General features: G+C 39.4%; 43 protein-coding genes and 2 tRNA genes. 42 read left to right on the top strand and 3 right to left on the bottom strand.

Annotated features, from left to right (window positions below; all coding sequences use genetic code 11):
• Positions 1-636: 636 nt before the first annotated feature.
• From MHI18_RS21985 to rsmI, 10 genes are all read left to right on the top strand, one after another.
• Positions 637-831: a sigma factor G inhibitor Gin gene (locus MHI18_RS21985; protein WP_445670056.1), complete on the top strand. Its 195-nt coding sequence runs from the start codon at positions 637-639 to the stop codon at positions 829-831.
• 122 nt (positions 832-953) lie between these two features.
• Complete coding sequence (locus tag MHI18_RS21980; RefSeq protein WP_340850511.1) at positions 954-2,375, top strand: aminotransferase class I/II-fold pyridoxal phosphate-dependent enzyme; 1,422 nt, start codon at positions 954-956, stop codon at positions 2,373-2,375.
• Positions 2,376-2,435: 60 nt separating this feature from the next.
• Complete coding sequence (gene tmk, locus MHI18_RS21975; RefSeq protein WP_340850510.1) at positions 2,436-3,071, top strand: dTMP kinase; 636 nt, start codon at positions 2,436-2,438, stop codon at positions 3,069-3,071.
• A gap of 104 nt (positions 3,072-3,175) precedes the next feature.
• A complete protein-coding gene (locus MHI18_RS21970) occupies positions 3,176-3,505 on the top strand; it encodes a cyclic-di-AMP receptor (protein ID WP_340850509.1) in 330 nt (109 codons plus the stop codon).
• A gap of 79 nt (positions 3,506-3,584) precedes the next feature.
• Positions 3,585-4,571: a DNA polymerase III subunit delta' gene (gene holB / locus MHI18_RS21965; protein ID WP_340850508.1), complete on the top strand. Its 987-nt coding sequence runs from the start codon at positions 3,585-3,587 to the stop codon at positions 4,569-4,571.
• Positions 4,564-5,391: a PSP1 domain-containing protein gene (locus MHI18_RS21960; protein WP_340850507.1), complete on the top strand. Its 828-nt coding sequence runs from the start codon at positions 4,564-4,566 to the stop codon at positions 5,389-5,391. Before holB ends, MHI18_RS21960 begins: the two co-directional genes overlap by 8 nt.
• Positions 5,392-5,409: 18 nt before the next feature.
• Positions 5,410-5,775: a DNA replication initiation control protein YabA gene (yabA, locus tag MHI18_RS21955; protein WP_340850506.1), complete on the top strand. Its 366-nt coding sequence runs from the start codon at positions 5,410-5,412 to the stop codon at positions 5,773-5,775.
• 85 nt (positions 5,776-5,860) lie between these two features.
• Complete coding sequence (locus tag MHI18_RS21950; protein ID WP_340850505.1) at positions 5,861-6,601, top strand: tRNA1(Val) (adenine(37)-N6)-methyltransferase; 741 nt, start codon at positions 5,861-5,863, stop codon at positions 6,599-6,601.
• A complete protein-coding gene (locus MHI18_RS21945) occupies positions 6,588-6,845 on the top strand; it encodes a GIY-YIG nuclease family protein (protein WP_340850504.1) in 258 nt (85 codons plus the stop codon). The genes MHI18_RS21950 and MHI18_RS21945 overlap by 14 nt, the downstream gene beginning before the upstream one ends.
• Before the next feature lie 7 nt (positions 6,846-6,852).
• Positions 6,853-7,731 carry a 16S rRNA (cytidine(1402)-2'-O)-methyltransferase gene (gene rsmI, locus MHI18_RS21940; protein WP_340850503.1) on the top strand — a complete coding sequence of 293 codons (879 nt, stop codon included), beginning with the start codon at positions 6,853-6,855 and terminating at the stop codon, positions 7,729-7,731.
• Between the two features lie 44 nt (positions 7,732-7,775).
• Here the strand turns inward: rsmI and MHI18_RS21935 are convergent, their stop codons facing one another.
• Complete coding sequence (locus tag MHI18_RS21935) at positions 7,776-8,057, bottom strand: AbrB/MazE/SpoVT family DNA-binding domain-containing protein (RefSeq protein ID WP_340850502.1); 282 nt, start codon at positions 8,055-8,057, stop codon at positions 7,776-7,778.
• A gap of 641 nt (positions 8,058-8,698) precedes the next feature.
• Here MHI18_RS21935 and metG point away from each other — a divergent pair.
• The 26 genes from metG to MHI18_RS21805 all read left to right on the top strand — a co-directional run bounded on the left by metG (position 8,699) and on the right by MHI18_RS21805 (position 34,493).
• The gene (gene metG / locus MHI18_RS21930; RefSeq protein WP_340850501.1) at positions 8,699-10,663 is read left to right on the top strand and encodes a methionine--tRNA ligase; all 1,965 of its coding nucleotides are present in this window, start codon (positions 8,699-8,701) and stop codon (positions 10,661-10,663) included.
• Between the two features lie 145 nt (positions 10,664-10,808).
• On the top strand, positions 10,809-11,576 hold the full coding sequence (locus tag MHI18_RS21925; protein ID WP_340850500.1) for a TatD family hydrolase: 768 nt from the start codon (positions 10,809-10,811) through the stop codon (positions 11,574-11,576).
• A 236-nt stretch (positions 11,577-11,812) separates the two neighbouring features.
• The gene (locus tag MHI18_RS21920) at positions 11,813-12,991 is read left to right on the top strand and encodes a ubiquitin-like domain-containing protein (RefSeq protein ID WP_340850499.1); all 1,179 of its coding nucleotides are present in this window, start codon (positions 11,813-11,815) and stop codon (positions 12,989-12,991) included.
• A 158-nt stretch (positions 12,992-13,149) separates the two neighbouring features.
• On the top strand, positions 13,150-13,713 hold the full coding sequence (rnmV, locus tag MHI18_RS21915; protein ID WP_340850498.1) for a ribonuclease M5: 564 nt from the start codon (positions 13,150-13,152) through the stop codon (positions 13,711-13,713).
• Positions 13,706-14,584, top strand: coding sequence for a 16S rRNA (adenine(1518)-N(6)/adenine(1519)-N(6))-dimethyltransferase RsmA (gene rsmA, locus MHI18_RS21910; protein WP_340850497.1), 879 nt, complete (start codon positions 13,706-13,708; stop codon positions 14,582-14,584). The genes rnmV and rsmA overlap by 8 nt, the downstream gene beginning before the upstream one ends.
• Positions 14,585-14,742: 158 nt before the next feature.
• Positions 14,743-15,615, top strand: a complete 873-nt coding sequence (gene yabG / locus MHI18_RS21905) for a sporulation peptidase YabG (protein ID WP_340850496.1) — start codon at positions 14,743-14,745, stop codon at positions 15,613-15,615.
• Positions 15,616-15,852: 237 nt separating this feature from the next.
• Entirely contained in the window at positions 15,853-16,104 is a 252-nt protein-coding gene (gene veg / locus MHI18_RS21900; RefSeq protein WP_040374992.1) for a biofilm formation stimulator Veg, read from the top strand.
• A gap of 183 nt (positions 16,105-16,287) precedes the next feature.
• Entirely contained in the window at positions 16,288-16,464 is a 177-nt protein-coding gene (locus tag MHI18_RS21895; protein ID WP_340850495.1) for a protein sspF, read from the top strand.
• Positions 16,465-16,728: 264 nt separating this feature from the next.
• Complete coding sequence (ispE, locus tag MHI18_RS21890; RefSeq protein WP_340850494.1) at positions 16,729-17,598, top strand: 4-(cytidine 5'-diphospho)-2-C-methyl-D-erythritol kinase; 870 nt, start codon at positions 16,729-16,731, stop codon at positions 17,596-17,598.
• Between the two features lie 60 nt (positions 17,599-17,658).
• Positions 17,659-18,486: a pur operon repressor gene (gene purR / locus MHI18_RS21885; protein WP_340850493.1), complete on the top strand. Its 828-nt coding sequence runs from the start codon at positions 17,659-17,661 to the stop codon at positions 18,484-18,486.
• Between the two features lie 15 nt (positions 18,487-18,501).
• Positions 18,502-18,876, top strand: a complete 375-nt coding sequence (locus tag MHI18_RS21880) for a RidA family protein (protein WP_340850492.1) — start codon at positions 18,502-18,504, stop codon at positions 18,874-18,876.
• A 259-nt stretch (positions 18,877-19,135) separates the two neighbouring features.
• On the top strand, positions 19,136-19,432 hold the full coding sequence (gene spoVG / locus MHI18_RS21875; RefSeq protein ID WP_028390521.1) for a septation regulator SpoVG: 297 nt from the start codon (positions 19,136-19,138) through the stop codon (positions 19,430-19,432).
• 339 nt (positions 19,433-19,771) lie between these two features.
• Positions 19,772-21,145, top strand: coding sequence for a bifunctional UDP-N-acetylglucosamine diphosphorylase/glucosamine-1-phosphate N-acetyltransferase GlmU (gene glmU / locus MHI18_RS21870; RefSeq protein WP_340850491.1), 1,374 nt, complete (start codon positions 19,772-19,774; stop codon positions 21,143-21,145).
• Between the two features lie 17 nt (positions 21,146-21,162).
• Entirely contained in the window at positions 21,163-22,116 is a 954-nt protein-coding gene (locus MHI18_RS21865) for a ribose-phosphate diphosphokinase (protein ID WP_340850490.1), read from the top strand.
• Between the two features lie 149 nt (positions 22,117-22,265).
• Positions 22,266-22,874 (top strand): 50S ribosomal protein L25/general stress protein Ctc, encoded by a 609-nt coding sequence (locus MHI18_RS21860; RefSeq protein ID WP_340850489.1) that lies wholly within the window; start codon positions 22,266-22,268, stop codon positions 22,872-22,874.
• A 122-nt stretch (positions 22,875-22,996) separates the two neighbouring features.
• Entirely contained in the window at positions 22,997-23,560 is a 564-nt protein-coding gene (gene pth / locus MHI18_RS21855; RefSeq protein WP_340850488.1) for an aminoacyl-tRNA hydrolase, read from the top strand.
• Between the two features lie 99 nt (positions 23,561-23,659).
• Positions 23,660-23,890, top strand: coding sequence for an anti-sigma-F factor Fin family protein (locus MHI18_RS21850; protein ID WP_340850487.1), 231 nt, complete (start codon positions 23,660-23,662; stop codon positions 23,888-23,890).
• Between the two features lie 106 nt (positions 23,891-23,996).
• A complete protein-coding gene (gene mfd, locus MHI18_RS21845; protein ID WP_340850486.1) occupies positions 23,997-27,527 on the top strand; it encodes a transcription-repair coupling factor in 3,531 nt (1,176 codons plus the stop codon).
• A 165-nt stretch (positions 27,528-27,692) separates the two neighbouring features.
• Positions 27,693-28,229, top strand: a complete 537-nt coding sequence (spoVT, locus tag MHI18_RS21840) for a stage V sporulation protein T (RefSeq protein ID WP_340850485.1) — start codon at positions 27,693-27,695, stop codon at positions 28,227-28,229.
• A 937-nt stretch (positions 28,230-29,166) separates the two neighbouring features.
• Positions 29,167-30,789, top strand: a complete 1,623-nt coding sequence (locus MHI18_RS21835) for a putative polysaccharide biosynthesis protein (RefSeq protein WP_340850484.1) — start codon at positions 29,167-29,169, stop codon at positions 30,787-30,789.
• A gap of 4 nt (positions 30,790-30,793) precedes the next feature.
• Positions 30,794-32,269: a nucleoside triphosphate pyrophosphohydrolase gene (gene mazG, locus MHI18_RS21830; RefSeq protein WP_340850483.1), complete on the top strand. Its 1,476-nt coding sequence runs from the start codon at positions 30,794-30,796 to the stop codon at positions 32,267-32,269.
• A 21-nt stretch (positions 32,270-32,290) separates the two neighbouring features.
• Positions 32,291-32,554 (top strand): RNA-binding S4 domain-containing protein, encoded by a 264-nt coding sequence (locus MHI18_RS21825; protein WP_040375011.1) that lies wholly within the window; start codon positions 32,291-32,293, stop codon positions 32,552-32,554.
• A gap of 72 nt (positions 32,555-32,626) precedes the next feature.
• Positions 32,627-32,935, top strand: a complete 309-nt coding sequence (gene yabP / locus MHI18_RS21820; protein WP_340850482.1) for a sporulation protein YabP — start codon at positions 32,627-32,629, stop codon at positions 32,933-32,935.
• Positions 32,932-33,555, top strand: coding sequence for a spore cortex biosynthesis protein YabQ (yabQ, locus tag MHI18_RS21815; RefSeq protein ID WP_340850481.1), 624 nt, complete (start codon positions 32,932-32,934; stop codon positions 33,553-33,555). The genes yabP and yabQ overlap by 4 nt, the downstream gene beginning before the upstream one ends.
• Positions 33,556-33,570: 15 nt before the next feature.
• Positions 33,571-33,963 (top strand): FtsB family cell division protein, encoded by a 393-nt coding sequence (locus tag MHI18_RS21810; protein WP_340850480.1) that lies wholly within the window; start codon positions 33,571-33,573, stop codon positions 33,961-33,963.
• 71 nt (positions 33,964-34,034) lie between these two features.
• Entirely contained in the window at positions 34,035-34,493 is a 459-nt protein-coding gene (locus MHI18_RS21805) for a S1 domain-containing RNA-binding protein (protein ID WP_340850479.1), read from the top strand.
• Positions 34,494-35,104: 611 nt separating this feature from the next.
• Here the strand turns inward: MHI18_RS21805 and MHI18_RS21800 are convergent.
• Together MHI18_RS21800 and MHI18_RS21795 are read right to left on the bottom strand one after the other, a co-directional pair.
• Positions 35,105-35,176 (bottom strand) — tRNA-Glu (locus tag MHI18_RS21800).
• Between the two features lie 8 nt (positions 35,177-35,184).
• A tRNA-Met gene (locus tag MHI18_RS21795) sits at positions 35,185-35,258 on the bottom strand.
• 327 nt (positions 35,259-35,585) lie between these two features.
• Here MHI18_RS21795 and spoIIE point away from each other — a divergent pair.
• The 6 genes from spoIIE to MHI18_RS21765 all read left to right on the top strand — a co-directional run.
• Positions 35,586-38,057: a stage II sporulation protein E gene (spoIIE, locus tag MHI18_RS21790; RefSeq protein ID WP_340850478.1), complete on the top strand. Its 2,472-nt coding sequence runs from the start codon at positions 35,586-35,588 to the stop codon at positions 38,055-38,057.
• Positions 38,058-38,128: 71 nt separating this feature from the next.
• Entirely contained in the window at positions 38,129-38,872 is a 744-nt protein-coding gene (locus MHI18_RS21785; RefSeq protein WP_340850477.1) for a vWA domain-containing protein, read from the top strand.
• Positions 38,841-39,824 carry a serine/threonine-protein kinase gene (locus tag MHI18_RS21780; protein WP_340850514.1) on the top strand — a complete coding sequence of 328 codons (984 nt, stop codon included), beginning with the start codon at positions 38,841-38,843 and terminating at the stop codon, positions 39,822-39,824. The genes MHI18_RS21785 and MHI18_RS21780 overlap by 32 nt, the downstream gene beginning before the upstream one ends.
• 96 nt (positions 39,825-39,920) lie before the next feature.
• Positions 39,921-41,315, top strand: coding sequence for a tRNA lysidine(34) synthetase TilS (gene tilS / locus MHI18_RS21775; RefSeq protein ID WP_340850476.1), 1,395 nt, complete (start codon positions 39,921-39,923; stop codon positions 41,313-41,315).
• A gap of 32 nt (positions 41,316-41,347) precedes the next feature.
• Positions 41,348-41,890, top strand: a complete 543-nt coding sequence (hpt, locus tag MHI18_RS21770) for a hypoxanthine phosphoribosyltransferase (RefSeq protein WP_340850513.1) — start codon at positions 41,348-41,350, stop codon at positions 41,888-41,890.
• Positions 41,891-42,019: 129 nt separating this feature from the next.
• Positions 42,020-43,071 (top strand): ATP-dependent metallopeptidase FtsH/Yme1/Tma family protein (locus MHI18_RS21765; RefSeq protein ID WP_340850475.1); only part of this gene is annotated, 1,052 nt, incomplete at its 3' end.

Raw genomic sequence — 43,071 nt, 5'->3', positions numbered from 1 at the left:
AACAGAAAGAGAAGATCAGCTGCATAGCTGGTCTTTTTTTGTGGCGTTTTTTAGAAGTTGATCAGGAAGTGTGGTACCCTGAGGGGTATTTTATACCTGAAAGTAGTGCCCAGACGGGAATACGGGGTATCTAGACGGGAATGTCGTGATCTCAGACGGGAATATATGAAGACCAGACGGGATTAATAGATAAAATACCCCCCGGGGAAAATTATTCATCAGTCTTCCTTAAAAGTGTATCTAAAGAAGTAGACCTGAAGAGTAGCGACCCATTTTCAAAAACCCTTAAAGCAATGATGCCTCGGGTACTTTGAAGCTGAAACTAGTACCCAGACGGGATTAATGAACGAACGGAATAGCCCCCATGACAAATCCAGAAGTCAGCATGTTTTCATACATGGAGGTCTCACTAAGCGACATCTTGTCTATAGATGAATCGATCTGATTTTGTATTATTCAGGAACAGTAAAAAAATACCCTTTTCCTAGGAAATAAAACTTATAGGGAGACATACACGATTGAAGAGGTAACATCATAGATTGATATAGGCTAAAAAACCAATTATTAATTAGAATATACTGAAAATAGTATACAATAGTTGGTTTATGGAAAGAATGGAGGGTACGGGAGGTGGAGATGTTGGATACAACAGCTGCTAAGCAATTGCCAGAGGAACTATGTGTGGTTTGTGACAGGTATAAAGAATATGGCATCCGTTTATATACATCATATCTTTGCATAGAATGTGAAAAAGAGATAATCTCTACAGAAACTTCAGATCCGAAATATAAGTATTATTTAGAACAACTTAAAAAAGTTACTTCTTCATAAAATGCCAGACGATGTTCTTACACTTAGGACATCGTTTTTTTATCTAATTTGTTACGTATACATCAGGCATTGCATCTGTTAGTTTGCTAAAATAAGGCTAGACGGATGACAGGGAGATTTAAATGAATCAAAACTATGCGCCAATCTATCAAGCGTTACTCGATCATAAAGAAAAAGGTACGGTTTCTTATCATGTACCGGGTCATAAAAACGGATATATTTTTGAAGAATCCGCTCAAGAGGTTTTTCAACAAATTTTAGAGATAGATGTGACTGAATTAAATGGCCTCGATGATTTACATGCAGCAGATGGTCCTATCCTTCATGCTGAAGAGCTGCTAGCAGATTTCTATCACGCTGCAAACAGTTACTTTTTGGTGAATGGGTCGACTAGCGGGAACTTAGCTATGATTATGGCTGTTTGTGAAGAAGGGGATACAGTTCTTGTGCAGCGTAATTGTCATAAATCAATTATCCATGCTTTAAGGCTTGCCAATGTAAACCCAGTATTTATTACACCGTCTTTCAATGAAGAATGGGGCGTAGCCGGTGGTGTTGAGACAGAACATATAAATAAAGCGGTTGATATGTACCCGAGCGCCCGTGCATTGATTCTGACGCATCCTACCTATTATGGGGAGGCGCAATCAATCAGAGGGGTTATTGAAGCTGCACATAATAAAGATATCCCAGTGCTGGTGGATCAAGCGCATGGGGCTCATTTTGGTCTGCCTGGGTTCCCAGAGAGTGCTGTTGAAGCCGGTGCAGATATAGTGGTACACTCAGCCCATAAAACACTTCCTGCAATGACAATGGGGTCTTATCTGCATGTTAATAGTAAGCGGGTAGATAAAGAGGAGCTTGACTATTATCTGCAGGTCTTTCAGTCAAGCAGTCCATCCTATCCTATTATGGCCTCACTAGATTTAGCTAGAGTCTACTTAGCTTCTTATAATCTTGCCGACACTGAACATCTTCTCTATTCTATTCAGAAATTTCGTGAGGGATTGAGTAGAATACCTGGGTTAAAGGTTATGGAAAGTGATGATAGCTTAAAAGTTACCCTTCGTTCTGAACAAATACCAGATGGTTTTCAATTTCAGACTGTACTTGAGAATTATGGGATTTATACAGAGCTGGCGGATACAGAAAATGTATTACTAGTCATCCCGCTGCTTAAAGCTAACATGGGATATCCTTTTACAGAAACTATTGATAAAATCAATCTTGCATTGAATGGGAAAGAGGCGGTCAAAAGGTCGGCCTCACTCCCTGACTTTTATAATGATCATCTTTTTAGTACACTCTCTTTGACCTACAAGGAGATGAAGAAGAGGCCGAAAAGGTCAGTCCCTTTTAAAGAGTCGGTGGGTTGTGTATCAGCAGAAATGATTATCCCTTATCCTCCTGGCATTCCGCTGATAATGGCTGGAGAAATGATCACAGCTGAAAAGATTGTCTATCTGGAGAAACTAAGAAGTAAAGGTGGACGATTCCATGGGGGGTCAGTGCTTTCCCAAGGCCTTTTATTGGTATATGGATAAACTCTTAAAAGACGAAATAATAGTGTATACTAATATGATATACACTGGAGGTAACGTGCAATGAAACAAGGAATATTTATAACAATAGAAGGTCCTGAAGGGGCTGGAAAAACTACCGTGTTAAAGCTTGTTGGAGAATCTCTTAAAAATCTAGGTTTAGATGTGGTGTTAACTAGAGAACCCGGGGGCATCCCAATAGCAGAACAAATAAGAGAAGTCATTTTAAATAAAGAAAATATAGCAATGGATGGCCGGACCGAGGCCTTATTATATGCAGCAGCTAGAAGGCAGCATCTAATTGAAAAAGTGGTGCCTGCACTAAATACAGGGAAGATTGTTTTGTGTGATCGTTTTATTGACAGTTCTTTGGCTTATCAAGGATATGCAAGAGGCCTAGGCATCGATGAAGTGTATTCAATTAACCAATTTGCTATTGAAGGGTTAATGCCTCAACTGACTATTTACTTCGATATCGAGCCTGCTGAGGGGCTAAAACGTATCAAAAAAAGCGGTATACGGGAAGTAAATCGATTGGATTTAGAAGAACTACAGTTTCACGAGAAAGTAAGAGACGGGTATAAAATGGCGATTGAACGCGAAAAAAGTCGTTTTTTTGTTGTTGATGCCAGCTTACCAATTGAAGAAGTAACAGAAGCAGTAAAAGAAAAAATACTATTCGTTTTAAAGAACAAATAAAATAGATTTCATGGTAAAATAAAGATAATTTTACCATGACCCCATAAGAAAATTGGTATAATAGATTACAGGTAAAAATTAGGATTGAACGGAGGATGATAAGAATGAAAATGATTATTGCCATTGTTCAAGATAAAGACAGCAACGGCTTGTTAAGTAAGTTGGTTGATAATAACTATAGAGCAACAAAGCTTGCCAGCACTGGAGGATTTTTAAAGTCCGGGAATACCACGTTTATGATTGGTACCGAGGATGAACGTGTAGATCACGCTTTAAAAATCATTAAGGATAACTGTGAGTCGCGTCAACAGCTCATTGCGCCAGTTACACCTATGTCCGGAAACGCTGATTCATATGTTCCATATCCCGTAGAAATCCAAGTGGGCGGAGCAGCAGTTTTTGTCTTACCAATTGAACAATTTCTTCAATTTTAAGATAGAAAGTAAGAAAGATATAATGGGTACTTTTAATTAAGATGTAAGTGAGTTGATTGTTTTGGTAACTTGGGAAGAAATGAGTGAGATACAACCGCAGATTACGACCATGCTGCAAAATAGTATGGTAAAGGGTCGTGTCGTCCATGCCTACCTTTTTGAAGGGGAAAAGGGGACAGGAAAGAAAGAGATGGGAATGCTTCTGGCAAAGGCTCTGCTTTGCCTGGACCCAACAGAAAGTCGTCTTCCATGTGAAAAATGCCGTAACTGCAAACGAATAGAGAATGGAAATCACCCGGATGTCCATGTACTTGAACCAGAGGGGCTGTCTATAAAAAAAGAACAGATTAAAAATCTTCAAGAGGAATTCTCGAAGAAGAGCGTTGAAGCGAACTTTAAAATTTACCTTATTGATAAAGCAGATAAAATGTCTGTACAAGCTGCAAATAGTCTTCTGAAATTCCTTGAAGAGCCGCCTAAAGACACAGCGGCCATTTTACTGACAGAACAAATGCAGCGTTTACTGCCAACTATCTTGTCCAGATGTCAGATTCTCTCATTCAAACCTTTATCGCGTACTCATTTGCAAAAAAAGCTGATGGATCAAGGGGTGACCGAACAGAATTCTTCCATAATATCTCATTTGACTCATAATTATGAAGAAGGAATGGCATTAAGTTCGGAGGAATGGTTTGCACAAGCCCAAAAAATAGTGGTAAGATTGTATGAAGTGATAAAATCAGATTCGCTGAAAGCATTATTATACTTACAGCAGGATTGGTTTTTACACTTTAAGGAAAGAGACCAGCTAGATAGAGGACTAGATTTGTTATTTCTTATTTATAAGGATTTACTATATATTCAGTTGGATAAGCGAAACCTGGTTGTTTTTCAAAATCAAATACAAGAATTGGAGTCTCACGCTCTCCATCTTTCTCAGAAACGCCTAGCCGATTATATGGGTGCGATTTTGGAAGCAAAAAGGAAGCTGCTTTCCAATACAAATCCACAACTGTTAATGGAACAGCTTGTGCTGAATTTGCAGGAGGGATCATCATTTGTATGATGTTGTAGGCGTACGCTTTAAAAAAGCGGGCAAAATATACTATTTTGATCCGGGTGAAATCAACATACCTAAGGACGAGTTTGTAATTGTCGAGACAGTTCGCGGAGTTGAATATGGTAAGGTAGTCACAGCCCGGAAACAAGTAGATGACCATGATGTTGTTCTGCCATTGAAGAAAGTACTGCGAGTAGCAGATGCAAAGGACAGGTTGATTGTAGAAGAAAATAAAGCTGCTGCAGCTGAAGCCTACGAAACTTGCTGTGTGAAAGTAGAAGAGCATCAACTTGATATGAAAATGGTTGATGTTGAATATACATTTGACCGAAATAAGGTCGTATTTTATTTTACAGCGGATGGCCGGGTCGATTTTCGAGATTTAGTAAAAGATCTTGCGTCAATCTTCCGAACTCGTATAGAACTTCGTCAAATCGGTGTTCGAGATGAAGCTAAGATGCTTGGGGGAATTGGTCCATGCGGCAGGATGCTGTGCTGTTCTACATTTTTAGGTGATTTTGAGCCGGTATCAATCAAAATGGCGAAAGATCAAAATCTATCGCTGAATCCAACGAAGATATCCGGTTTATGCGGACGTTTGATGTGCTGTTTGAAATATGAAAATGAAGAGTATGAAATTTCAAAAGAAATGCTTCCAGACATAGGTGAGGTAATTAGTACACCTAATGGAAAAGGCAAGGTAGTGGGGCTAAATATTCTAGAACGAGTGCTCCAGGTTGATTTAGTCGGGCAGGACCGAGTATTAGAGTATACGTTAGATGAGATTCTAAACGAGGGAGCCGTTTCTATTCAAGCCACAGATTGATTAAGGTGGTGGGAGAGCGTGGATAAAAAAGAAATTTTTGAGTCAGTTACAAATATGGAGGCTCAAATTGGTCAATTATACACTCAACTTGGCGAATTAAAGCAGCATTTAGCAGAAGTGCTGGAAGAAAATCAGGGATTAAAGATTGAAAATGAACATTTAAGATCTCGATTTGGCACTGTTACACAAAAAAACATAAAAGAAAAAGGTAAAACTAAGAACCCGAAAGCCGAAAGCATAGATAAGGCTTTGGACATAGGGGAAGGTTACGATAATTTGGCCCGTATCTATCAAGAGGGCTTCCATATTTGTAATCTTCACTTTGGTAGTCTTCGTAAAGAAGGCGATTGTCTTTTCTGTTTATCTTTTTTAAATAAAAAATAAAATGAGGCCTTTCCCTTTTAAGGGAAGGCTTTTTCTTAAGAATAGATATTCATTGTAAATAGTACATCATAGAGGAGGCGAGAGAGTGGTTGAATTAGTTGGAGATGAACGTCTGGACTACCTCTTAGCAGAACAAATGAGAATTATCCAGAGTCCGTCTGTTTTTTCTTTTTCATTAGATGCCGTTTTATTATCAAAATTCGTCAGTGTTCCAATACAAAAAGGAAAAATAGTCGATTTATGTTCAGGAAATGGAGTTATTCCACTGTTATTGAGTACGAGGACAAAAGGTAATATTATAGGTGTAGAGATACAAGAGCGGTTATTTAATATGGCAGAACGCAGTATTCGCTATAACAAACTTGAAGAACAAATTAGCATGCGTCATAGTGATATAAAAGATATCGCTAAGGAAATTGGGTATAGCAAGTATGATGTTGTGACGTGCAACCCCCCTTATTTCCCAACGCCATCGCAGGAAGAGATAAATAAAAATGAGCATTTTGCAATTGCTCGTCATGAAATCCTTTGTTCATTAGAAGATGTAGTTCAGACGAGTTCAAAGCTTCTTAGACAGGGCGGAAAAGCAGCGTTTGTTCATCGCCCAGGCAGGCTGATGGACATCCTGAGTTCAATGAGAGCAAATCGAATCGAACCCAAGCGTATTCAATTTGTTTATCCTAAACCCGGAAAAGAAGCGAATATGCTGTTAATTGAAGGGATTAAAGATGGAAGTCCAGATTTGAAAGTCCTGCCCCCATTATTTGTGTATGATGGTCAGGAATATACACCTGAAGTAAAAAGGATTTTATATGGAGAAGAATGAACATTTTTTTTATGTATTGAAATGTAGAGATCATACTTATTATGCTGGATACACGAATAATGTCAGCAAACGAGTAAGAGTTCATAACGAAGGCAAGGGAGCAAAATATACCCGCGGACGTACGCCGGTTGAACTCGTTCATGTTGAAGGATTTCCAACAAAAACAGAAGCAATGCAAGCTGAGTATCGATTTAAACAATTATCGAGAATCCAAAAAGAAAAAATTATTTTGAAGGAGAAGTGACCTAGAGATGCAGCAGCAGAAGAGTTTCGCTAAAGAAGGAGCCGAGCCGGCGTTATATTTAGTCCCCACACCAATTGGCAACTTGGAGGATATGAGTTTTCGGGCGTTGCGTATTTTAAAAGAAGCAGACGTGATTGCTGCTGAGGATACAAGAAATACACGAAAGCTTTGTAACTATTTCGAAATTGAGACACCGGTTATCAGCTACCATGAACATAACAAAGAAACGAGTGGAAGACAGATTATTGAGCAGCTGCAACGCGGACAGGTTGTTGCACTCGTCAGTGATGCAGGGATGCCGACTATATCAGATCCAGGCTATCGTCTTGTTCAGGATGCGATTGAAGAAAACATAACCGTAATCCCGCTGCCAGGAGCCAATGCGGCATTGACGGCTTTAATTGCCTCTGGTATAGCACCTCAACCCTTTTACTTTTATGGATTTTTACAACGCAGTTCAAAGGATAAAAAGAAAGAGCTTGAAAAACTGAAAAAAATTGAGTCCACTTGGATTCTCTATGAATCACCGCATCGTTTAAAAGACACCTTAAAAAGTATGCTTGATGTACTAGGTGACAGGAAAATTGTTCTTTGCCGAGAACTGACAAAGAAATTCGAGGAATTTATTCGTGGCACGTTGAGCGAATGTTTAAATTGGGCTGTTGAAAATGAGATAAGAGGGGAATTTTGTCTCATTATTGAGGGAGCTTCAGAGCAAGAAGAATCTGCAGAAAGCCTCTGGTGGGAAGGCCTGGAGATTAACGAGCATGTTCAGCACTATATCGACCAAAAGGATTTGCAAACTAAAGATGCCATTAAACAAACAGCGGTTGATCGTGATGTGCCAAAGAGGGACATTTATCAAGCGTACCATGTAGACGAATAAGTAAAAAGGCCGATTCCAAAGTAGGAATCGGCCTATACTGTTTATTATTTTGTAACAAAGTTTTCTTGGATTTCTTTGATCAATGTTTCTGCACCTTCACGGCTAAGGATTAGTTTTCCTCCAGCTAGTGTTAGGTTATTATCAGATACTTCACCTGTAACTTGGCAAGTCATGTTAGGCTTGTATTTTTTTAAGATAATTTTTTCTTCATCAACATAAATTTCTAATGCGTCTTTTTCAGCGATGCCTAAAGTACGACGTAGTTCGATTGGAATAACCACCCGTCCTAATTCGTCAACTTTACGTACGATTCCTGTAGATTTCATAATTTTAAATCTCCTCTCAGAATAATCTAGACCCTTTATCTCTATCTTTTTCGTCATTATTCGACAATATTTTTTATAAATATAATAATACCAGCCATTCCCAAATGCGTCAATGATTTATTTCTAATGTTTTTTAAAAATGAAATATAGGAGTGTAAATGCGGTTATATCAAGGGTTTTAATCTGTGTATAGGTTATGTCGAAGGGAAAGAACTGAAGGGGTTAACTATGTATACTGTATACATAATCATCGAATAGCCAATAAACTAAAAGAATAATCGACAAAATAAGACAAAAATCAACATTCATAAAAATTAATGATTGTTTTTATAGTATACGACTAAATGACAATAAGTTACAAAATATTAGTCTCAGATTGTTAAATAATGAGCAATTAGATGGAGAAGGTATAAATTATTGATAAAGGAGGTAATCCTTTAGGTAGGTTATAAATAAGAAAATGTCTTACAATAGAAAGTAGTTGTAGAGCAGTGATTGTCTAGATGAAATGATAATAATTTGCGATGATTTATATTCGCTCTTACTATAGATAAGGTAAAATAGGAATAGTAGTATGTAAAATGGATGCAGTAGTTGATTCTTTCATTTTTACATCAATGATTTTAGGAGGGAAAACACACATGCAAGATAAATTAAACACCTTTTATATTACCACCCCGATTTATTATCCAAGCGGAAATTTACATATAGGACATGCATATACGACAGTAGCTGGAGACGCTATGGCTCGCTATAAGCGTATGCGTGGATTTGATGTTATGTATTTAACAGGAACGGATGAACATGGTCAGAAGATACAACGTAAAGCAGCTGAGGACGGTGTTACTCCTCAAGCGTATGTTGATAATATTGTGGATGGCATTAAAGTGCTTTGGGATAAGTTAGATATTTCTTATGATGATTTCATTAGAACGACAGAAACTCGTCATAAAAAAGTGGTTGAAAAGATTTTTAAACAGCTGCTTGATCAAGGAGATATCTATTTAGATCAATATGAGGGCTGGTATTGTACGCCGTGTGAATCTTTCTTCACTGACCGGCAAGTTGAAAAAGGCAATTGTCCAGATTGCGGAAGATCTGTAGAGAAAGTAAAAGAAGAATCATACTTCTTTAGAATGAGTAAATATGTAGACCGTCTGCTGGCGTTCTATGAGGCTAATCCTGAGTTTATACAGCCTGAGTCTCGTAAAAATGAAATGATCAATAACTTTATCAAGCCTGGGCTGGAAGATTTAGCTGTATCGAGGACAACCTTCGATTGGGGTGTGAAGGTCCCAGGGAATCCGGAACATGTTATATATGTCTGGATTGATGCATTATCTAACTATATTACCGCTCTGGGCTATGGTACTGATGATGATTCTAAATACTTAAACTACTGGCCTGCAAGTGTGCACTTGGTTGGGAAGGAAATTGTTCGTTTCCATACGATTTATTGGCCGATTATGTTAATGGCATTAGACCTTCCATTACCTAAAAAGGTATTTGCTCATGGTTGGTTATTAATGAAGGATGGGAAAATGTCAAAATCAAAAGGAAATGTGGTCGATCCCGTAACTCTCATTGATCGTTATGGACTTGATGCACTTCGTTACTACCTGCTTCGTGAGGTTCCATTCGGTTCTGACGGAGTCTTTACTCCTGAAGGTTTTGTAGAACGTATTAATTTTGATTTAGCCAATGATTTAGGCAACCTGTTGAACCGTACCGTTGCAATGATTGATAAGTATTTTGACGGGGTTATTCCTGTTTATACAGGTTCAAACAGTACATTTGACCAGTCCTTGCTGCAATTAAATCAAGAGACCATCAAAAAGTATGAAGATGCTATGGAAAATATGGAGTTTTCAATTGCACTTTCTACGATTTGGCAGCTTGTCAGCAGAACAAACAAATATATCGATGAAACACAGCCTTGGGCATTAGCTAAGGATGATGCTAAGCGGGAAGAGCTTGGGACAGTAATGGTTCACCTGGCAGAGTCGCTGCGCAGAATCGCTATTCTTCTTAAACCATTCTTGACAAAAACTCCAGAAAAGATATTTGCTCAGTTAAATATTACGGATGATTTGCTGAAAACATGGGAGAGTTTAGAGGAATTTGGACAAATACCTGCTGATACAAAAGTAGCTAAGGGGAATCCAATTTTCCCTCGTCTTGAGATGCAAGAAGAGATTGAGTATATTAAGAAACAAATGCAAGGCAATGAGCCTGAAGTCGAAGAGAAGAAAGAATCGGTTATTGAAGAAATTCCTGAGGTAGATGAGATTACGATTGATGATTTCATGAAGGTTGAACTGCGCGTGGCGGAAGTACTAGAAGTGGAACCTGTAAAAAAAGCGGATAAACTTCTTAAACTTCAGTTGGATCTTGGTTATGAAAAACGTCAAGTTGTTTCTGGAATTGCCCAATACTATAAGCCGGAAGAATTGGTAGGAAAAAAGGTAATCTGTGTAACAAATTTAAAACCAGTTAAACTTCGCGGTGAGCTTTCGCAAGGAATGATTTTAGCGGGTAGTTCAGATGGAAAACTATCTGTAGCAACAGTGGATAATTCGCTTCCTAATGGGGCAAAAGTTAAATAAGGAAAGTATAAAAAAGCATAAGAATGTTTCATAAGAAACATTTTTATGCTTTTTTAATGTTTCAACTGTCATCAAATTGATATATAAATGTGAAACATGAAGGCAGCTGCCTTTTAATAGACTTAAATGAGAAAGGAAGAAATAGATGTTATTTGATACACATGTGCATTTAAACGATGATCAATTTAAAGAGGATATTGAAGAGGTTATTAAACGAGCTCAGGAAGCTGGAGTTTCAAACATGGTTGTGGTCGGTTTTGATCGCGCCACGATTATGAGGGCAATGGAATTAATAGAGAAATATGATTTTATTTATGCCTCAATCGGGTGGCATCCCGTTGATGCAATAGACATGCTTGATGAGGATTTAGCTTGGATTGAAGAGCTATCGTCTCATCCGAAGGTCGTTGCAATAGGAGAAATGGGGTTAGATTATCACTGGGATAAATCACCTAGGGATATTCAGAAAGAGGTCTTTAGAAAACAAATTCGTCTAGCAAAAAAGGTGAATCTGCCGATTGTCATTCATAATAGAGAGGCAACCGCTGATATTGTAGACATTCTAAAAGAGGAACATGCCGAAGCTGTCGGGGGCATTATGCACTGTTATAGCGGCAGTCCAGAAGTAGCGAAAGAATGCCTGGATATGAACTTCTATATTTCTTTAGGAGGACCAGTCACCTTTAAAAATGCAAAAAAACCAAAAGAGGTTGCCGTAGAGGTTCCCCTTGATAAACTATTGATTGAAACGGATTGTCCATATCTTGCCCCGCACCCTTATCGGGGAAAACGTAATGAACCTGCCTATGTAAAATTAGTAGCCGAACAAATTGCTGAATTAAAAGGGTTGACGTTTGAAGAAGTGGCTGTTGCAACTAACCAAAATGCAAGGAAACTATTCGGCATTAACTGACAACATTTCTTGTCAGTTAAACACTAAGGTTGTCCGGGCGGACGGTATCCCCGTCCGTTCTACAAAACCTTCTCTTTTGGTAGAATAATGCTGTCGATAAGTCTTTCTTTTCAATAGTTAGGAGAGTGTGCATAATAGGAATTACTTTCCAAACTAGGTGTGAATAGGTTGACATCTCGGTATTTGTCTCTATATAATCACCGAGAGAAGGAGGAGTTTTCATTATTTTAGAAACTATGAAAAACCTAATTCCCAAGTCTTTTGGGAGAAAAAGAAGAGTTGTTGCGATCAGTTTGACAATTACGGTTGCTGCTGCCCTAGGAATACTAATTTATCAAGGAACAAAACATACGGTTTTATTAACATTGAACGGCCAGACTCAAACGGTGTCAACACATGCTCGTACTGTACATGATATGTTAAAAGAATTAGAGATTACCGTTCAAGCTGAGGACTACCTGCATCCTTCCAAAGAAAGTGAAGTCAATAATAACTTGGCTGTTACTTGGGAAAAAGCAAAGCCTGTCCATATTGACCTGAACGATGAAAAAAAGGAAATCATGACTACGGCTAAAACAGTTGAAGAACTATTACACATGCAGAAGATTGATATTACGAAGTGGGATAAAGTGAATCCATCTTTGGAAACAGAGCTGCAGGAAAACATGAAGATTGCTATCGAAAAAGCCTTTCCACTAAAGTTGGAAGTAGGCGGTATTGAAAAGCAAGTGTGGTCGACTTCGACTACGGTCGCTGACTTTTTAAAACAACAAGATGTAAAGCTCAATAAATGGGATCGAGTTGAGCCGAAATTATCGGAAAAAGTTCAAGCAAAGAACAAAATTACCGTCATTCGCGTTGAAAAAGTCACCGATGTAGTTGAAGAACCAGTTCAGTTTGCTGTAATTACAAAAGAAGATGAGAACATGGATAAGGGAAAAAAGAAAATCTTAGCCAATGGCAAAGATGGTCTCGTTTCCAGGCAATATGAAGTAGTAAAAGAAAATGGTAAAGAAGTCAAACGGTCACTCGTTTCAGAGGCGGTTCGTACCAAAAAGAAGGATAAAGTGGTCGCTGTAGGAACGAAAAGAAAGATTACACAAGTATCACATGAGTCGAATGAAGGAAAAGTTCTATATGTGTCATCAACGGCCTATACAGCGAGCTGTAATGGTTGTTCGGGAAGAACGGCAACAGGTATTAATCTTAAACAAAATCCGGGAGCGAAGGTCATTGCGGTTGATCCAAGAGTCATTCCGCTTGGTTCCAAGGTTTATGTTGAAGGTTATGGCTATGCGATTGCTGGTGATAAGGGCGGAGCAATTAAAGGGAATAAAATTGATGTTTTCTTTGCTTCTAAATCAGACGCCTATCGCTGGGGTGTCAAAAAAGTTAAGATTAGAGTAGTAAATTAAATTTAGAAGTGGGAGATTGTCTATCTCCTGCTTTTTTGCGTTATAATGGTACGTACAACAATGGACATAGTAATAGAATAAGCGACCGCCGATTAAAAAGGCTCTAAGAATAATGACGATCGTATGAATGAATCAGGTTCATTCATTTGGAGGGTATTATGGATAAAATTAAAGAAATCATAGTCGTGGAAGGTAAAGACGACACAGTAGCTATCAATAGAGCAGTTATCGCTGATACCATTGAAACAAATGGGTCAGCTATTAATGAATCTGTATTGCAGCAAATACAGCACGCCCAGGATACACGTGGTGTGATTGTGCTTACTGATCCTGATTTCCCTGGTCAGAAAATCAGAGGTATCATCACTGAACGGGTTCCAGGATGCAAGCATGCGTTTATTACAAAAAAAGAAGGTCAGCCAAAATCCGGCCGAGGTGTTGGAGTAGAGCATGCTAGTCCTGCGGTCATTAGGAAGGCCTTGGAAGGTGCTCAAATCACAAACGAACAAGCTGTAGAAGAAATTTCTCTGCAGGACCTTGTTGATGCGGGTCTTATTGGCGGCAAAGGTGCTAGAGAAAGAAGAGAACAGATTGGGCAAATACTGAAGATTGGCTTTACCAATGGTAAGCAATTATATAAACGGTTGAAAATGTTCCAAATCACACAAGAAAAATTTGCAGAGGCAGTCACGCAGGTTAAACAGGAGGAAAAAGATGCATAAAGATATCGCAACCCCGCTTCGGACAAAGGAAATACTAAAAAAATACGGATTTTCCTTTAAGAAAAGCCTTGGCCAAAACTTTTTAATTGATACGAATATTTTAAAAAGAATTGTCGAGCATGCTGATTTGACAGAAGAAAGTGGAGCAATAGAAATTGGACCCGGCATCGGTGCACTGACGGAACAGCTTGCAAAAGTTAGTAAAAAGGTAGCTGCATTTGAAATTGATCAACGATTAATGCCTATCTTAGCAGATACACTTTCACCTTATGACAATGTGGCTATCATCTATGAGGATATCTTAAAAGCTAACGTGGAGCAGGCCATTGAGGAACATTTTAATGGGATCGATGATTTAATGGTTGTGGCGAACCTGCCATATTATGTGACAACACCAATTATTCTAAAATTATTAAACGAAAATCTGCGTATACGAGGTATCGTTTGTATGCTTCAAAAAGAAGTTGCAGCACGCATATCGGCACGTCCAGGTACGAAAGAATACGGTTCCCTTTCCATTGCAATTCAGTACTATACAGAGGCTGAAATGGTTATGATTGTTCCGAAAACGGTCTTTATGCCGCAGCCAAATGTAGATTCGGCAGTCATTAGATTGACTAAACGTGCAAAACCAGCTGTGGAAGTAAAGGATGAAGAATTTTTCTTTACTGTGACTAGATCATGCTTTGCGCAGAGAAGAAAGACGATTCTTAATAACTTAACCAGTCAGCTTCCTGAGGGAAAAGCAAAAAAAGAGCAGATCTTACAGGCTCTTGAACAAGCAGGTGTCGATCCTTCTCGTCGAGGAGAAACATTGACTATTGCTGAATTTGGACTCCTGAGTGATGCATTATTACCGACATTTAAATAGATATACCAAAAACAGGCTGTTCTCGGTTTTCCGAAACAGCCTGTTTTTTTTTATGTTGAAAGGATGATTCATATTAGTTAAGAAGAAGGGATATCACCATTAAGCGGAGTGATGCATACCTTAACATGTAAAAGACGCTAGGAGGCGGGGCAGTTAATATGAATATCCATGACATCGTTGGCCGCAAGTCTTATCACTGTGACATTATCTTTCGCATTATTGATATCCGTGAGCAGGATGGAAAAACGGAAGCAATTTTGTTTGGAGAAGATATGAGACTAATAGCGGACGCCCCATTTGATGATTTACTAGCCTTAGATGAGAAAGAGCGTGAATACCGCCATAAAAACGATGAGGTTCTGCAAGAACAATCATTGTTGTTACTCTCTCAGGATCAAGAATTACAGAAACAGAAAAGTGAATATGAAGCCAGCGATGGATACCGCTATACTGGAGACTATTTTCAAATCCCTGGTCGTGTGCTTCATGTGGACGGAGATGCTGTCTATCTGCAAAAATGTATGGATATGTATGAAAAAATCGGAATTCCAGTTCATGGTGTTTATTGTAACGAAAAAGAAATGCCGTTAATGATTGGAGAATTACTTGATAAATATCGTCCAGATGTTTTGGTTATCACTGGGCACGATTCATACTCGAAGGCAAAGGGTTCTGTTTTTGATATCAATGCCTATCGTCATTCAATCCATTTTGTTCAAGCTGTACGAGAAGCTCGAAAGAAAGTTCCTCATCTAGACCAACTTGTCATTTTTGCCGGCGCGTGTCAGTCACATTTTGAATCCATTATTCAAGCAGGAGCAAATTTTGCCAGCTCTCCATCACGAGTCAATATCCATGCTCTAGATCCAGTTTACATCGTTGCAAAATTAAGTTTCACACCTTATTCCGAACATATCCGTGTATGGGATGTGCTGCGAAATACATTGAGCGGCGAAAAAGGGTTAGGAGGGATTGAAACGAAAGGTTTGCTGCGTACAGGGATGCCTTATAATCAAGTTCCTGATGTATAAACGCTGCATTTTTCCTGTATGCAGCGTTTTAAGTACAATAGAAATTGCAGTAAACAGCCTGCGGAAAAATGGATACATATTTACAAACGATTAAGTTGATACTAATTTTGTAGAAAATTTGCGTACTTTGCGCAAAAAAATCATTGACAAACAATTTTATTTGCTGATATAATTTATCATTTTGTTTGCGTTTTAAAAGAATGTGTGTTATACTAAAATTAGTGAGGTGAACCGAAAATGCCAAAAACTTTAGCTGATATTAAGCATGCACTAGATTCAAACTTGGGAAAACGGTTGCTCTTGAAAGCCAACGGCGGAAGAAGAAAAACCGTCGAACGTTTCGGAACGTTATCGGAAACCTATCCTGCAGTCTTCGTTATTGAACTGGACCAGGATGAAAATGCGTTTGAAAGAGTATCATACAGCTATGCAGATGTATTAACGGAAACCGTACAACTTACATTCTTGAATAAGCAGCAGGAGATTTAAGCTTTAGAGTAAAGCAGCTAACTTGGTTAGCTGCTTTTTTAATTGGTATTATAATATTTACTATTTGTGGTTAAAATTAGGTTATACTATCTATTTTTCCTCAATAGGTGGATTTACCCGTTCATGATTAGATGAGTCATACAAATACTAACTATGTACAGTATGGGGAAGGGGTTGGTCAATTTGGGCAGAAGAAAAGGCATAATGACAGAAGGGTTCAAAGAAGAGCTTGCGAAGGAATTAGGCTTTTATGATGTCGTCCAAAGAGAAGGCTGGGGAGGTATACGGGCTGTTGACGCAGGAAATATGGTGAAGCTTGCTGTTGAAAAAGCACAGAGACAAATGAGCGACAAAAGATAATAGTCCGTAACGATCTAGTAACCATACAATTAAACCATGCTGTACACGCATAAATGGCCGGATTCCTTTTACGCACATTGGCTTGTCAGCCGATGGACTAAAGGAATCTGGCTTTTCTATGTTTTTGCTATATCAGGATTTTAGAATCAAATTATTACGTTAAACCCCTTTGGGTTTGAATATACAATGAAAAAACCTTTAGAATAAGTGCAAATATGATAAAATAAGACAAGAACTTTCAAGAACGTAAAGTAGGTGGAAATATTGAAGCTTATGGAGAAAGCCCCAGCTAAGATAAATTTGGCGCTGGATGTCCTTTTTAAGCGGCCTGATGGATACCATGAGGTGGAGATGGTTATGACGACGGTCGACCTTGCGGATAGAATTGAGCTGAAAGAAATCCGTGGTAATCAGATTGAGATTCTTTCACATAATCGATTTGTTCCAGATGATCAACGAAATCTAGCTTATCAAGCGGCTTATTTATTAAAAGAACGATTTGGCATAAATCAAGGTGTATCGATCGGTATTGAAAAAAATGTTCCTGTTGCAGCGGGTTTAGCTGGAGGAAGCAGCGATGCAGCTGCCACATTGAGAGGATTAAATAGACTATGGAAGCTTAATTTATCTCTTGATGAGCTGGCAGTACTCGGAGCTGAGATTGGATCGGATGTGTCGTTTTGTGTCTATGGAGGCACAGCTCTTGCACAAGGAAGAGGCGAGATAATTACACACTTGCCTGTTCCTCCTAAATGTTGGGTGATTTTAGCGAAACCAACACTCGGTGTATCTACTGCAGACGTATACAAGAGGTTACAGCTATCTCAAATGACCCATCCTAATGTCAAAGGCATGATAGGGGCATTAGAAGAGGGGAATTACGCAAATGTATGCAGCGGCCTTGGAAATGTTCTTGAAGATGTTACGCTCCCTTTATATCCAGAGGTAGCTAATATTAAAGAGCAGATGAGAACCTTTGGTGCAGATGCTGTCTTAATGAGCGGCAGCGGCCCTACTGTTTTTGGGTTGGTCGAGCATGAGTCAAGAATGCAGCGGATTTATAATGGGTTAAGAGGATTTTGTGATCAAGTCTATGCGGTTAGAATGCTTGGTGACCGTAATACCATTGAATAAAGACGGATAATAGTGGTATAGTACAGTAAAATATTCGGATTTAAGACAGGAGGTAGAAGGATGAAGTTTCGCCGGAGCGAAAGGCTGATCGATATGACTAATTACTTGCTGGAGCATCCTGGTCGTCTCGTGCCTTTGACCTTATTTGCAGAAAGATATAGTTCGGCAAAATCATCCATTAGTGAGGATCTTGCTATCATCAAGGAAACCTTCGAAGTAAGGGGAATTGGTTCGTTAAATACTGTACCTGGTGCAGCGGGCGGGGTAAGGTACATGGTTTCGATAAAGCCAGAAGAAGCAGTGGCTTTTATTGATGAATTGTGCGGAGTTATGACCAGTCCCAATCGACTATTACCAGGCGGTTATTTATATTTGACGGATTTATTAGGAAATCCAGAAACTGTAAATAAAATTGGCCGAATCATCGCTGCAGCTTATGCAAAGAAAAAAGTTGATGTGATCATGACGATGGCAACAAAAGGGATTCCTTTAGCTTATGCAGTAGCAAATTATTTAAATGTTCCCGTGGTTATCGTTAGACGCGATAACAAGGTGACAGAAGGTTCAACTGTTAGTATCAATTATGTTTCTGGATCTTCTAAACGAATTCAGACGATGGTACTTTCCAAACGAAGTTTAGCAGAAGCATCAAATGTATTAATTATTGATGACTTCATGAAAGCTGGCGGAACCGTCAAAGGGATGGTCAGCTTGCTCGAAGAGTTTAAAGCAACGGTGGCAGGTATAGCCGTTCTTGTCGAATCAGACCACGTTGAAGAACGTCTTGTTGATGAGTATATTTCTTTAATAAAGTTATCTGATGTGGATGAAAAGGATAAAACAATTCATGTTACTAGAGGGAACTATTTTACAGAAGAAGCATTTTAATAAGGAGGATGTACTATGAAATCGATACACACGAATGAGGCGCCCGCGGCAATTGGGCCATACTCGCAAGGAATCATCGTAAACAATCTTTTTTATAGCTCTGGACAAATTCCTTTAACTGCAGCAGGTCAGATGGTAGACGGTGATGTGCAGCAGCAAACACATCAGGTCTTTTCCAACTTGCAGGCTGTATTGAAAGAGGCAGGTTCATCACTTGAACAGGTTATTAAGGCAACGGTATTTATAAAAAGCATGGACGATTTTGCGCAGATAAATGAGGTTTACGGCACATATTTTGCGGAACATAAGCCTGCTCGTTCTTGTGTTGAGGTTTCAAGACTCCCAAAAGATGCATTAATTGAAATAGAAGTAATTGCGCTCGTTAAATAAATACGAGCGTTTTTTTTATGCAAAAAAATAAAAAAATCATCGCCTGACACATTTTTTTGAAAAAAACTGATACTGGGCAAAAAGTCGTAGGAAGACTGTTCTATCAACATTTACAGAAATATTAAATGTAAGAGCGCTTTCAATAAATACAAAAAACTATCTTTTTTCAAAAAAATTTACAATTCTTAGAAGGATTTCACATTAATTTGTGGAATATGTACTTTAAGTTTCTAACAATTTGTGAAGGTGGTGAAATAGAATGGAAGTGACTGACGTTAGATTGCGCCGTGTTAATACAGATGGCAGAATGAGAGCGATTGCTTCAATAACATTGGACAATGAATTTGTTGTTCATGATATTCGTGTAATTGATGGCAATAACGGTTTATTCGTAGCTATGCCGAGCAAAAGAACACCTGATGGTGAATTTAGAGACATCGCCCATCCTATCAATTCCTCAACACGAGGAAAAATCCAAGAAGCAGTACTAGCAGAGTACCATCGTTTAGGAGAGTTGGAAGTTGAATTAGAAGAAGCAGGAGCAGGAGCTTCTTAATAGTGTAAGAAATGTTTAGCATCAAGAGCCTACTTCACAAGTAAGGCTCTTTTTATTGTGAGTAAATTCCTCCATTCCTATTCCCCGTTCTATATCTTGTAAAACATGAAAAAACCCCGAATTTTTTTAACTAGAAGTAGAAAAAATATAAAAAAACGGTCATAACAGTATATAATAAGGATAAAGGGAATGAAGGTGTACATACTTGCGACACGTTTGAGCAAGTTTCTTTTGTGTGTAAACAATTGACAAAAATATGTATTTTACATCCTGCCTTGAAAACTAGTGGTATATACGATAATATTTTTATTGGATAAATAGCTTAAATGGAGGCCTGTAATGAGTAATCGTTATGCAATTATATTGGCAGCAGGACAAGGTACCAGAATGAAATCCAAGCTTTACAAGGTATTGCACCCTGTATGCGGGAAACCAATGGTACAACATGTTGTCGACCAAGTTAAGCAGCTTCGTACAGAAGAAATTGTAACCGTTATTGGCCATGGTGCTGAATTGGTACAAGACCAACTTGGGGCAAGTTCTCAATACGCCCTTCAAGATAAGCAATTAGGAACAGCCCACGCTGTTATGCAGGCTGAACAGATTTTAGCGGGGAAAGCCGGAACAACGCTTGTTATTTGCGGTGACACGCCTTTAATTAAGGCTGAAACAATGGAAGCACTGATCAGCATTCATGAAGAAGCTAATGCAAAAGCGACGATTCTAACTGCAGCTGCTGACAATCCTGCCGGATATGGAAGAGTAATCCGAAATGAATCAGGGCAGGTTCAGAAGATTGTTGAACACAAGGATGCAAATGATTCTGAACTGACAGTCAAAGAAATTAATACGGGAACGTACTGTTTCGATAACGAGGCGCTATTCAATGCTTTGAAAAAGGTATCCAATGAGAATGTACAAGGCGAGTACTATTTGCCGGATGTTATTGAGATATTGAAAGCTCAAGGAGAAGTCGTGACGGCTTATCAAACGAATGACTTTAATGAAACAATGGGGGTTAATGACCGCATTGCTTTATCAGAGGCAGAAAAAATTATGCGTAAACGGATAAATGAATCCTTGATGAGCAACGGGGTTACGATTATAGATCCCGCGTCTACTTATGTGGATGCAGATGTCATAATCGGTCAGGATACCATTCTATACCCTGGAACAGTCATTCAAGGTCAAACTCAGATTGGCACTGATTGTTTAATCGGACCTAATTCTGAACTGAAAAACGTCCAAATTGGCAATCGTTCAGTAGTGAAGCAATCTGTAGCACATGACAGTTCAATTGGTTCAGATGTCAATATTGGGCCGTTTGCTCACATTCGCCCTCAGTCTGATATAAAAGACAAGGTTAAAATTGGCAATTTTGTTGAAATCAAAAAAGCTTTATTCGGTAAAGCCAGTAAAGCGTCTCACTTGAGCTATATTGGAGATGCAGAAATTGGGGAAGATGTTAATATAGGCTGTGGTTCCATAACAGTAAATTATGATGGTAAGAACAAACATCTGACTAAAATAGGCGACGGTGTATTTGTAGGATGCAACTCTAATTTGGTAGCTCCAGTGGCTATTGGAGAAGGAGCATATATAGCTGCTGGTTCTACGATTACAAAAGATGTACCAGGAAAAGCAATGGCTATTGCACGTGCCCGCCAAACGAATAAAGAAGATTACGTTAATAAACTGAAATTCAACAATTAACCCAACGGAGGTTCATCATGTCAAACCAGTATTTAGATCCAAACCTGAAAGTTTTTTCTTTGAATTCAAATTTTAAATTAGCACAGGAAATCGCTGAAGCAATTGGAGTAGAACTTGGTAAATGTTCAGTATCACAATTCAGTGACGGTGAAGTGCAAATTAACATCGAAGAAAGCATTCGGGGATGTGACGTATACGTCATTCAATCGACCAGCCAGCCTGTTAATGAACATTTGATGGAATTGTTGATTATGATTGATGCCTTGAAACGTGCATCTGCAAAAACGATTAATATCGTTATGCCTTACTATGGATATGCCCGTCAAGATCGCAAGGCTCGTGCTCGTGAACCAATTACAGCTAAGCTGGTTGCAAATCTACTGGAAACAGCAGGTGCTGACCGTGTCATAACATTGGATCTACATGCACCACAAATTCAAGGTTTCTTTGATATCTTAATTGATCATTTAATGGGAGTTCCAATTTTAGCTGATTATTTTGAAGCTAAGAACCTAAGTGACCTTGTTATTGTATCTCCGGATCATGGAGGAGTTACACGCGCGCGTAAACTGGCTGATCGTCTTAAAGCTCCGATTGCGATTATTGATAAACGCCGTCCGCGTCCGAATGTCGTAGAAGTGATGAACATCGTTGGTAATATTGAAGGAAAGACTGCTATCTTAATTGATGATATTATCGATACAGCTGGAACAATTACGCTAGCGGCTAATGCTCTTGTTGAAAACGGAGCAAAAGAAGTGTATGCATGTTGTACACACCCAGTTCTTTCTGGACCTGCTATTGAGCGAATTGAAAATTCCAAAATAAAAGAACTTGTTGTTACGAATACCATCGCTTTACCTGATGAAAAACGTACAGCAAAAATCGTTGAATTATCTGTTGCCTCTCTTATTGGAGAAGCAATCGTTCGTGTTCACGAAGAGCAATCTGTAAGTACATTATTTGATTAATACAAAAAACGGCTGGAATTCTATTCCGCCGTTTTTTTTTGTTATATAAAACAGGCTCATAACAGACTCCGATGTTTAGAAACTATCTATAAAGGGCATTGTAAAAGAGATGATATATAAAAATGTTTGAATTGAGAGGCGGAGAATATATGAGTAACGTATTAACTGCAAGAGAACGGACTGAATTTAAAGGATCGAACTTAACGGAACTAAGGAACGACGGAAATATTCCTGCTGTAGTCTACGGGAATAAAAATGAAAGCAAAGCAATTACTATAAATAGCAAAGATCTTTCTAAAACTATAAAAGAAGTAGGACGTAACGGTATCATTTCCCTAGACGTTGAGGGTACTAGCTATGATGTCATGTTATCAGATTATCAAAAAGATGCGATAAAAAATCAAGTTTTTCATGCTGATTTTTTAATTGTTGATATGGGTACAGAAATTGAAGCGCAGGTCCGTGTTGTACTTGTGGGTGACGCTAAAGGCGTGAAAGAAGGCGGCGTCTTGCAGCAATCTATTCACGAACTGAATGTGACAGCTAAACCAAAAGAACTTCCAGAATCAATTGAAGTGGATGTTACTGGTTTAGAAATCGGTGATACACTGACAATTGCTGATATTAAAGGTAAATACCAAATTGCAAATGATGAAGAAGAGGTGTTAGCTTCCGTTCTTGCTCCTCGTCAAGAAGTAGAAGTTGATGAAACAGAAAACGAGGGCGAGAACGCAAGCGAAGCTTCTCCTGAAGCGTAAACCTCTAAGTAACTAAAAAAAAACATGCTATAATAGACGTAACCGTCCTGGTTACGTCTATTGTTGTAGAGAATAATGAGGACGTATTCGAACTTACTTTTCAGATTGACGGAGTGTGACGTATGAAAATTTTCATTGGCCTGGGTAATCCGGGAAAGCAATATGAAAAAACCAGGCATAATGCGGGTTTTGAGGTAATTGATTATTTAGCAGATAAATGGTCGATTCGTCTAGATCAGGCTAAACATAAAGGAATTTATGGAATCGGTACTGTGAAAGGCGAAAAAGTCTTGCTGCTAAAACCTCTTACTTACATGAACTTGTCGGGAGAGTCAATCGGTGCTGTATTACAATTTTATAAAGTGGAAATTAGTGACTTAGTAGTCATATACGATGACTTGGATCTGCCGGCTGGAAAGATTCGTCTGCGTCAAAAGGGAAGTGCAGGCGGGCATAATGGAATCAAGTCGACGATTGCACACTTAGGAACGCAGGATTTTAATCGGATCCGAATTGGGATTGGCCGGCCAGAGGGGCGTATTCCTGTAGTTGATTATGTGTTAAACCGCTTCTCTGCTGAAGAATGGGTTAGTTTAGAAGCAGCTATAGAGAAAAGTGCCTTAGCTTGTGAGTCATGGCTTGAGCAGTCATATGTACAGGTCATGAATGAATATAATCAATCTTAAGAAATAAAAATAAGAACAAAAGATAAACAAATAGCTGTGAATATTTAGCCCCTCTTTCGGTTTATACTACTAGTAAAGCGACAATAGGGGGTTAAATATATGGCTCTCCACTATCATTGCAGCCATTGCGGAACAAAACTTGGTACAATTGAGGCACAAGTACTGGATACAGAACAGCTGGGTTTTAATAAACTTACCCAAGAAGAGCGCATGGACATGATTGTGTATGACTCTTCCGGAGATGTTCAGGTTTCAGCGATTTGTGATGATTGTTACGAACTACTACAAAAAAATCCAGATTTGCATCAAAATGATTATATCATCCATTAGGCGGAAGGGAGCTTTGGACCGAATCCAAAGCATTTTTCCGTTTGTTTAAATTTATACAACCATAGGGCTAAAGCCTACAGATGTACGAGAGAGAGGAGGGACCAATGTGAATGGTTTGCAAAATCTGTTTTCCAAACACGATGATGTCCACTCATTAATTACAGGAATTGATGAAGGATTAAAAGAGCAGTTAATATCGGGATTATCTGGTTCTTCGCGGTCGATGTTAATTGCTTCAGTATATGAAAAAACAGGTCAGTCGATATTAATCGTTACACCAAATTTATTACAGGCACAAAAGCTGCAAGAGGATCTAGCTAATTTCATCTCAGATGAAGAGCTATTCGTCTATCCGGCTAATGAATTAATCGCTGCGGAATTAAGTGTAGCGAGCCCAGAGTTAAGGTCTCAACGTGTGGAAGTATTAAATCATTGGTCGAAATCAAACAAAGGAATTGTGATTGTTCCTATTCCAGGTTTACGAAAATTACTACCGCCAAAGGAAGTATGGAAGAACTATCAATTCTCCTTTAAACTTGGAGAAGATTTGGATCTGGAAACTGCTATTCGAACCTTTATCTCTATGGGATATTCTCGGGTTGAAATGGTCTCTTCACCTGGAGAATTTAGTATTAGAGGTGGAATTATTGATATCTATCCGATCACTTCAGCGAATCCAATTCGAATTGAGTTATTTGATACAGAGATTGATTCCATTCGAACCTTTTCTATTGAAGACCAACGCTCCATTTCTAAGCTCACCTCTATTGAAATTGGACCAGTCGTAGAAGCACTTCTTGACTCAGGACATATCTCATCTGTCGTAGAAAAACTAGAAAATGGTCTGAGCAAAAGTTTAAAGAAACTGAAGAATGAAAAAGTTAAAGAACTGTTAATGAGTAACGTTAGTTCTGAGTTAGATTTATTGAAAAACGGCATCAAGCCTGATCAAATCTTCAAATATCTAAGCTTAGCCTACGATGTGCCGGCTAGTTTAATAGATTATCTACCGAAGAATGGTATCGTGATTATGGACGAAATTGGCCGCATTCAAGAAGTTAACGATATCCTTGAAAAAGAAGAAGCAGATTGGTATACCGGTCTGTTAGCTGAAGGACAAATCATTCACGATGTACAACTAGCTCACCGTTTGCCTGAGTTAACGAGTTATTCAGGACATCCGTTTATCTATCTTTCCCTTTTCTTAAGGCATGTCCCGTATACGAATCCGCAGAACATCATTAACTTTACTAGTAAACAGATGCAAAGTTTCCATGGGCAGATGAATGTTTTTAAAACAGAAGTTGATCGCTGGAAAAAAAGTAAATATGCGGTGCTGGTCCTTGGACCTGATGAAGAACGAGTTAAAAAGCTTCAAAGTGTACTCGCGGATTATGAAATCGAAGCTGCTGTTCTTAAGGAAACAAGTGAAATTCTCCCTGGAAAGATTCAAATTATCCAAGGGAATTTAAATAATGGTTTTGAACTGCCGCTTCAAAAGTTCGCTATTATTACAGAGCAAGATTTATTTAACAAAAAAACTAAGAAATCTGCTAGACGACAAAAGTTATCGAATGCAGAACGGATCAAAAGTTATTCAGAATTAAAGGTAGGCGACTTTGTCGTCCATGTTAATCACGGGATTGGTAAATACTTAGGAATTGAAACCCTATCGATAAATGGCGTGCATAAAGACTATATTCATATTCGCTATCAAGCGAGTGACAAGCTCTATGTACCTGTTGACCAAATTGATTTAATTCAGAAATATGTAGCCTCAGAAGGAAAAGAACCTAAGCTTTATAAGCTTGGCGGAACAGAATGGAAACGGGTTAAGAGTAAAGTTCAATCATCTGTACAGAATATCGCTGATGATTTAATTAAACTTTATGCAGAACGGGAAGCTGCAAAAGGGTATGCCTTTTCTCCAGATGGTGACTTGCAGCGTGAATTCGAAGTATCTTTCCCTTATAACGAAACAGAAGACCAGCTTCGATCGATTGTTGAAATTAAAAAGGATATGGAACGTGAACGACCAATGGACCGGCTTCTATGTGGTGATGTGGGATATGGTAAAACAGAAGTGGCTATCAGGGCGGCTTTTAAATCTATCATGGATGGCAAGCAAGTAGCGTTTCTAGTGCCAACAACGATTCTCGCTCAGCAACATTACGAAACCTTGCGTGAACGTTTCCAGGACTATCCCATTTCAATTGGATTGCTGAGCCGTTTCAGAACTAAGAAACAGCAGACAGAAACTTTAAAAGGATTAAAAGCCGGGACGGTTGATATCGTAGTGGGGACGCACAGGATATTATCCAAAGATATCATTTACCGCGATCTTGGTTTCCTCATTATTGATGAGGAACAGCGTTTCGGTGTTACACATAAAGAAAAAATCAAACAATTGAAAACAAACATAGATGTACTGACCTTAACGGCCACCCCAATTCCGAGAACTCTTCATATGTCGATGCTTGGCGTACGTGATCTATCTGTTATTGAGACTCCTCCTGAGAACAGATTTCCTGTACAAACATATGTAATGGAGTACAACGGAGCATTAGCACGAGAAGCGATAGAAAGAGAATTGGCAAGGGGCGGACAGGTTTACTTTTTATACAACCGGGTAGAGGATATAGCAAGAAAAGCAGAAGAAATTTCCATGCTTGTACCGGAAGCACGTGTCATTTTTGCTCATGGTCAAATGTCGGAGCAAGAACTCGAAGCAGTAATGCTAGGTTTTCTTGAAGGTGAATATGATGTGTTGGTAAGTACGACCATCATTGAAACAGGTGTAGATATCCCGAATGTGAATACATTGATTGTGGATAATGCAGATAAAATGGGTCTATCACAACTTTATCAGCTGCGTGGGCGCGTAGGACGGTCTAATCGAGTAGCGTATGCATTTTTCACCTATCAAAAGGATAAAGTACTAACTGAGGTAGCTGAAAAACGGCTGCAATCCATAAAAGAATTTACTGAGCTTGGATCCGGATTTAAAATTGCTATGCGAGATTTGTCGATACGGGGTGCCGGAAATATTCTTGGTGCTGAGCAGCATGGCTTTATTGATTCAGTAGGATTCGACCTGTATTCCCAAATGTTGCAGGAAGCAGTAGAAGAAAGACGTAATAAAAAACCGGTAGATGTAACTCCTGCTCTCGAGATGGATATCGAGGTAGATGCCTATATTCCAGATACTTATCTGTCTGATGGGCACCAGAAGATCGAGATGTACAAACGCTTTAGAGGCATTACGACTTTAGAAGAACTAGAAGAACTGCAGGAAGAAATGGTAGACAGATTTGGCGACTATCCTCAAGAAATCACCTATTTATTTTTAATTGCAGAAATGAAAGTGTATGCTCGTAAGGCAGGCATCGAAGGAATTAAACAAGCTAAGCAGGAGATTTCCATCCTTATCTCAGAAAAAACAAGTGCACATATAGATGGTCAAAAGATTTTCCAATTAGGTTCGAAGTTCGGACGGATGGTTGGTCTTGGGATGGAAGGAAGCAAAATGAAACTGGTTTTACACATCAAGGGAGTCGCTGATGAAAAATGGCTGAAGATTTTATTTGAACTGGTTAAAGGATTGCAAAATGTAAAAAGAGAAAAGCAATCTCAGTAAAAGCCATTAGTAAAACGAGCTTTTCTCCTGTCTAAAAAGAAATATTTTTTCAAAATGCATAGAACTTACCATTAGAAAAATACTAATGAAAATACTGATAATGATTTTTACAGAAACCCCTTCATTATCGAAAAAATCAATTTGATGAAAGTGAGGCAACACAAGATGAAAGCAACTGGAATAGTGCGCCGAATTGATGATTTAGGCAGGGTCGTTATCCCAAAAGAAATCCGCAGAACATTGCGTATTCGTGAAGGAGACCCATTAGAAATCTTCGTAGATAGAGATGGAGAAGTCATTTTAAAAAAATACTCACCAATAAGTGAATTAGGTGATTTTGCTAGAGAATATGCAGAAGCTATTTTTGACAGCTTAGGAAACCCTGTACTTATTTGTGATCGTGACACATATATCGCCGTAGCTGGCGGCTCGAAAAAAGACTTTATGAACAAAAGTGTAGGCGACCTTCTTGAAAAACTTATGGAGGACCGCCACTCCGTTATCGAAAAGACAAAAGGCACCATCTCACTTGTTGATTCGGTAGACGAAGAGGTACAATCCTATACAATTGCACCAATCGTCGCCAACGGTGATCCAATCGGAGCTGTTGTTATCTTCTCCAAAGAATCAATCTTAGGAGAAGTGGAACAAAAAGCAGTAGAAACAGCAGCAAGCTTCTTAGCCCGCCAAATGGATTCATAAAATCATTCTTTAAAAGACAGCCGATGGGCTGTCTTTTTTTGTACAAGCCCATAGGATGGCTCTGCGTAGGAAATGGCATTCTTAATTGCCCTTCCTCTTCGGGTCATAAACCCAGCCTATATGCCTGTCGGAGCTGCCCAGGCGCTTCCGCTTTTCTTGCTGTCTAGCTTCGTGCCCTAGCCCCTTGTGCAAAAGATGAGCGCCCTCAAAAGGCACAAACCGCCTTTTGGTCCTCTCCCTATTTGCTTCAGGGGCTGAACAGGGCACCTGCGCTTTTCTTGTTGTCTAGCTCCGGCAGCCCAACTGCCTGTGGAAAAGATGAGAGTCCTCAAAAGGCAAGGAGCGCCTTTTGGTCTTCTCCCTATTTCCTTCGTCAGCTGAACGGGCTGCCTGCGCTTTTCTTGTTGTCTAGCTTCAGCGCCTAGCTCTTCGGGTCATAAGCCCAGCCTCTATGCAGGGAAAATCGCCCTGCGTCGAGGCTGTTCTTATGCCTGTCAGAGCTGACCAGGCGCTTCCGCTTTTCATGTTGTCTAGCTCCGGTGCCCTAGCCCCTTGTGCAAAAGATGAGCGCCCTCAAAAGGCACAAACCGCCTTTCGGGTCTCTCCCTATTTGCTTCAGGGGCTGAACAGGGCACCTGCGCTTTTCTTGCTGTCTAGCTCCGGCAGCCCAACTGCCTGTGGAAAAGATGAGAGTCCTCAAAAGGCAAGGAACGCCTTTTGGTCCTCTCCCTATTTCCTTCGCCAGCTGAACGGGCTGCCTGCGCTTTTCATGTTGTCTAGCTCCGGTGCCCTAGCCCCTTGTGCAAAAGATGAGCGCCCTCAAAAGGCACAAACCGCCTTTCGGGTCCCTCCCTATTTGCTTCAGGGGCTGAACAGGGCACCTGCGCTTTTCTTGTTATGTTATAATATTTTTACATATGTTTGGAAGGGGTCGTGTATGGCTGTGGGGCCTTTGGAGTCATCGAAGATGCTTGTGAAGGGTGCGTTGATTTTAAGTATTGCGGGCATTTTTGTAAAGCTGCTGAGTGCTGTGTACCGGATTCCCTATCAAAATATTGTTGGGGATATTGGGTTTTATATTTATCAGCAGGTATATCCGTTTTATGGGATCGCGTTTACCTTAGCAACGATTGGGTTTCCTATGGTTATTTCGAAGTTAATTGCCGAACGAAATCAAGGGGACTCAAGTATATCGGTTAAAGATATTCTGTTTACAGCAGGTATTTTGTTGAGTGTATTGGGTTTAGTATTATTTAGCGCTTTATATACTGGTGCAGAGCGGGTAGCATCGATCATGGGTGATAGTGAGCTTGCCCCACTGCTTCGTTTAGTATCTTTTTCATTTTTGTTAATGCCTGCTAGTGCGCTCATCCGTGGTTTTTATCAGGGAAAGCAGGATATGATTCCAACCGCTGTTTCACAGGTGGTTGAACAAGTGGTTCGTGTTGGCACTATCTTAATTATGTCCTTTTTCTTAGTCAATCAAGGATATTCTCTATATGCAGCAGGTGCAGGGGCAGTGAGCGGATCGATTACGGGAGGCTTCGCGAGTCTGGTCTTGCTTTTAGGGTTTGTAGTGATTCGAAAAGAGTGGAATCAGCCTGGTAGAGTGATGGTAAAGGCCACTCATTTTTGGTTGATAACCAAAGCTTTATTTGCTCAAGGCCTGGCTTTTTGTCTAACTAGTTTAATTCTCGTTCTAGTACAGTTAATTGATTCACTGAACTTATATGCTTTGCTTCGCGAATCTGGGATTACGAGTACGCTGGCGAAAGAACTAAAAGGAGTATATGATCGAGGCCAGCCCTTGATTCAATTAGGGACAGTAGTGGCTAATGCTTTATCTCTTTCTATGGTTCCGCTCATTTCAAGCTACCTCTCGAGAGGAGAACTGACTGAGCTGCATACGAAAACCAAGCTTGCTTTGCGAATAAGTGCAAGTATCGGAGTTCCTGCAGCCGTGGGATTAATATGTTTGATTAATCCGGTCAATAGAATGCTGTTTACAGACAGCGAGGGTTCGGGAACACTAGCAATATTAGCCTTGTCTATTGTATTTACGTCGTTAATCATTACTAAAGCAGCTATCCTGCAAAGTATTGGTAGGGCTAGGGTTTCAATTCTTATTGTGACTGCAGGGTTGGTCTTTAAATTAATACTCAATCAAGCACTTATTCCCCATTGGCAGATTGTTGGTGCTGCATGGGCAACAATTGGTTCTTTTTTTATCATGTCTATGCTTTTTTATTCGGTACTGAGGAAGGTAATGAAGCAGCCGATTGTTTTGTTACGCGATGCAGGAATCATTTATTTGGGTGCGGCTCTTATGTCAGGTATCCTGTACATATATAATAAACTATTTGCTTTCCTGTATTTGACCTTTGGGATGGGGAGGATGCTCTCCACCATTCACACTTTAACAGGTGTGATGATTGGTGTTGTTATTTATGGCGCATTTATTCTGCGGTCGGGATTATATACTAAAGAGGAACTCTCTTTAGTACCCGCTGGAAATAAGCTCGCTGTGTTGATTAGAGATAGAAAAGAAGGAGCTAAGTAGAAAAATGACATCAGAAATTACGATTATTGGCCTTGGTGCAGGTGATTTAAATCAGCTTCCCCTTGGTATTTATAAAAAACTTACATCAGCAGGTTTTTGCTATGTCCGTACATTAGATCATCCAGTAATAGCTGAATTATCAGCAGAAGGAATGACGTGGAGCAGCTTTGATTCTGTCTATGAAAAGCATGATCAATTTGAACAAGTATATGAAGAAATTTCAGACACTCTTATACAATTAGCAGAAAAGGAGACCGTTTTATACGCTGTACCAGGTCATCCAATGGTAGCAGAGAAGACTGTTCAGCTGCTTCTTGAAAAAGGGAAAGAAAAGGGGATTGCTGTTAAAGTAGAAGGTGGTCAAAGCTTTTTAGATCCGTTATTCCTTGCTGTACAAATTGATCCAATAGATGGGTTCCAGCTGCTCGATGGAACAGCTCTGAGGAAAGATGAGCTGCATATTACTCAGCATATGATCATTGGTCAAGTGTACGATGCGTTTGTTGCATCCGATGTGAAATTGACCTTAATGGAAAAGTTACCTTATGATCATGAAGTCTATATCGTCACCGCTGCAGGCAGTGAAGGGGAGTCAATCGTTAAACTACCTTTATTCGAATTAGATCGTCAGATGGAGCTTAGCAATCTCACGAGCGTCTATGTACCACCAGTTAAAGAAACTGCCCAACAATACCGTGAATTTAATACACTACGGACTATCATTGCTCAACTACGTGGACCAGATGGCTGCCCATGGGATAAGAAACAGACGCACCAAAGTCTAAAGACTTACTTAATTGAAGAAGCCTATGAATTAATTGATGCGATAGATGAAGAAGACGATGAAGGAATGATTGGTGAACTGGGTGATGTCTTGTTACAAGTCATGCTTCATGCTCAGATTGGTGAAGACGAGGGAATGTTCACGATTGATGATGTACTAGAGTCTATTTCATCTAAGATGGTTCGACGTCACCCTCATGTTTTTGGCGATGTTCAAGCAGAGACGGAAGAAGAAGTACTCGTCAATTGGCAAAAAATAAAACAACTCGAAAAAGAAACGAGTGATCCCGATAAGGAAAGTTCATTGCTTGATGATGTGGGCAAATCGGTGCCTAATTTAATTCGGGCCTATGAATACCAAAAACGTGCCGCAAAAGTAGGTTTTGATTGGGATGAGGTTTCTGAAGCTTGGAAAAAGGTAAAAGAAGAAATAGTAGAAGTTGAACAGGAAATGACAGACGAAGTAGATAAGAGTCGAATGAAGGATGAATTAGGCGATCTATTATTTGCGATTGTGAATGTATTACGCTTTTATAACATTCAAGCAGATGAGGCAGTTTACGCAGCTAATCAAAAGTTTTACCGCCGGTTTACCTACATAGAAGACCGCGTAAGAGAAAGTAATAAAGAATTCTCCGACTATAACTTGGAGGAATTAGATGGGTTTTGGAATGAAGCAAAAATAAAGGGTCTATAAAAGGAGAAATGAAAAATGCCGATGCGACTTGATAAATTCTTAAAGGTATCACGTTTGATTAAGCGGAGAACACTTGCAAAGGAAGTAGCAGATAAAGGACGTATCTCAATTAATGGAATACAGGCTAAGGCCAGTTCTACAGTTAAAGAAAATGATGAACTTGCGATTCTTTTTGGGCAGAAAAGAGTAACGGTTCGAATTGATAAAATTCAAGAAATGACGAGAAAAGAAGATGCTGCTGATATGTTTACCGTATTAAAGGAAGAAAAGCTCGGAGGAGAATGATCAGCAGCTGGTTCTAAAACGTGCATCCCGCACATAAACTTGTACAAAATGTGTTATTGTGAGGGATGAAAAATGAGCCAATTTCAAGAACCAATCCAACATACGTCAAAAGGTACCGTACAAGAACACGATGTTATCATGCGTGGACGACGTCTTCTCGATATTACCGGAGTAAAACAGGTTGAAAGCTTTGATAATGAAGAATTTCTACTGGAAACTTCTATGGGCTTCTTGTCTATAAGAGGCCACAACCTACAAATGAAAAACCTTGATGTGGATAAAGGGATTGTCTCGATTAAAGGGAAAATTGATGATTTAGTTTATTTGGATGAGCATACAGGGGAGAAAGCTAAAGGTTTCTTTGGCAAGTTGTTCAAATGACACTTACCACACAGTTTTATACTCTTCTCGCTATGATTGGCATGGGCAGCTATTTTGGTGCTGCCCTTGATACGTATACCCGTTTTCTTAAACGGTCCAGCAGTAGAGCCTGGTTAATCTTTATTAATGACTTTTTATTTTGGCTGATCCAAGGACTGATTATTTTTTATGTATTATTTCTGGTGAATGAAGGCGAGCTCCGCCTGTATCTTTTCTTAGCCTTATTATGTGGGTTTGCTGCTTATCAAGCCCTTTTTAAAACGATTTACAAGAAAATGCTTGAGTTAGGTATTGATTCATTTATTAAAACAGTTCGACTATTCAATAAAATAGTACAAACTCTGATTTTTTCACCTATAAAATGGATAATAACTAGTTCAATATTACTACTAGTAGGTATAGCAAAACTAGTGTTTTCCATTTTTAGATGGATTTTCAAGGTGGTTTTATCCATTTTACTTGTCTTTTTAAAGCCGGTTTTTTGGTTATTTGAAATATTTTGGAATAAATTGCCGAAAAAACTTAAATTATTCGTCGTAAAGATTTATAATAAAATTACAGGACTTTTTACGAAATTAAAGAATGTACTTAATAGTATCGTGAAGAGGATTCGGAAATAAGGGGAGTTGAGATTTATGAGCAGCCTACGGAAAAAGAAAGTGGCTAAGATGGATAATCCATATGTCTATCAACAAGAAAAGAAAGTACAAAATGGAGAAAAAAAGAAGCGTGGACTGGTTCGACGCCTTAGTCTTTATGCGGTCTGTGCTGCCATTATTTTAATTCTGGGTATTCCTACACTAATCACTCAAGCAGGTGCGATCGAGCAAAAAACAGAACAAAAGCAGGAGTTTGATGAAAAGCTGTCTAAGTTAAAGAAGCAGGAAACACTCCTACAAGAAGAAATTGTAAAGTTAAATGATGACGAGTATATAGCAAAATTAGCAAGACGTGACTATTTCTTATCAGACAAGGGCGAAGTGATCTTTAATCTCCCAAAAAAGGATCAAGACAATAGCGAAGATTGACACTAATTTTTTCCTTTATGTATATGATAAAGAAGTAATATTTACCATTTAAAGGGAGGAAAAAATTTTTTATGTCAATCGAAGTAGGCAGCAAAGTACAAGGGAAAGTAACGGGAATAACTAAATTTGGTGCGTTTGTAGAGCTCTCTGGGGGTTCAACTGGTCTTGTTCATATCAGTGAGGTAGCTGATAAATATGTGAAAGATATAAACGATTATCTTAAGATTGGTGACCAAGTCGAGGTTAAGGTACTCAATGTTGAGAAAGACGGAAAGATTGGGCTGTCAATCAAGAAAGCAATAGACAAACCAGAAGAGAAGACATCTTCTTATTCCCCGAGACCACGACAAGGACAAGGGAGAGGAAATGACACTCGCCCTAAAGATAGCCGCTCAAAAACACTTTCCCAGCCAAAAGAAAATTTCGAGCAGAAAATGACTCGATTTCTGAAGGATAGTGAAGACCTCTTAACCTCTCTCAAGCGAAACACCGAAACAAAGCGCGGAGGCAGAGGGGGAAGACGCGGCTGAATTGCTGCTGAAAATGGCTGAAAAACTCTCGTATATGTAAAGCAGGCCCAGTAACTGTGCTTGCTTTTTATTTTGGGCTAAAACCATACTCTAAGGGTTATGGTTTTAGCTTCAGCCGGGATTAAGCACATTTATGAGCTATTTTTACAACAAAATAAAAAAGAAGGTTTCCTCCATAGGTGAGAAGATCTTCTTTTTAAAAGGAAACAAAAAAAGCGTCTTGGGATGTACCCAAGACGCTTTTGCTTTTCATGTTGCAGCCAGCTCACTGTGGAAAAGATGAAAGTCCTCAAAAGGCAAACAGCGCCTTTTGGTCCTCTCCCTATTTCCTTCGTGAGCTAAACGGGCTGCTTTCGCTTTTCATGTTGTCTAGCTCCAGCGTCTAGATTCCTGTGCAAAAGATGATTGCCCCTAAAAGCAAAAAGCGCCTTTAGGTTCAATCCCTATTTGCTTCGGGATCTAACCAAGACGCTTTCGCTTTTCATATTGTCTAGTTGCAGCAGCCAACTCACTGTGGAAAAGATGAGAGTCCTCAAAAGGCAAACAACGCCTTTTGGTCCTCTCCCTATTTCCTTCGTGAGCTAAACGGGCTGCTTCCACTTTTCATGTTATGACCCCTACGGGATTCGAACCCGTGTTACCGCCGTGAAAGGGCGGTGTCTTAACCGCTTGACCAAGGGGCCAAGAAAAATAGCGGCAGAGGGGATCGAACCCCCGACCTCACGGGTATGAACCGTACGCTCTAGCCAGCTGAGCTACGCCGCCATATGCTTGAAGCACAAGTTATATCTTACATACAATTGTTCGTAATGTCAACAAGAAATCTTGATTTTTGTCGGATTTTAAGTAGAGGTAATTTATTCTAATTTTAAACCACGATAATAGGCTAAAAAATCCCTTTAAAACGGGTCTCTTTCTCCTTTATTTCTGGTTAAATGAAAAGTTTTGTTCAAATTCTGTATAGATATGAATGTTTGCCATGAAACACGTCGAACATTTTTTATAAAGATTATAAAATTCTGACAAATTCCTGATTGAGTCCTCTCTATAATGATGAGCATGGACTACAAAATAGATGGGAGTGTTCCATAGATGGCCAGAGTTGAAAGGAATTTAGTCGAACCGATTGTCAATGCTCGTCTTCAGGGGGGACGAGCTGCCGGCGTTAATTGGATCCCTGCCATACAGATGAAACTGGAGGATATCTTTTTTAAACGAGGATTGTTTTTGGCATTGATTGGGTTTCTGTTAGGAAGAGCGTTAATCCTGTCACAACTGTCTCCGTTTGGTTTACCTTTTTTTGCAGCTGTGTTTCTAATGCGTCGTGAACATGCGCCATTGGCATTGGTGGGTCTTCTGGTTGGAGCGTTTACAAATTCCATTGTTAGTGGGGTAACATTATTTGCTGCCGCCTTTATCTTATTACTTTTAAATAAAATCAAGACTCCTGCTATTGAGTCTCAATTTAAAACAATGGCAGTTTATGTGTTGTTATCTCTTGGTCTCGCAGATCTAGCTAGGCAATACATTATGTTCCGCAGTGTAAACATATACAGCGGCATGATGATTGCAGTAGAAGCGGGCCTTGCCTTAATTCTCACGCTGATTTTTATTCAGTGTATTCCCTTAATGACAGTTCGTATTAAAACTCAAGCGCTTAAAACGGAGGAAATTGTCAGTGTGATTATTCTTTTAGCATCCGTCATGACAGGTACCATTGGCTGGGCGGCGTATGGATTATCAATCGAACATATACTGTCTCGTTATCTGGTTTTACTCTTTGGATTAGCGGGGGGAGCAGCGATCGGTTCAACTGTAGGGGTGGTTACTGGATTGATTTTCAGTTTAGCAAGTGTCACAAGTATGTACCAGATGAGCCTGTTGGCTTTCTCGGGGTTATTGGGCGGCTTATTAAAAGAGGGGAAAAAGATTGGAGTTTCAATTGGTTTACTTATTGCAACGTTATTAATGGGCCTATATGGAGAGGGTACCAATAATATTATGATAACGGTGTATGAATCCTTTGCTGCTATCCTTTTATTTGCACTAACACCCACCGCATTATTAGGGAGGATTGCTAAGCATATTCCAGGAACGAATGAGCATACCAATGAGCAGCAGCAATATATGAGGAAAGTCAGGGATGTAACTGCACAGCGGGTCTCGCAGTTTTCACATGTATTCGGAGCTCTTTCTGAGAGCTTTTCACATATAGATGAAAGCAGTAAAGCAGAGGAGGATGAAAAGGAACTTGATTATTTCCTGAGCAATGTTACCGAAAAAACCTGTCAAATGTGTTTCAAAAAAGAACAGTGCTGGACAAATAATTTTCATACAACCTATGACAGTATGCAGGAAATTATGCATGAATTAAATGATAATGACGGGCAGTTATCTTCACATACCACTAAGGAGTGGGGGAAGTATTGTACACGCAGTCCGCAAGTGATCGCTGCTATTTCTCAAGAATTAAATTTCTTTCAAGCCAATCAACGTTTAAAACGTCAGGTTCATGAAAGCAGAAAGTTGGTTGCTGACCAGTTAAGAGGAGTTTCTGCTGTAATGGAGGATTTCGCTAAAGAAATAAGACGAGAGCGGGAGAATCATCACCAACAGGAAGAGGTCATTCTTGAGGCGTTGGAAAACTTCGGATTACAAATTGGAAATATTGATATTTATAGTCTTGAACAAGGCGGCGTGGATATAGAGATGAGTATCCCGGACTGTCAGGGAAGGGGAGAGTGTGAAAAGCTAATCGCACCAATGTTATCCGATATCCTTGGCGAGACGATCATTGTACATTCTGAACAATGTACGACTTTCCCGGGAGGACAATGTGTGGTGGTGCTGCGATCAGCTAAGAAATTCACTGTTGAAACGGGGGTTTCACATGCGGCGAAAGGTGGAGGACTGGTTTCAGGTGATAGCTTTACAACGATGGACTTGGGGATCGGAAAATATGCGGTAGCAATTAGTGATGGGATGGGGAATGGTGAACGTGCTCATCTTGAGAGCACAGAAACGCTTTCCTTGCTTCAGAAGTTCTTAATGTCAGGAATCGAGGAGAAAATTGCGATTAAGTCGGTGAATTCGGTGCTGTCACTTCGAACGACAGATGAGATCTTTTCGACTTTAGACTTAGCCATGATCGATCTTCAAGATGCGAAAGCAAAGTTTTTAAAAGTCTGCTCGATTCCAAGTTTTATTAAGAGAGGAGAAAAAATTATAAAGATAGAGAGCAGCAGCCTGCCAATGGGAATCATCCCGGAATTCGAGGTTGATGTGGTAAGCGAGGATTTAAAGGCAGGAGATTTATTAATTATGATGAGCGATGGAGTGTTTGAAGGACCCACACACATCGAAAACGTAGAATTTTGGCTCAAGCGAAAAATTAAAGAGTTTGAGACAGAGGACCCTCAGGAAGTAGCTGACCTGATCCTTGAAGAGGTGATTCGAGTAAAAGGGATGATCGATGATGATATGACTATTGTAGTGACAAAAATCATGCATAATACACCAAAATGGGCGTCTATCCCTGTTCAGCCTAAACGAAAACGAGCCTGAAAGTTTCAGTCTCTTAACGTATAAATCCCTTTTTTTAAGTCAAAGATGGTAACAAATTCATAGAGGGGAGATTGACAATGAAACCAGGTACATTAAGGCAAATTTTATTGCTTACAGATGGCTGTTCAAACCAGGGAACTGATCCCGCCTTTATGGCTGCACGAGCCTATGAACAAGGAATCACAGTGAATGTGATTGGAGTTATGGAAAATGATGTGATTGATGAAAAGGGAATGAATGAAATACAGGCTATTGCGCGTTCAGGAGGCGGCGCTAGTCAAATTGTTTATGCACAGCAGCTTTCTCAAACGGTGCAGATGGTGACACGAAAAGCGATGACGCAAACGATTCAAGGGGTCATTAATCGAGAACTTCAACAGATTTTAGGAAGCTCAACAACAATGGAGGATTTGCCTCCCGATAAACGTGGTGAAGTAATGGAGGTTGTTGATGAGTTAGGAGAGACAAGTAAACTTGAAGTGCTCATCCTTGTTGATACGAGTGCAAGTATGAAACATAAGCTTGAAATCGTGAAAGATTCTTTACTTGATTTATCTTTGAGTATGAACGCAAGGCAAGGAGATAACCAATTTTCAGTTTTTGCTTTCCCAGGTAAAAAAAATGATGTCGAGAAACTAGTTGATTGGACACCAAAGCTTGAGGTGCTGACAAAAATATTCCCTAAGCTTACAACAGGAGGTATTACACCAACTGGACCAGCTATTGAAGAAGCTGTTGCTTTTTTTAATAAAAAACGTTCATTAAGGGGATTGTTATCGAATGATGATGAACAATACTTTGAGGAATCAATGTAATCTGCTGCCAGGAAGCAAGATTACAGGGAAATGGAATAAAAACACCTATACCATCATTAAGGAGCTCGGGCAGGGGGCAAACGGGATTGTGTATCTTGCTGAAAGTAATAATAAGCATGTTGCTTTAAAAATAAGCGATAACGGTGTCTCGATTATATCGGAGATGAACATTCTTAAAGCCTTTTCTAAGGTCCAGGGGTCTGCCCTTGGGCCTTCTTTATTAGAGGCAGATGATTGGGTGAAGAATAAAGGCATTCTATCTTTTTATGCAATGGAATACATAATAGGTGATGGATTTCTCGAATTTATTCATCGGAAAGGTCCTTCATGGACAGGAGTTCTAATGCTTCAATTGCTGACGAGTCTTGTCTCGCTTCATAAGCAAGGCTGGGTCTTTGGAGACCTAAAGCCGGAAAATCTAATTGTTACGATGCCTTCTTGTACCATTCGTTGTATTGATGTGGGAGGTACGACATTGATAGGACGTTCCATTAAAGAATTTACTGAATTCTTTGATCGTGGATATTGGGGGCTGGGATCTCGTTCGGCTGAGCCCAGTTATGATTTATTTGCAGTAGCAATGATTTTTATTAATGCTTATTACCCTGTACGGGTTTCTAAAAATGGAGACGGCTACAAACAACTTGTTGAGATGATCAAACAGAAAAAAGAGTTGGCTCTATATCGAACTTTGCTTCAAAAAGCATTATCAGGAACTTACAATAGTGCGGAAGAGATGAGAAGTGATCTTGTTGAAATTTTACAGAATCAAAAAAAACAACCGGCACCTCGAACTCCATCATCTCAAAAATCTCCTGTAACGAGAACGAGAAAACACACTAAAAAAAGGGGGAGAGTACAGAGAAGAAGAGGCGGCCTGATTGAGACAATGCTGCTCGTTTCAATTGTTTGTTTCTTATATGTCCTCTATATATACGGTCAATTCTTATGATATAGTTAGTAAAGAATGGATTAAAGTGAAACTAATTCGATGGTATTACGTAGATAAGAATAAGCTCTAAAGAGCTTGACCAAAGAAGGTAATAATATGTTTGAACGAAAAGTTATAGAGTATATCGAGACACATCAGCTAATCCGAGAAGGTTCTCACATCCTTGTAGGGGTTTCAGGAGGACCAGATTCTTTGGTCTTATTACATCTTCTTAAATCATGGCAGGAATTATTCAAGTGTCAGATTGTTTGTGCACATGTAGATCATATGTTTCGAGGGAAAGAATCGTTTGATGACTACTTATTTGTTGAAAAGACATGTAAGGAGTGGGACATTCCTTTTGAAGGTAAGCAAATAGATGTGACAGCATATATGAATGAGTCGGGTGAGAGCACGCAACTTGCTGCTAGGAATCTAAGGTATGCATTCTTTCAAGAGGTTATGGAAAAACATCATCTGGATGTGTTGGTATTGGGGCACCATGGAGATGATCAAGTGGAGACCATGTTAATGAGACTGACGAGAGGTTCTGCAGAGAAGGCTCGAGCGGGAATCCCTGTTAAACGACCGTTTGCTTCTGGCTCCATCGCAAGACCTTTGTTATGTGTATCTCGTTCTGAAATCGAAACGTATGCGAAACAGCATGGGTTAGATCCGAGAATGGACCCGAGTAATGAGAAAAACGATTATCTCCGTAATAGATTTCGACATGTGGTGCTGCCTTTTCTAAAAAAAGAAAATCCAAATGTCCATGAGCACTTTCAACGATTTAGTGAGGAATTAACAGACGATGAAGTCTACTTGCAGTCACTTGCCACTAGGGAACTCAATGGTATCTGGCTTGAGAAGAAAATGGACGGCTCAGTAATAGATCTTGAGAGATTATTGATGGTACCAAAACCTTTACAAAGAAGAATGATTCATCTAATATTAAATTATCTTTATATTAAGAGACCTTCATCGCTTTCAGCTGTACATATAGACCAGCTTTTAACGTTATTCACTAATCCTCATCCATCTGCTGAACTGCATCTCCCTGACGGACTTATCGTTGAGAAATCATACCAAAAAGGTATTTTTCGGTTTTTTACTAATGAAAGCCCGGAGTATTCCATCAAGTTAGCTGTTCCAGGTGAGACAATTCTTCCGAATGGATATATAATTAAAGCACATTATATAAAAGATGAAATTTCCGTATTAAATGGAAACCATACTTTTCTATTATCTGCTTCGTCAGTTAGTCTTCCGCTTACCGCACGTACACGGATAAATGGTGACCGAATGACTATAAAAGGACTTGGAGGAACGAAGAAGCTTAAAGGAATATTTATTGATAAAAAAATTCCCAGGCAGGAACGTACTACCTGGCCGGTCGTGGTTGATCAAGCAGGGGAAATTGTTTGGCTCCCTGGTTTGAAAAAATCGGTGCTTGAGTCTGAACATACTCAAAATGAAACGTCTTTCATTTATTTAGAATATAAAAAAGCTTAAATCTTCTTGGGGGGCAAACAATTACAATGACGATGCAAAATGACATTGAAAAAGTGTTAATTACTGAGGAAGAAATTCAAGGTAAAATAAAAGAGTTAGCAGCACAGCTGGAGAAAGATTATAGTGATAGTTTTCCGCTGGTGATTGGAGTTTTAAAAGGTGCATTGCCATTTATGGCTGACTTATTAAAACGCATCGATGAACATTTAGAAATGGATTTCATGGATGTATCCAGCTATGGTAATTCTACGGTTTCTTCCGGTGAAGTAAAAATCATTAAAGATTTAAATACTTCTGTAGAAGGCCGAGACGTACTAATCATAGAAGATATTATCGACAGCGGTCTGACGTTAAGTTACCTGGTTGAATTATTCCGTTATAGAAAAGCAAAGAGCATAAAAATTGTTACGTTGTTAGATAAACCGACTGGCAGAAAAGTCGATATCAAGCCGGATTATACTGGCTTTATTGTACCCGATGCTTTCGTAGTGGGTTATGGTCTGGATTTTGCAGAGAGATACCGTAATCTGCCGTACATTGGTGTTTTAAAACCAGAAATTTATACTACAAAATAACGATGACAAACAGATTAGTATCATGTAAATACGGTAACAATAAAATGTAGTTCTAAAAATTGTCTTTCAATTATTTACTATGATACTATTTATTACTATAGTTTGTTTTTTCGTGGGAGGAGGTAAGGGATGAATCGGATCTTCCGTAATACAATATTTTATTTACTCATTTTCTTAGTGATTATCGGTATTGTGAGCATCTTTAACAATAACAATGAACCTGCTAAGAATATAACTCAAGATGATTTTTACCAAAGTTTGGAGACTGGAAAGATAGCCTCCTTATCGATGCAGCCCGAGAGGTATGTATACGAAGTTAAGGGTCAGTTGAAAGGGTCGAAAGAGAAAGAATCTTTCTTGACGTACATTACTGACAGCGAGAGCAATCAAACACGTATTCAAGAAGCTGTTGATAAAAATGATGTGAAATTGGAGGTGCTTCCAGCTAAAGAAACAAGCGGCTGGGTAACATTCTTCACTTCCATTATACCTTTTGTTATCATCTTCATTCTGTTCTTCTTCTTACTTAATCAAGCACAAGGCGGCGGTGGCGGACGTGTCATGAACTTTGGCAAAAGTAAAGCCAAATTATACGATGACAACAAGAAAAAGGTCCGTTTCAACGATGTAGCTGGTGCTGATGAAGAAAAGCAAGAACTCGTTGAGGTAGTTGAGTTCTTGAAAGATCCGCGTAAGTTTGTTGAACTTGGTGCACGTATTCCAAAAGGGGTCTTGCTTGTAGGTCCTCCAGGAACAGGTAAAACGCTTTTAGCAAGAGCGGTAGCTGGTGAAGCTGGAACACCATTCTTCTCTATCAGTGGTTCTGATTTTGTTGAAATGTTTGTCGGAGTCGGGGCATCCCGGGTTCGTGATTTGTTTGAAAATGCGAAAAAGAATGCTCCATGTATTATTTTCATTGATGAAATTGATGCAGTCGGCCGTCAGCGTGGTGCTGGTTTAGGCGGAGGTCATGATGAGCGGGAACAAACATTGAATCAATTGCTAGTTGAGATGGATGGTTTCGCAGGCAATGAAGGCATTATTATTATTGCAGCGACAAACCGTTCTGATATTCTTGACCCTGCGTTATTGCGTCCAGGTCGTTTTGACCGCCAGATTACGGTTGGCCGTCCTGATGTAAGAGGACGTGAAGACGTATTAAAAGTTCATGCGCGTAATAA

This window comes from Peribacillus sp. FSL H8-0477 (genome assembly GCF_038002765.1).
Taxonomy (GTDB): Bacteria; Bacillota; Bacilli; order Bacillales; family DSM-1321; genus Peribacillus.
This window is presented reverse-complemented; position numbering and strand designations above follow the sequence as displayed.

What these genes read in the sequence shown, in the direction of transcription:
- MHI18_RS21985 (WP_445670056.1), top strand. Translation starts at nt 637, where the DNA reads ATGTTGGATACAACAGCTGCTAAGCAATTGCCAGAGGAACTATGTGTG.
- MHI18_RS21980 (WP_340850511.1), top strand. Translation starts at nt 954, where the DNA reads ATGAATCAAAACTATGCGCCAATCTATCAAGCGTTACTCGATCATAAA.
- tmk (WP_340850510.1), top strand. Translation starts at nt 2,436, where the DNA reads ATGAAACAAGGAATATTTATAACAATAGAAGGTCCTGAAGGGGCTGGA.
- MHI18_RS21970 (WP_340850509.1), top strand. Translation starts at nt 3,176, where the DNA reads ATGAAAATGATTATTGCCATTGTTCAAGATAAAGACAGCAACGGCTTG.
- holB (WP_340850508.1), top strand. Translation starts at nt 3,585, where the DNA reads ATGAGTGAGATACAACCGCAGATTACGACCATGCTGCAAAATAGTATG.
- MHI18_RS21945 (WP_340850504.1), top strand. Translation starts at nt 6,588, where the DNA reads ATGGAGAAGAATGAACATTTTTTTTATGTATTGAAATGTAGAGATCAT.
- rsmI (WP_340850503.1), top strand. Translation starts at nt 6,853, where the DNA reads ATGCAGCAGCAGAAGAGTTTCGCTAAAGAAGGAGCCGAGCCGGCGTTA.
- MHI18_RS21935 (WP_340850502.1), bottom strand. Translation starts at nt 8,057, where the DNA reads ATGAAATCTACAGGAATCGTACGTAAAGTTGACGAATTAGGACGGGTG.
- metG (WP_340850501.1), top strand. Translation starts at nt 8,699, where the DNA reads ATGCAAGATAAATTAAACACCTTTTATATTACCACCCCGATTTATTAT.
- MHI18_RS21925 (WP_340850500.1), top strand. Translation starts at nt 10,809, where the DNA reads ATGTTATTTGATACACATGTGCATTTAAACGATGATCAATTTAAAGAG.
- MHI18_RS21920 (WP_340850499.1), top strand. Translation starts at nt 11,813, where the DNA reads ATGAAAAACCTAATTCCCAAGTCTTTTGGGAGAAAAAGAAGAGTTGTT.
- rnmV (WP_340850498.1), top strand. Translation starts at nt 13,150, where the DNA reads ATGGATAAAATTAAAGAAATCATAGTCGTGGAAGGTAAAGACGACACA.
- rsmA (WP_340850497.1), top strand. Translation starts at nt 13,706, where the DNA reads ATGCATAAAGATATCGCAACCCCGCTTCGGACAAAGGAAATACTAAAA.
- yabG (WP_340850496.1), top strand. Translation starts at nt 14,743, where the DNA reads ATGAATATCCATGACATCGTTGGCCGCAAGTCTTATCACTGTGACATT.
- veg (WP_040374992.1), top strand. Translation starts at nt 15,853, where the DNA reads ATGCCAAAAACTTTAGCTGATATTAAGCATGCACTAGATTCAAACTTG.
- purR (WP_340850493.1), top strand. Translation starts at nt 17,659, where the DNA reads ATGAAGTTTCGCCGGAGCGAAAGGCTGATCGATATGACTAATTACTTG.
- MHI18_RS21880 (WP_340850492.1), top strand. Translation starts at nt 18,502, where the DNA reads ATGAAATCGATACACACGAATGAGGCGCCCGCGGCAATTGGGCCATAC.
- spoVG (WP_028390521.1), top strand. Translation starts at nt 19,136, where the DNA reads ATGGAAGTGACTGACGTTAGATTGCGCCGTGTTAATACAGATGGCAGA.
- glmU (WP_340850491.1), top strand. Translation starts at nt 19,772, where the DNA reads ATGAGTAATCGTTATGCAATTATATTGGCAGCAGGACAAGGTACCAGA.
- MHI18_RS21865 (WP_340850490.1), top strand. Translation starts at nt 21,163, where the DNA reads ATGTCAAACCAGTATTTAGATCCAAACCTGAAAGTTTTTTCTTTGAAT.
- MHI18_RS21860 (WP_340850489.1), top strand. Translation starts at nt 22,266, where the DNA reads ATGAGTAACGTATTAACTGCAAGAGAACGGACTGAATTTAAAGGATCG.
- pth (WP_340850488.1), top strand. Translation starts at nt 22,997, where the DNA reads ATGAAAATTTTCATTGGCCTGGGTAATCCGGGAAAGCAATATGAAAAA.
- MHI18_RS21850 (WP_340850487.1), top strand. Translation starts at nt 23,660, where the DNA reads ATGGCTCTCCACTATCATTGCAGCCATTGCGGAACAAAACTTGGTACA.
- spoVT (WP_340850485.1), top strand. Translation starts at nt 27,693, where the DNA reads ATGAAAGCAACTGGAATAGTGCGCCGAATTGATGATTTAGGCAGGGTC.
- MHI18_RS21835 (WP_340850484.1), top strand. Translation starts at nt 29,167, where the DNA reads ATGGCTGTGGGGCCTTTGGAGTCATCGAAGATGCTTGTGAAGGGTGCG.
- mazG (WP_340850483.1), top strand. Translation starts at nt 30,794, where the DNA reads ATGACATCAGAAATTACGATTATTGGCCTTGGTGCAGGTGATTTAAAT.
- MHI18_RS21825 (WP_040375011.1), top strand. Translation starts at nt 32,291, where the DNA reads ATGCGACTTGATAAATTCTTAAAGGTATCACGTTTGATTAAGCGGAGA.
- yabP (WP_340850482.1), top strand. Translation starts at nt 32,627, where the DNA reads ATGAGCCAATTTCAAGAACCAATCCAACATACGTCAAAAGGTACCGTA.
- yabQ (WP_340850481.1), top strand. Translation starts at nt 32,932, where the DNA reads ATGACACTTACCACACAGTTTTATACTCTTCTCGCTATGATTGGCATG.
- MHI18_RS21810 (WP_340850480.1), top strand. Translation starts at nt 33,571, where the DNA reads ATGAGCAGCCTACGGAAAAAGAAAGTGGCTAAGATGGATAATCCATAT.
- MHI18_RS21805 (WP_340850479.1), top strand. Translation starts at nt 34,035, where the DNA reads ATGTCAATCGAAGTAGGCAGCAAAGTACAAGGGAAAGTAACGGGAATA.
- spoIIE (WP_340850478.1), top strand. Translation starts at nt 35,586, where the DNA reads ATGGCCAGAGTTGAAAGGAATTTAGTCGAACCGATTGTCAATGCTCGT.
- MHI18_RS21780 (WP_340850514.1), top strand. Translation starts at nt 38,841, where the DNA reads ATGATGAACAATACTTTGAGGAATCAATGTAATCTGCTGCCAGGAAGC.
- tilS (WP_340850476.1), top strand. Translation starts at nt 39,921, where the DNA reads ATGTTTGAACGAAAAGTTATAGAGTATATCGAGACACATCAGCTAATC.
- hpt (WP_340850513.1), top strand. Translation starts at nt 41,348, where the DNA reads ATGCAAAATGACATTGAAAAAGTGTTAATTACTGAGGAAGAAATTCAA.